This is a genomic window from Bradyrhizobium sp. AS23.2 (assembly GCF_001908185.1).
GTDB lineage: Bacteria > Pseudomonadota > Alphaproteobacteria > Rhizobiales > Xanthobacteraceae > Bradyrhizobium.
The window spans coordinates 1-54,989 of record NZ_LGHM01000026.1 but is presented as its reverse complement, the minus strand read 5'-3'; the positions used below and the strand labels follow the sequence as shown (position 1 = coordinate 54,989).

Here is a 54,989-nt window from a genome sequence, read left to right as displayed (position 1 = left end):
GTTCACGCTGAGAAATGACAATGACTATGCCGTAAAGGATGTCGAGATCGTCTGCGCGTTTGCGCGGCGCGACGGCAGTCATCTCACCGACCGCAGCCGCGTGCTGGCGGACCTGGTCAGCATGAAGAGCCGCAAGACCTTTGCGCGGATCCCTGTTGGTTTCGTCAACGTGAATGCCGATCAGGCGAAGTGTTCGCTGATCGCAGCACGGCGTGCGTAGAGGTCGAGGGCGCCACCCCCTGATAGCGGAAAAGTTACCCTCCCTGGCGCTTGGTCAAAAAACTTGGCGTCACCATTTGAACCGAAGGGCTGGGGTAGGAACCAATTAGAGGATCGCCGGTTAAGGCGAGGAACCCACGCGGGGATGCGGGGGGCGGAGCGCGGTCGATGCCCATCTTTCGGTATTTCATGTTCGTCGGTGGAGCCTTGCTCGCACTGTTGTTTGTGGTGGATTACGTTCTGCCGTCAGAGCCGGCCACACAGGCCATCGCCACTGCAAGCAACGACCAGCCGCCGATCCGCATCCGGTCTGATCGCCACTTGCCCGACCGCGTCGTGCTCGACACCAGCCAGCCGACGATTGCAACGCCGCTGGTAACCGCCGCAGTCGTTGCGCCGCAGCCGCCGGTGCAGGAAAGCATGTCTCCGGCCTTGGCTGACATGTCCGCCAAGGCGCGGGTGCGCGAGACGTTCGCCCAGTTCACGCCGGCGTCGCCGAAGCCCGAGGCGGCTGCAGCGAAGAAGACCCCGGTTCAGCCAAAGCGCAGGGTCGCCAGGGCGCATCCGACGCCGCAGTACGGGCCGCAGTTCGGCCGCCCCATGATGGTGGCACAGCAGCCCCATTTCGGCCTCTTCAACATGACCTGGTGACAGCGCCTTCGACCCGCCTCGAAACGAGGCGGGGAGGGCTTTTTATTGGCCAGCCTCTCTGCTAATTCGAGCATATCCGAACGACGCGCCCCGGCGATGGCTTGTCCAGCACCGTCAGGTGGCGTTCGGTGACGGCCCGGCATTCGGGTCAGGGCGCTCGTAGCTCAGCTGGATAGAGCATCGGATTTCGATTCCGAGGGCCGGAGGTTCGAATCCTTCCGAGCGCGCCAGTCTTTTCAAAAGGCTAAATGGCAGTTCTGGGAGTGGCTGTGGCCGCTCGCAGGATGCGCATGAACAGCCGCGTTCCATCCTCCAGCGCTGCACCGGCGCCTCGCATATGTTTCAGACCATCCATTGCGGCGACAATCATGTCAGCCAGATCCTTCGGCTGAGCGCCGACGCGCGACAGATCGATCTCTCCATTCTGCTCCGCTTTCGATAGGTGCGACGCCAACAGCTCCAACAACTGGGTGCGGGTGTCGAGGGTGATGTCTTGGGCCAACGCCATATTGGTGGTGAACAGCTCCTCAGCTTCGGCACTGCCACCAAACGGGGCAATCAGACTGCGCTGAAAGGTCGTCATCGCGGCTTCGATGCGAGCGACCACGTCACACTTTTCCGATAGCGCAAGACTGACCGCGTCCATGGCCCTGGCATGCGCGCGTGCGGAGCCTGCCCGAAACAATTCTTCCTTGTTGCTGAAGGCCAAATAGAGGGACGCCCGCGAGATGCCGGCAGCCTTGGCAATGTCCGCCATCGACGTTTTCCGAAAGCCGTAGCGGACGAAGACGGGCAAGGCCGCATCCAGAATTCCGGCAATTCTCTGATCGTTTTGGGTCATTTGGACACGTTGACACTATCGATCCAGCCTGTCAAAAGACGAATAGACAAAATATGTCATATTGTCCAAACGAAGCCGCGGGAGCGCGATGGTGATGACTGAGCGGAAGAGTACGACCGTCCTGGTGACGGGCATCGGCGGTTTTGTGGCGGGGCATATTGCGCAGCAGTTGCTTGACCAGGGCTATGCGATACGCGGGACGGTGCGGCGCATGGATTCCGCTTCGCGGATCGCGGCGAGGGTTTGCCGGCAGGCGCCCGCCGATGAAGCGCGGATTGAATTCGTAAAAGCCGATCTTTGCCAGGACGCGGGGTGGGCTCAGGCGGCTGCGGGATGCGACTACGTGATCCATACGGCATCGCCCTTTCCGGCCGGCTTGCCAGACCACGAGGATGATCTTGTCGTGCCTGCACGGGACGGCGCTTTGCGTGTGCTTCGTGCGGCGCGCGACGCACGGGTCAAGCGGGTCGTGATGACGTCCTCCATCGCCGCAACCAATCATGGCAGCGGAACGGCGCCTTTTACGGAAACGGATTGGACGGACCCGGATGGCCCGCGTGCGACGCCATACTACAAGGCAAAGACGCTGGCTGAACGAGCGGCGTGGGACTTCGCCAGCAGCTGTGCGCTCGACCTGGCGGTGATAAATCCCGGCATGATCTTCGGCCCGTTGTCGGGTGCGAATTTCGGCACATCGATCGGGCTCCTCCTGCAACTGATGAATGGAAAGTTCACGCGCCTGCCGCGCTTTGGCTTTCCTGTGGTCGATGTCCGGGATGTGGCGGACGCCCATATCAAGGCAATGACCCACCCGGCCGCGTCCGGTCAGCGATTTCTTGTGGCTGGCAAGTTTCTTTGGCTGAAGGACGTCAGCGATATCCTGGCCAGGGCTTTCCCTGACTATGCATCACGGCTGCCGACCGGGGAGATACCGGACTGGCTGGTTCGCGTCATGGCCCTCATCAGCCCGATGTCGCGCATGATCGTCCATGAACTCGGCCGTGATCTGAGCGTCGATTCTTCCAAGGCGCGCCGCCTGCTGGCGTGGCGATCGCGCGATGAGGCGGAATGCATCTGCGCCGGCGTCCAAAGCCTGATCAATCTGAAACTGATCGAACCAATGGGCAAAGGCTCGTAATGACGTCGGCTGTTATGGAGATCAAAAATGAGCATTGAAATTGCACGTGTGTCAAAGGAAGGAAGTGAAGCAGATCGCCTTCGGCAGATTGAACGAAGCAGGCTTCGTGCTTTGTTGGACGCCGATATCGAGACCGCGCGGCACCTGCACGCCTCTGACTTTCAGCTGATAACGCCAATAGGAATGCCGCTTTCAAAAGATGAGTATCTGGGCGCTATCGCGGCTGGACACATCAACTATCTGCAATGGGAGCCTGAGGAGATCGCCGTTCGGTTGCAAGGAGAATCCGCCGTCATCCGGTATCGCGCGCGACTCGAAGTGGTCTTCGGCGAACATAAAGTGCCGCTGACTACCTACTGGCACACAGATACATATGAATGCAGAGACAAACGCTGGATGGTTGTCTGGTCGCAGGCGACTGCCGTTCAATAGGGAGGGGCGATCCGTTCCCTACGTCACCGGACCAATGCAGCACCGGGCTCGCGGCCGACGCAATCCGCGAGCCCCGTCTATTTGCCTTGCTTACTCGCCCCGGATATTCAGCCCGTTGGGACCGACATTGATCTGGAGGCCGTCGGGCTGCTTTTTCGCCTGGTAGAGATTGTAGCCGAGCACGGTTTGCCGGGCCCGCGCCAGCGTGTCTGAGGGCGCCTCGTGGAACGTCGCGCGGTAGGCGGCGGCAAACTCGCCCAGGTGATGAAAGCCCTGGGCGCGTGCACACGTGGCGATCGTCGCGCCGCCCCCCCTTGAGCAGCCGCGCGCGGGTGGCCCAGAGCCGCTTCAGGCGGATGTATTGATGCAGGCTCATGCCGCGCACCTTGGTCACTGCGCCGCCGAGTGTCCGGATCGAGACGCCGAGTTCATCGGCGAGATTTGCCGTATAGATCGGAGCGGTTGGATAGGCGGCGATATAATCGTCGATCTGCTGTACGAGCCTGACGGATCGCGCGCTTGCACTCGGGGCGCTGTGATCCGACAGCGGGCTAATTCGAAACAGATCGTCGAACGCGAGCAGCAGGCCCTCCTGGAGATGCGCGGCGACCTCCGTGGTTTCGAACATATGCGGCTCGACCGACGCGATCCGCAGGATGTCAAGGAAAAGCTGTCGCGCGTAGAGATGAGTGGCGGGGTCCGCGATGCGTACCCATAACGTATCGGCGCGATCGAACCAGCCGCGATCCCTGATCGTGGGTGAGAACATGATCAGCGCGTGATGGTTGGTCTGGGGCTCGACGAAATGGCAATGATGATTGCCGCGCAAGGCTATGAAAAAGCGCGAGTCGAGATCCATCCCGCTCGAGCTGGCCCGCAGATCGTCGGTCATCGGCGGGATCACCATGCCGCCCGGCGCGCGATAGACGGTATCGAGGATGCGCGCAAATGACCTTGCGACGATGATTCGGCACGCCGGCAGGTTCACGACCGCGCGGGCCGCTGCGAAGTTGGCGACGTCGAGGGGGATGCTCCGCGCGTCTTCCATCGACTCGGCTGGCCGAAAAGCGTCGACATCGGCAAATCGGATCAGCTGGAGGGCGGAGGATGGGGCGAGCGCGTCGAAGAACATGCGTCTGGCCGGATTTTGCAATGTGATAATTATGATAATGAAATGAACGCCGGGACATCGCCATCAATGACGAAACATGACGCTTCAGTAAACTGGTTTGGCCGCAATATTGCGGACGTCATGCCATGACGCCGGATAGATCGGTGTCGCCGTTAACGGTCTCGGTTCATCGGTTGGCCGGTGGCGAGGTCGATAAAGTGGAGGCGCGTGCAGGCGGGGCAGGCGAAGGACTCGAAGCTCCGCCCCTCGAGCCTTGGCTGCTTCTCGAGGTGCGTCTGCACATTCATGCCCGTCTGAGGGCATCGGAAAACGATGAAATCCGCCATCAGCGTAGAATGACTACTCGGCGAATTTCATCCTTGATCTAGATCAGTTTTGGAATCGCTCCAGGCGAGCTGCTCGCGCGTGGGCAATCCATGATCTCGCAAAAGCGAAGGGGCCCGAAGGCCCCTTCAGAGATCACCAGCGGCGATAGCCGTAGTAGCGGGGCCCATAGTGGCGGGGGCCATAATAGCGCGGTCCATAGTACCTGGGGCCGTAATACGGCGCCGGCGCGTAATACCCATAATAGTTCGGACGCCGGAAACAGCGCCCCCAGGCATCGCAGACCATGTGGGCCTGCTCGACGTCGGAGACCTGCGGTGTCGCAGGAGCTGGCGCGATAGGCATGGCGGACGCCGCCGGCGATGCCGCGATGGCACCGAACAAGGATGCGGCGACGACGCCAATCTTAAGCTTCATGATGATGTCTTCCTCTTCTTACGCGATACAGGTTTATCGAAGATGTTCTGATCAAATTGTGGCGCAGCCGAAATGTAATGCTGATGAACAAACCTTCAGCCAGTCCGCCGCAGGCCCAACCTCAGCTGCGCTAGACTATCCTGGGTCGAACTCTTGACCGATGCAGTGCTTGCGTAGTTGCCTCGCAGGACATCGCCGCCATTCTTGATCCTGCGCAATTCGCCGGCACCGCTTCACCCGTAGTCTTGCCGTTGTGGGCAGTTCTTCGAGGAATTCGAAGAGCAGGCTCACAGGTGTTTGGAGCTGTGCAATGGACAAGATGAGAATCGACAAGGGTGACTGGCTGGTCGTGTGCGACGGTCGCAAGGCGCTCATTCTGGAGAACCTCGGCGACGAGATGTTTCCGAACCTTCACACTAGGGAGGTGCATGAGCAGCCCAATCCCTCGACCAGCGCGCAGGGGACCGATGCGCCGGGCCGGCTGCATGCCGCAGTCGGCGGCGCGCGTAGCTCGGTCGAGCAGACCGATTGGCACGATGAGGCCGAACGCGCCTTCCTGCGGAGCTTGGCCGGCCGGCTCGATGCCGCCGTCAGCTCGGGCGAGACCTCGGCCCTGACCATGGTGGCCTCGCCACGCGCGCTCGGCATGATCCGCGCCGACTATTCGGACGTCGTGCGCAAGGCACTTCAAGGCGAGGTCGGCAAGGACCTCGTCAAGCTGCCGGTCTACGAAATCGAGAAGCAGTTGCTGCTGTCGGGCGCCCCTAGGTAGGGACGCCCGCGGAGGACGCGCCAGCGCCCCTCAGAAGCAGGGGTGCCGGCGGCCGTCCTGCCCGATATAGGCGGCCGAGCCTCGGTAGCAGTGGTTGGTCGACGGGCCATCGTAATAGGCGAAGGTGCCGGGGGTGATGCCGGGGCCGTAATTGTGCAGATAGCTGATCGGGTAGGGCAGCGCGTCGGCGTAATGGCGGTGGTACCGGTGATGTCCCCGCGCCTCCGCAAGGCTGGGGGCTAGGATTGCGGCCGACAGGGCAGCAACCGCGGCTACAAGCTTCAACTTGCTCATCTCGATTCTCCGGAGCCCGCGCAAATAAGTCAGCCATTTATAGCATTTCGGCCGACCGGGGCACCCGTCCGGCGCCCGGAAATCGGGGCTGATCCCGCAGATTTCCGGGTGGGTGTGACAGAATTGCCGGAAGCGCCGTCCAGGCCTGCCCATTTTTGGCCTTTTCGGGATGCTTAACGAATTCCCCACACAAGTATGACCAAAGAGAGTTCGGTTAAGAATCCTGTCGCCGGCCCCTGCACGTTTCCTTTGGGGGTCCTTCGAGGCCGGTCCATCCTGAAGGCTTTTGCCGTCACGTCACCATGCGCATCACGCTCCTGAGCCTGCTGTTGCTCTTCGTCGCCGCCGCCACGCCGGCGCGGGCCCAATTGCACATCACCCGCGACCACGGCGGCTATGTCGAGGAGTACAAGGCCAAGTACAAGCGCGTCCGCGACAAGCGCGAGCGGGTCATCATCGACGGTATCTGCAACTCGGCCTGTACGCTCGTCCTCGGCATCGTGCCGATGAACAAGATCTGCGTGACGCCGCGCGCCAGCCTCGGATTCCACCAGGCCTATTACGACAAGGCCTTCACCTTCGGCATCAAAGTCACCAGCGCTGAGGGGACGTCCGACCTGATGTCCTACTACCCCGACACGGTGAAGGACTGGATCCGCCGCAATGGCGGGCTCACCACCGACATGAAGAAGATCAAGAACGGTGTCGAGCTCTGGAAGATCATCGACCCCTGTCCGGAAGAATGGTGAGCGGCTGAGCTGAGCCACCGCTTCCGCCATCTGTCGCGGCGCAACATCGCTCGGGTGGAGATTCGCATTGCCGCATGGGCCCCGGTGGGGCAAGGAAGGCGGCAATGAATCATAATCAAGAAGCTCTGACCGCCCGGGCGGCGCCGGTCCTGTTCGTGGTGCTCTGGAGCACCGGATTCATCGGCACCAAATACGTCATCAACAACGCCGATCCCTTGACCTATCTCGCCATCCGCATGGCGGTGGTGGTCGGCCTGATGGCGATCATCGCGGCGATTGCGCGGCCGAAATGGCCGGACCGTATCGGCATCGCGCATAGCGCGGTTGCCGGCATCCTCGTCCATGGCTTCTATCTCGGCGGCACCGCCATCGCGATCGCGCATTCGATCCCGGCCGGGCTCTCGGCGCTCATTCCTGGCCTGCAGCCGATCCTAACCTCGACCATCGCCAACCGCTGGCTCGGCGAGCGGGTGACGCCGGTGCAATGGGCTGGCCTCGTGCTCGGCCTCGGCGGCGTTGCGCTGATCCTGCACGACCGCCCTATGACCGGCGAGGCCGGGCTCGGCTGGCTTGCCTCGGTGGTCTCGCTGATCAGCATCACGCTCGGCACGCTCTATCAGCGCCGCTACTGCAATCACATCGACTGGCGCGCCGGCAATCTCGTGCAATACGTGTCCGTCACGATCTTCTTCACGGTCGGCGCCTTCCTTTTCGAGGACCGCGTGGTGCACTGGACGCGGGAGTTCGTGCTCGCGCTCGGCTGGCTTGCCGTGGCGCTCTCGATCGGATCGATCGGGCTGTTGTACTGGCTGATCCGCCACGCCGCGGCGACGTCGGTCGCGAGCCTGTTCTACCTGGTGCCTGCCGTCACGGCGCTGATGGCCTATTTGCTGTTTGGGGAAAAACTCGACGCGCTCGCGATCGCCGGCATGGCGATGTGCGCGGCGGCGGTGTTCGTGGTCAATCGCCGCTTCTAGGCAAACAGGGCGCGGCGCCGGAATACATCCCTGACGTGTGGGGGCGCGTCGTGCTAGGCTTGCCGCATTTCAGTCTCCCTTTCACACGGTGATTTCCATGAAGAAGGCGCGGCGTGCACTGCTCGGCAGGTCCATGAATCCAGTCCGGATTGCCTGCATCAACTACGCCGAGGAGACGATCAGCGGCCACACCATGAGCAAGCTCACCGCGGCACTCCAGAAATGCTACGATCAACATTTCCTGCCGGTATGGGGCTATCCGGTCGACCTCTATGTCACACGGAAGGCAAAGCCGACCGACTGGCAACTGGTCTATTTCGACGATGCCTCGCACAAGAACATGCTCGGGCGCCACGAGCTGACGCATCGCGGTCAGCCGATCTCGAAGATCTTCGTCAAGGCGCTGGGCGACGAGCCGGTCAGCGTGGCGGCTTCGCACGAGCTGTTCGAGATGGTGCTCGACCCCATGGCCAATCTCTGGGCCGACAAGAACCGGAACACCCAATATGCCTACGAGGTCTGCGACGCCGTGGAGGAGGACTCCTTCGTCGTCAGCGGCTTTCCGATGTCGAATTTCGTCTATCCGTCCTGGTTCGAGCCGTTCAATCATCCCCGCGGCACCAAATTCGACCACAAGGGAACGCTGAGGGAGCCGTTCTCCATGACCGAGGGCGGCTACGTCATCAAGAAGGTCAACGGCAGGAGAGTGATCAAGCAGTTCGGCTCAGCCGAAAAGCGGCGGCGCTTCGCGAAGGAGGACCGGCGCGGCCATCGCAGCGAATTTCGCGATCCGCAAGGCGAGCATCACCCTGGCCGGCGCGCAGCCAAACGGCGAGGGTAGGGCATCGCGAGGGCCGTCTCCGGGCCGCCGTACCCGGAGACCTGCTCTGGTGCTGCGATCAGCGCTTGGCCTTCTTTTTAGTCTTGGCGGCTTTCTTTGCGGATTTCTTGGCCGCTTTCTTCGACGACTTCTTTGCAGCCTTCTTCGAAGCTTTCTTTGAGGCCTTCTTGGCCTTCTTCCTGGAAGCCTTCTTCGGCGCTACTTTCTTGGCGACCTTCTTGGCGGCTTTCCTGACCTTCTTGACGGCGGTGACTGCCGCCTCCTTGGTCGCTTCCACGGCGGTGGTGGCCGTCTCCATCGCCTGTTCAATGATCGGCTTTTCGTCGTCCATATCGTCCCCCACGGTTAGTATGGAGCGATGACGATAGCGAGTTTCAAAGTTGTGTCAAAGCAACGCTCAACCTTTGCGGATCTTTGCGTGGGCGGCCAATGCGCGCTCGCGTCCCTTGGCGTGATCGACGATCGGCTGGAATGGGCTTGGCATGACCGGAGATGTGTCTCGTCGAGCGGGTTCTCAATATGCGGGACACACAAGCAGAGCTTCATCCGCCGCGATCATGGCGGTCGGCTCGACCGAATCCCAATGCGCAATCGCGCATTGGGCAATTTCGCGATTCCGGGTTCGCTCGCCCCGGGATGAATTTTGCGGTTGCTATCCGCAACCGCAAAAAGTCACTTCGGCTGCGGGACGATGCGGATGTAGGGCTTCGGTTCCTTCCAGCCCTGCGGATAGATCGTCTTGGCCTCGTCATTGGAGACCGAGCCGGCGATGATGACGTCGTCGCCCTGCTTCCAGTCGGAAGGCGTCGCGACGCGATGCTTGGCGGTGAGCTGGAGCGAGTCGATGACGCGCAGGATCTCCTGGAAGTTCCGGCCGGTGGTCATCGGATAGACCAGCACCAGCTTGATCTTCTTGTCCGGTCCGATGATGAAGACGTTGCGGACGGTCTGGTTGTCGGCCGGCGTGCGGGTGAGGGGATCGCCCGAGGTCGAGGCTGGCAGCATCTCGTAAAGCTTCGAGACGTTGAAGTCGGTGTCGCCGATCATCGGGTAGTTCGGAGCGGCGCCCTGCGTCTCCTTGATGTCCTCCGACCATTTGGCATGGCGGTCGACCGGGTCGACCGAGAGGCCCATCAGCTTGACGCCGCGCTGGTCGAATTCCGGCTTCAGCTTGGCGAGCGCGCCGAGCTCGGTCGTACAAACCGGCGTGAAGTCCTTCGGGTGCGAGAACAGGAGCGCCCAGCTATTGCCGATCCAGTCGTGGAACTTGATCTTTCCTTCGGTGGTCTCGGCTTCGAAGTCAGGGGCGGTGGCGCCGATCGGGAGTGTCATGATACTACCTCATCTCGTTGAATTTACTTGAGAATCCATCTCTGGCCGTCACCGCTATTATAGGGTCTCGGCGACGCCAAGGGAACCAGTTCAAGTAAAATGTGAATTCCATCTCTGAAGGGCCGATCTCCTAGCACCTTTCTGTTACAGCGGCGCCTGCGGCGAAACATCTCCACCGGAGCTTCACGATCTCGATTGCCCCGATAAAGCCTTTTATGATCCGCATCACGCTCGCCCGACATTTCTCCGGAACCAAAATGGTCCTCGTAGCGACTAACCGGCAACCATCGAGAAAAGTCGCGATCCCCGTATCGAATCATTAACCACCCGTTTACGTCCGCATGAAAATGCTGGCCGATCAGAAGAAATCTGGAAGTGAACTATGTCTGCCGCTGCGCCTAAGTCTGCTGAGTCGCCGTCCCTCGAACCGTCCTGCCGCGATACCGCGGCCCATGCACTGACCATCGTGCGCGACGGCGTGATCACGGGCGAAGGTCCGACCACAAAGGGCCGGGTGCATTTCTCCCGCTCGCTCGATGCCGATGACGCCGCCTGGTGCGCGCGCATCCTGACGGCCACAGCCGTTAACGACCAGCCGGTCAGCCGCGCCGAAGCCGAAGCGCTGTTCGAAATCAACGAGGCCGCGACCGAGCGTACCGACGGCGGCCGGTTCGACGACCTGCTCGTCAAGGCGGTTGCCCACTATGCCGCGAGCGCCTCGGGCCTGAAGGTGCCGCCGCGCAGCGTCGCGCTGTCGGCCGAGTCCGACGTCGAGAGCTGGGCGCCGTCCTACGCCTCCAAGGTCAACACTGAGATGCTGGAGTGGATCGCCGGCCAGATGCGCGGCAAGCGCCAGAACAACCGTCGCCTCATGGCGATGGTGGCGACCTTTCTGGGCGCCACCGCGCTGCCTCTGGCAGGCCAACTGCCGAACGTGTTCGACATCGGCATGTAAGATTTTTGGTACTTGAGATTTTCGCGCCCCTTGCGGGGCGCGAGAGAAAGCGGCGGGGCTATTTCCCCGCCGTTTTTTGTTTGCCGGTCTCGAGCCCGAGCGTGCGGCCGGGGAAACCGGCAGCGTCGAAATAGCGCTGGGTGCCGACGCGCTGGACGTTGAGCACAGTCTGCAAGCCGTTCTCGGACATCTTCGACTTCTCGACAGTCCTGAACGCCTTCGGCACGATGCCGTTGGGCAGGGCCTCCGACATCACCCGGCCGACCAGGCCGCCGTTCTGTGCGCCGCGCAGGCCCATGAGCTGGGCAGCCGTCATGCCGACGTCGGCATTGCTGACCGGCAGCTCGTCGACGAAGCCGGCTTTGAAGTCCGGTCCGATCGCGGCCATGAAGTTGAACGTGTCGCCTCGGCTGAAGCTGCCATGCATGCCCTGGCCCTGGCGCAGCACCGTGTCCGCCACCTGCACCGAGCAATTGGTCGGCGCCTCGCCGCACTCGCTGGCATAGGAGCGGAAGTTGACGACGATCGCCGGCGTCGGCGTCGCCGACTTGCCGCGCAGGTTGATGCTCGACAGCGGCAGGGTGCCGGGGAAGCGGCCGAGCGAGTCGTCGACGAACAGGCCGGAGATGTAATCCTGCTCGAGCAGCGCCTTGACGGTCTTGGCCGCCAGCTTCTTGTCCCTGTTCGGCAGATAGATCAGGTCCGAGCCGCCGTTGGTGGCGATGACGAGGTCAGGCTTGGCCGGATCCTTGCCGAGCACGCCGTTGCCGGCCTTCGGGTGGGCATTGCCGATGACGGCGGCGTTCTTGTCGTTCGGGTCGAACAGCGGCAGGTCGAGCGCTTTCGCAAGGTCGAGTGCCAGGAAGCCCATCGGCAGGAAGTCCTTCGGCGTGTCGTCATAGCTGACCTTGGCCGAGGGGCTGGTCTTGCTTTCCTTGGAGATGGTCGAGAAGCCGTGGTCGGCCTGGATCATGATGTTGGTGTTGGCGGCGAGCCCGAGTTCGTCCAGGGCCTTGCGGATCTGCGCGAGGTTGTTGTCGGCGTTCTTGATGCTCGCCATCGTGCTCGGGCCGTTGATGCCCGGCATGATCTGGTTGAGGCTGTCGCCCTGGTTGTGCTGGGTGCCATCGGGATCGCGCGACCAGAACACCAGCACGAACGGCTTGTTGCGTGCCTTGAACATCGGCAGCACGACCTTGGTGGCGACGTCGGCGAGATAGGCCTGCTGGGCGACGTTGGCGACCGTGGTGCCCGGCGTCTTGGCATCGCCCGCCTTGCCATTGTCGCCGCGGCCGGGGGTGGCGAGGGCGAGACCCGCCTTGGTCAGGGCCTCCTTCATCTCGTCCGACAGCGCCACGCCGTTCTTGCCGCCGGTGGAATCGTCGATCACGATCGAATGCTTGCCCGGCTTCTCGGGATGATCGGTGTGGTCGAACTGATAGGTCGGGCCGACCTTGCCGATCGCCGCGGTGCTGAGGCCCTTGTCACGAGCCATCTTCAGGATGGTCTCTTCGTTCAGATAGTCGCCCTTGAAATGCTCGTCGATGTCGCCGAGCACGGCGTCGTTCTCGATGAAGGGGACCACGGTGTCGCCGGCCGGGACGGAGGTGTAGTTGGTCCAGATCGTGTTGGAGAACACGCCGGTGTCGCCGAGATAATGGCCCGTCGAGATCGCCGAGCCGTTGGCCATGGTGAAGGTCGGAAACAGCGAGTGCGAGTTCTTGAAGTTGACGCCCTTGTCGCGGACTTCGGCCATCGCCGGCGCCGTTTCGGGAGTGACCTTCAGCGCGCGCAGTCCGTCCGGAATGAACAGGATCAGGTTACGGGGCGTGTTGTTCTGGGCGAAGGCAAGTCCGGTGGACAGCACTGTCAGTCCGGCGGACAGCAACACCAGTGAACGGCGCATCAAATCTCTCCTGCGGTGAGGCGGCATGGCCGCGACCGCGGCCCCGGCAATCGTTTAGTTTTGCAATATGACAGTTTTGTTACAAGGGCTGTCGGCTATGCAAGAGAGATGGGAGAAGGTGGGGACGATACGGTCACAGACTCCTTCTCAAGCACCAACGAGGCGCAAACTCGATGGCGCACGATGACCGGCGGAGCCGCCCGAGTCCGATCTCGCGTCGGACGCGGCAATGCCTGCCACAACGAACAATCTATGACAAAATTCCGAATTCAAATAGAATAACGCCACGGTAGCCGGCAAGCTCATTTCGGCGCGATCTCTACCTGCGGATTCTGCGCCAGCGCCTGCGCTGGTTTCACCGCGACGGGATAGCCTCCGCCGTTGGCGAGATCGCGCCGCAGCGATGGCGTTGCCGCATGCAGCGCGAAGATAATCGCGATCTGAGTCCGGTTCTGGAGTCGGTATTTGCGCATGATATTGCCGATATGCGCCCGCACCGTGTTCTCCGAGATCTTGAGCTCGAAGGCGATGTTCTTGTTCTGCATTCCGCGCGCGATCAGCATCATCAGCTGACGTTCACGAGGCGTTGGTGTAATCGAATATTCCGGACTCATGACTAGTTCCTCCCTGGCCGTTGAGCTGATGTGGCCATCCCAGCATGTCGTCATTCCGTCTTGAGCGCCTCTATTGGACTGAGCTTGGACGCCTTGTGTGCAGGATAGAAACCGAAGATGAGGCCGGTCACGATCGAGAAGACCAGGGCCAGGGCAATCGCTTCGCTGTCGATTGACGTGATCCAGCCGGCCATGCGGGCGACTGTCATCGACAGCGTGACCCCACCGACAACGCCGATAGCGCCGCCGAGGAGGCAGAGTACAAGCGCTTCGCAGAGAAACTGGAGACGGATGTCCCGCATCCGCCCACCGAGCGCCCGGCGAATTCCAATTTCCCGCGTTCGCTCCGTGACCGACACGATCATGACGTTCATGATGCTGATGCCGCCGACGAGCAGCGAGACCGACGCGATGGCGACGAGCAGGAGCGCCACGGTGCGGATTGCTCCCTGCTGCGCTTCCATGGCGGCGGCCGGATCCTGGACCTTGAAATCGTCTTCCTGGCCCGCGAGGACCCGGTGACGCTGCCGCAGCAGGCTTTCGATCTCCGTTCGCGCGCCCGCCATCTGGCCGTCGGCGGCCACCTTCGCGATGATGTAGGCGACCGAATCCCGGTTGATGTTGCTGGCGCTGCCGAGGAAGCGCAGCTTGGCCGTGGTGAGGGGGACGAAGGCGACGTCGTCCTGCGAGGGGCCCTTGTGGTCGAGCACGCCGACCACTTCAAGCGGCACCTTCATGATCCTGATCTGCGCGCCGATCGGATCGTCGCCTGGCGCGAACAGTTCGCGCGCGACCGTGCTTCCTAGGATCACGACCTTGCCGGCGCCAGCTTCCTCAGCGCCGGAGAAGTAGCGGCCGGAGGAGAGTTGCCAGTCGCGCACCATGAAGTGTCCGGTCGTGGTGCCATTGATCGTCGTGTTCCAGTTCTTGCTCTCGTGGATCACCTGCGCCGTTCCGGCGATTGAGCCGGCCGCGGCCTGGATCTCCGGAATCTGCTCGAGGATGGCCTGTACATCGCTTTCGGTCATCGTCAGCTTCGTGCCCTCCTTGAGACGCACGCCGCCCTGAACGACCGCGCCGGGCGTGATCATCAGCACGTTGGTGCCGATCGAGCGGATCTGCTCCTGGAGGCGAACCTGGGCGCCGGCCCCGATCGCGAAGACCGTCACAATCGATGCGACGCCGATGACGATGCCGAGCATCGTGAGGATGCTGCGCAGCGGGTTGAGGCGCAAGGCGTGCAGAGCGATCTGGAAGCCCTGGAGCATTGTCATGACGCAACGCTCCGTTTCGGCAGCAGCGGAGCCAGCGCCTCGTCGCTGACGATCTCTCCGTCATGCAGGCGGATCGTGCGACGGCACAGGATCGCGATGCCGGGATCATGGGTGATCATCACCACGGTCTGGCCGCGCTGGTTGAGCGCGGCGAACAGCGCCAGGATCTCGGCGCCGGTGCGACTGTCGAGCGCGCCCGTCGGCTCGTCGGCAAGCACGATCAACGGGGAGGCGATCAGAGCACGTGCGATCGCGATGCGCTGCTGCTCGCCACCGGAGAGCTGCCGCGGAAAGTGATGCGCCCGGTGCAGCATGCCGACGTCCGCGAGGCTGTGCTCGGCCCGTTCCAGCCGCTCCTTGCGGCCGACACCACAATAGACCAGCGGCAGGGCGACATTCTCGATCGCGTTGTGGCGGGCGAGCAAATTGTAGGATTGAAACACGAAGCCGATGCTACGGGCGCGCAAGGTCGACCTGCGGTCCTCGGAGAGATGGGCGACATTGGCGCCCTCGAGATAGATCGCGCCTTCGCTCGGCAGATCCAGCAGCCCGATCATGTTCATCAGCGTGGACTTGCCGGAGCCGGACGGTCCCATCACCGCGAGGATTTCGCCATGCTCAATGTCGAAGCTGACATTGCGCACCGCCGTCACTGCGACCCCGTCCGCGCGATACGTCCTGCAGACGGAGCGGAGGCTGATAAGGGGCAGGCGGGCGGTCATGATCCAAACCTGATTCCAAGAAATTCCATACCGGAGGGCCGGATTGCCTGACCGATGGCGACCTGGCTGCCTTCGACGAGATCTCCGCTCTTGAGCGCCACCTGTTCGGTGCCGGCCGCGCCGACGGTCACCGGAACCCGCTGGATGGAGCCGGTCGGGGTGCGTACCCAGACGCCGCTGCGGTTCGAAGTTGCGTCGGTCCGCGTGCCCGAAGGCTGGAAGCGCAACGCGGCGAGCGGCACTTTGAGCACATCGTCCTGGCGCTCGATCACGATCTTGACCAACGCGGTCATACCGGGCAGCAGCGCGCCATCGAGGTTGGAGGTCGCAAGCACGACGGTATAGGTAACCACGTGCTGCTGGTTCTGCGGCGCCTTGCGTACCTGTCGCACCATCGCTTCGAAGCGGCGGTCGGGGTAGGCATCTACCGTAAAGTAGGCGCGCTGGCCGGGGGCGATGCGTCCGATATCCGCTTCGTCCACCTGCGCGTGGATTTCCATGTCTTCGAGGCGATGGGCGACCACGAAGGTGGTGCGCGACTCCAGCCCGACGGCGAGCGTCTGGCCCTCGTTGACGAACCTGCCGACGACCACGCCGTCGATGGGCGAGCGGATCACGGTGCGGTCGAGGTCCGCTTGCGCCGCGGCAAGTACGGCCGCCTTCTCCGGCACCGCCATCCTCGCCTGGTTCAGCTCAGCCTCGATCCTGCGGACGTCGGCCTGCGCGCCGTCCACGGAGTAGGAATTGAGGGACACCATCACCTCGGCCTCGCGCTCCTGGGCGAGCCGAGCGGTAAACTCTGTCTGGGCGTCGTCGACCGTCGACGTCGCAACGACGTTTTGCGACTGCAGCGCCAGTTTTCGCTGCAGGGTCTTCTGCGCCGATGATTTGACCGCCTGGGCGCTCTCGAGCTTGGCGGCAAGCACGGCGCGGCTGCCCTTGGCGTTCTGCAGATCGATCCTGGCGCGATCGAGCTTGGCCCGCTCGATATCCACGAGGGAGTTGGCGACTTCGAGCGCCGCCTTGGCCTCGTCGACCTTGGCCGCGAAGCTGCGGGGATCGATCAGCGCGAGCGGCTGGTCCTTGCTGACGGTGTCGTTGAAATCGACATAGACCCGCGCAAGCTGTCCGGACAATTGGGAACCCACCTCGATCGTCTTGACCGGTTGCAGGGCACCGGTGACGGTCACGGTCTGCTCGATGCTGCCGCGCTGTATCGAGGCGTAGCGGAACACAGGCGTGTCCGACCCGAAGGTTGAGGCTTCGCGATCACCGGGTGCGAGGAGCTGTTTTGTCGACTCGTAGGCTTGCGTCGCTCCGGCCGCCGCACTCCCGGCCGCGCCGGTGATTGTTGCCGATCCCGCGGCGTAGACCGCGGCGAGACCACATGCAGTTCCAAAAAAGGCAATAACTGGCACAAATCGCATATCAAGAACCCCCGCCCTTGAAATGACCTTGTTGGCGGAAAGACCGGAATCGAGAGATGGCTGCAATTCGCCCGAGGCGATCCCGGTGTCTCGGCAGTATGTCGTCGTTCTTAAGGCGACGGACGGGCGCGCTCTATGATTCAGAAGTAAAGCCCGCGACTGCGCCTTTTCGTGATTTGCGCAGAACCCATACCGGGCGTATTCAAATCGATGCGCGCGGTATCGAACTCGATAGCTGACTAAACGTCTCGTCCGATCTGGCCGAAGTAGTGGCCGGTCGGTGTTCAGTTTGGCGTAAGGGTGGCAACACCGTGACACAGTTGGCCATACCAGGGGCTCGACGCCGGATTGGCGCATCCTCGACATTGCGGCGCCGAAGGTGGCCTCGAGCCCCCTTCGATCACGAACTCCGAAATGTTAACTGCTTCACTCGTATCCACCGGGCGTTTTGCCCTAGAACGTGGAACTGACGAGCCTTTGCGGCTCGTTCGCACTCGCCAATTCATTCAGCACCTTGTTTATCGCTTGCAATCATGATGGAGAGCTCGTTGCCGGATCATCGAGCCCCAATTCGGGGAGTTAGCTGCGATGAATTCAAATCAAGCCACAGTTTCAAACCAAGCCACAGTTTATGTCGTTGATGACGAAATTCAGATTCGAAATGCGATTGGCAGCCTTTGCGAGGAGACCGGACATCACGTCAGGTTGTTTGCCTCAACGGACGAGTTTATTGCCGAAAGTCTAGCTAACGGACCATCCTGCCTGGTGCTCGACGTCCGCTTTCCCGGCACGTCGCCGACCGGCCTCGAGCTTCAGCGCAAGCTGGCGGAGTCGGGCGTGCAGATACCGATCGTCTTCATCAGCGGCCACGTGGACGTGCGCGTCTCGGTCGAGGCCATGAAGCGCGGGGCGGTCGAGTTTCTGCCAAAACCCTTCCGCGAGCAGGAGATCCTCGATGCGATCAGGCACGGCATCGAGCGCGATCGCCGGCGTCTGGAGCGTGAGAGTGCGGAGCGCGAGGCGCGCCAGCGCGTCCAGACGCTGACGGCACGGGAGCGCGAGATCATGCTGCTGATGGCGCAGGGGCTCGTCGCCAAGCAGATCGCGGCCAAGCTCGGCGTCAGCGAGGTGACGGTGAAGGTGCACCGCGCCAGAATGATGCGGAAGCTCGAGTTGCGTTCGCCGATTGAGGTTGTGCGATTGATCGACAGTATGGGACTCGAGGCGGAGCGCTTCGGTGCTGGACATACGCAGATCTAGATTTGCGGACGGCAAGTGATCGCGCGTCGTCTAGTCCGTATCGACTAGCATGAACTGCAGTCTGTCGCATCGAGCGAGATCGGTTCAGAGTCATCCCTACGATGTCGGCCTGCTCCAAGACGGCATCCGAACCCAGTTAGACAACTCGGCTAGAAAGGGATTTCCCATGCGCAAATTGTTTCTTGCATCCGTTGCCGTGTTCGCTCTGTCCTCAGCGGCTCAGGCTGCCAACACGGCGAGCACCTTTCAGATCGGCGCAGTAAACGCCTCCGCCGTGAACCAGCAGGGCCACGTGAATGACTCCTCGACCACCTTCCAGCTTGGCCTCGTGAACAGCGCGAGCACCATGCAGGGCACGACCTCTCCGTCGCTCAACAATGCGAGCTCGGTGACCCAGATTGGCGTCTTCGGCAACGCGGCCACCACTGGGCAGGTTGCCACCGGCAACAACGCCAGCTCGATCAGCCAGACCACGCTCTTCGGCCTCCCGCCGAACAACGCCGCCGCCGTTGGGCAGATTGGCGGCGGAATCAACCTCAGCACCATTACGCAGCACTAAGCCAGCCCCGTATCGGCCCGGGCGCGTCCACTGAGCGGCGCGTCCGGGCAATACTCGACAAGCCATACTCGAAATGACCGCGATGAGCTTGCCCAACGAGGCGGCGGATCGACGGCTGACGTTTCGCGGAGGAATTGACATGCGCATGAAACATCTCTTCACGACGGTCGTCATGCTGAGCGCACTGACCGCTGTCGAGGCCCAAGCTGCCAACTCGGTTAGCGTGTTGCAGTTCGGTGCGACAAATCTCTCGTCCACAGTGCAGACCGGCCCGGTGAACAACACCGCGACGACGCTGCAATTCGGCGCGACCAACATCGCATCGAGCTTGCAGTTGGGATCGCTGGCCTCGGTCAATTCGGCGACGATAGGACAGGGCGGCACGACCCCCCACCGCGACCAATAACGCCGCGGTCGGTCAGGTCGGCGGCGCCAACACGAGCTTGATCGGCCAGATTGGTTTGAACAATGCTGCCGGGGTGTCCCAGCTTGGCATTCTGAACGGCTCCACGATTTTGCAGCAGGCTCCCTGACCTGAGATCGTGTTTTGGCTCGGCAGATAGTGTGGAGGCATATGATGAACAAGCATCTTCTGGTCGTTGCGACGGCGGTCCTCGTCTCCTGTTTCGCCGCGAACGGCCCTGCGCGGGCGCAAGGCGCTGACATAAAGACGATCGTCTCGGTCAACGGGCCGCCGGTCGTCTTGAACCAGAGCAGTTCGACCAACATGGCCGGCGTGTTCATGATCGGCGGTAACACCAGCGCGACTGTCACCCAGAACGGCTCGAATAACGCGGTCGGCATCCTGCAATTCGGCGGGACGACATCGGCTTCGGTCGGGCAGACCGGCATGAATAATTTCGCGTTCGTCGGCCAGACCGGCCAGTCGGCGACGAGCGTCCTGTCGCAGCTCGGCACGATGAATGCGGGAGCGATCGCGCAGTTCGGCAAGGTCAACTCGTCGACAGTGGTCCAAACTAGCCCGTAAGGTGAACGCGGGCTCGCCTTGGTCAGGAACCGGCAGGGGGAAAGGTGATGGGGTTGAGGTACGGTAGGAAGTTATTGGCGCTGTTGGCGCTGCTCGCCGCCATCAGCGTTGCGTCCGAGGCATCGGCCGGATCCAGGCCATCGCCATTCGCCGGACTTCAAGGCGGCGGAGGACTCCAAGGCGGCGGACTCATGCAAGGCGGTGTCACGAACCCGAGCGTGAGCATCCAGACGGTCGTGGAGTACGGCAACAATCCGCAGCCGATCACGATCGTGGAGAACAGCAGCATCAATATCGCGCGGGTGATTCAGTTCGGCGGCACGGGAACTGTCGATGCGACCATTGTCCAGAACGGCACAAGGAACTATGTCGATTTAATCCAGATCGGTGGCACTACCAACGCGGCGATCGGTCAGTCCGGCGTGAACAACATCGCCGACATCACCCAGGTCGGCAATTCCACGAACGCTCTTCTGCTCCAGATCGGCGACATGAACACGGGGGCGGTGCAGCAGTTCGGGCGGTTCAACTGGCTGTCGATTTTCCAGTTCGGGCGGTAGTCGAGAAGGTGAGGTGTGACATGAGGTTCACCATACTCGCAGCAGGAATGGGCATCATGGCAGCAATATCAGCCGGACCGGCCGGCGCCGGTGAGACCGGCGACGGCCACACCACCGTAGTCCAGGACGAGAACGGCACGGCCGTCATCACGCAAAGTGGTGATCCGGCACAGGCCGAGGTCAGGGTCGACAAGGAGCCCGGACGCACGACGGTCTACCGTCGTAGCGGTGGAAACACCGCGATCGTATCGCAGGGCACGGGAAACGCGCAGGACTTGCTCGATTGGCTGCGCAAGCAGCAGCCCCACTGACGTACCGAGGCCCATCGTCGGTGAGAGAACGACCGGGCCTGGTTGCAAGCGGGCGCTACGGGAGCGTTCCGGACGTATCCGGCTGGCGCGATCAACTCCGGTCAACTGGTTATGAAACAGCGTTCCATGGAACGAAGTCCTTGAAACCAGCCGGGAATTCCAGACGTCATGCTGCACCCTGTTCCCCGTCAATCCCGCGCCTTAACCAACAATTAATTATACGTTTGCGGGCGGGTTACGGCCCGGCTTAGCGTGCAATGGGGAGCCGCTATCGCGAAGCCAAACGAGTTGGTGCGTATCATGATGTCCAGATCACATGGGGCGTTGCTCGCCTCACTTAGCGCAGCCGCGCTGCTCCTTGCTGCCAGTGACAGTTTTGCCAGGCCCGGCGGCGCAGCCGCGCATGGGCTGACCGCCACGCCTTCCCGCGCGGTGGCGCGTCCGCCGATCGCGCCGGGTGCTCGGTTCCGCGGCCGTAACAATCCCTGGGTCTATTGGCCGGGCGGAGGCGCGTTCTTCTACGATGGCGCGACCTACAGCCAGCCTTTCGTCGATGCAGGGCAGCAGCCGCTCTCTAACGACGTGAGCTACACCAACACTTATAACGTTCCCTGGGATTGGACGCATCGCTTCCCGCCGAACGTCGTGCCGTCCGACCGGCCCTATGTGCCGAGCTGCCCGACCGAGCAGGTGACGGTGCCGGGCCGCGGCGGCGGCGACCACACCGTGAACATCATGCGCTGCTACTGAGCGGCTAGCCGAGCTCAAAGCTCGTCACGCCGAAGACGCGGTGGATCCGTGGCGGCTTGATCGGCCCTGTGTACATCCGCGCCGTCTCGAACACCGGCTTGAGGCCGAGCGATTCTGCGACCGCAATCGCCTCGCGATTGACTGCGGGGACGTCGAGAAAGACTTCGCTGCCACCTGCACTTTCCAGCAGGGCCTGCACAACGGCGTCCGCCGCCGCGCGATCGTCGGCGACGAGCGGGCCGATCTTGTGGCCGGTCCGGCAAGGCCGGATGACGCCCCATGCGGCGAGCTCGCCATCGCGCAGCAGCGCGCGGCCGACATGGCCGGCCGTATTGAACCAGGCGCGCAGGAAGGGGCTACGCGCTGCAGGGAAGACCGTGGCGTCGTCGGCTTCAACAAGCGCGAATGGAATGTCGTTGATTGCTAGGACATCAGCGGGTGGCTTCGGCGGCGCCGCGACGATGCCGCCATAGCGGATATTCGCGTATGCAAGCTGGAAGCCAGATTTCCTGTAATTGTCCTGCTGTGCCACGACGCCGTCGAGCCCGATTACGCGAGCGCCCGCATGCGCGATCGCCGCGTTCCAGATGCGCAGGCCGTAGCCCGAGCCGCGAAGATCCGCACGCACGATGTAGAAGCCAAGGAAGGCGAAGCGATCATCGTAATTGACGCAGGAGACGGTCGCGACCGGCTCGCCGTCGATCTCGCCAACGAAGAAGCCCTCCGCGTCGGGAAGCGCGAAGCAGGCGGCATCCGCAAGACCCGGATTCCAGCCCTCGGCCGCGGCCCAGTCGACGGCAATGGCGATCTCCTCGGGGCGCATATTGCGGATTTGCAAATCGCTCATCTTACCAGTCACTCATGACGGATGCCTTCGACAGTGGACCTGCCGGCCGATCCGGCTGTAGAAGGCCTCATGATAGGCCGAGCCTGCGGCTCGCCTCAACACAGGGATGATCGGTCATGGCAGCAGAGAAGGTCGCACTCGTCACCGCGGGCGGCAGCGGCATGGGGGCAGAGGCTGCGCGGCGGCTCGCGGCCGACGGATTTCGCGTTGCGATCCTGTCGTCCTCCGGCAAGGGCGAGGCGCTGGCGGCCGAGCTCGGCGGGATCGGTGTCACCGGCTCCAACAAGTCGAACGACGATCTGAAGCGTCTCGTCGACGGCGCGCTTGCCAGGTGGGGCCGCATCGACGTGCTCGTCAACAGCGCTGGCCACGGCCCGCGCGCGCCGATCACGGAGATCACCGACGAGCAGTGGCACACCGGCCTCGATACCTATCTGCTCAACGTGATCCGTCCGACGCGGCTGGTGACACCGGTCATGCAGGCGCAGAAGGCTGGCGCCATCGTCAACATCTCGACCGCCTGGGCGTTCGAGCCGAGCGCAATGTTTCCGACCTCCGCGGTGTTCCGCGCTGGCCTTGCCGCTTTCACAAAGATATTCACCGACACCTATGCCACCGACAACATCCGGATGAACAATGTTCTGCCCGGCTGGATCGACAGCCTGCCGCAGACCGATGCGCGCCGCGACAGCGTGCCGATGAAGCGCTACGGCAAGGTCGAGGAGATCGCTGCGACGATCTCGTTCCTGGCCTCCGACGGCGCAGCCTACATCACCGGCCAGAATATCCGTGTCGACGGCGGACTGACGCGGTCGGTCTGAGCAGGCCGCTTCGAATCGGGGTCTCGCATGTGACGCGGGCTTGCGCGCGTCACTGCATGAAGGGCAACGCGCAGCCCCTGGGGCACAAGGTTCAGTGCGAAGCCACTAGCCGCGCCAGCGCCGGCAGGATACTGTAACGGACGATCTCGTGCGGATATTCGCTGCGATTGGCGAGCAGGACGATGCCGATCCGTCGCGCCGGGACAAGGCCGAGATAGCCGGAGGCGTTGTTGAGGCCGCCGGGCTTGTCGACGATGGTGACGCCGGGAAGGTGCACATTCTCCCAGGCCATGGCCTCGCCGAATCTATCGTCGATGCGGAAGGCCTCCCGCTGCGTCATCCGCAGTGCCTCGCGCAAATGCGGGTCGACCGATCGCCCGTCGGCGCAGGCCGACACGAAGGTCGCGAGGTCCCGCGCTGAGGAGAACATCTGGCCGGTGCCGGGGAAATCAAAGTAGCTCTGCTGGTTGCCGGGCGGTCCGATCGCCACGCCCTGATACGAATACCCTTGCACGACACGCTGCATCCACGCCGCATCCATGACAGCGCGGTTGTCTTCACCGCGCTCGGGGACGCAGGTCGCATTCATGCCGAGCGGCCCGAGGATGCGCTGCTCGAACAGCGTTGCGATCGGGGCGTCGTAACATCGCTCGAGCACGAGCTGAAGCAGCACGTAGCAGGCATGGCTGTAAACGCGCTGCTTGCCGGGAACTTCGCCGGCCTGCGGCTTCCAGGCGTTGAACATGTCAATGAACTGCGCCTGCGTTAATGAGTCGTTCGGCCAGGGTGGATGGTCGGTCGGGAGCAGCATGCCCGACGTGTGCGTGGCGAGCTGGCCGACGGTCACGCGGCGGACATAGTCGCCGGTGAGTTCGGGCAGATACTTTGGCAGGCGGTCGTCGAGCCGCAGCTCGTCGCGAAGCGTGCCGAGCGCGACCAGCGTCGCCTCGAAGGGCTTTCGCAGGGAGCCGAGGTTGAACAGCGTGTCCGATGTGACCGGCCTGCGTGTGGTGTCGTCGGCAAAGCCATAGTTGAAGAACTCGACAAGGCCGCCGGCACAAAGCGCGGCAGCAAGGCCGCCCGGCTGGTCCGGTGTCATCGTCGGCGCCAGCTCATTGGCAACGATCTCACGCATCTCCGCGAACATGTCAGAATCCGCGAATGCACGGCGCGATCCGCCAAGCGCGATTGCAAGGGGAACGAGCGCTGCCTGGGCGAGGGCCCGGCGGGTGAGATGCAATGAAGTGACAGCAGACGGCACGGCTCTGGCGAATGATGCGTTGCGCCCCCGAATCTCTTTTTAACGTGGAGGGGGACATACCCCAATTCACGATTGCGCGTTGCGGGTTCCGATTGCGAGGGGTTGGTAAAAATACTTAGCTGTTGAGCTAACAATTGTTGACACCGGACGATGGTGACTCTATAGTTAGCTTCATGGCTAACCAATTATCCCAGCTCGACCAGGTTTTCGCGGCCCTTGCCGATCCCACCCGGCGGGCGATCGTGATGCGGCTCTGCGCCGGCGAGGCCTCGGTCGGCGAGCTCGCAGACCCCTTCGACATGGCGCTGCCGAGCTTGATGAAACACATCCAGGTGCTGGAGACGAGCGGGCTCGTTCAGTCGGAAAAATCCGGCCGCGTGCGCACCTGCCGCCTCGGCCCGGACGCGCTTGTCGGCGCGGAGTACTGGTTCCAGCAGCAGCGCGCGATCTGGGAAGCGCGGCTCGACCGGTTCGAAGCCTACGTGATGAAGCTCAAGAGAGAGAAGGAGCGGGCGGCCGCCAAGCGGCCGTCCCGCACAACCAAACGGAAAGGTTCTGAGTGATGACGAATTCTGCCAATGCTGCCCTGTCGCAATGGTCGCTCGACCGCGAGATCGTGATGTCGCGCGTGATCGACGCGCCGCGCGATCTGGTGTTCGAGGCGTGGTCCGACCCAAAGCATCTGCCGCAATGGTTCGGGCCGAAGGGTTTCAAGATCGAGACCTTCGAGATCGACGTGCGCGTCGGCGGCGTCTGGCGCTTCAACATGATCAGCCCCGACGGCACGGTTTATCCAAACCGCATGCGCTTCCGCCGCATCGAGCGGCCGTCCCTGATGGAGATGGATCACGGGGTTGACCAGGACGAGGATCCCGGCCTGTTCCGCTTCACCCTTACATTTGCCGAGCAGAGCAACGGCAAGACGGTGCTGATGATGCGGCAACTGACCTCGAGCACCGAGCAGCGCGACGGCATGATCGGCTTCGGCGCCGTCGAATACGGCTATCAGACGCTGGACAAGCTCGCAGCGTATGTGGCGGGGATGAAGAGGTAAGAGGAGCGTCGTCGTTCCGGGTTCGATGCGTAGCATCGTCCCGGAATGACCGAGTGATCCTTGGCCGATATCAGACCACCGGAGCGCCAGAGCGCCCGGTGGTTTTTCGTGCTCTTAGCCTGGGAGGTCGCTCGCGAGAGTCCGCAGGACCATAGCGGCCGTCCGGCTTTGCCGTTGATGACGCACGGAGAGAGCCGATTCGGCGAGATACTTGCCCGCGACCCGCTGCAAACCCGGGCTCCGCGCGAATTATGACAGTGCCGTCACGCATATTTTTGTCGCGAGCGACTGTCTTATTGTGACAGAATTGCTACCGCTGGATGTCATATCGATTACAGTGGAGCAGCTCATGTTGCAGTGGCAGGCACGGTCAAATCCCCTCGCGTGGTGGTGGGGGTCCCTGACGCTGGTCAGCGCTGCCAACATCCTCGTCTGGTTCATGCTGTACCGCGAGTTTTATCCGACGGTTGCCGGCAGTGTCGGCGGCGGCTCGGATATCGGCCTGATGTTCCTGCTGTGCGCAGCCTATGTGTTCGGCTGTGCGTTCCGCTCGGTGCTGCCGCGGGCCGACGTGCAGCGCATCTGTCTTTTCGATACCTGGCTCTCCAGCGTCTTCGTCGGCCGTACGGTCGCGACCGTGGCCGAGGTGTGCTTCGCCGCGCAATGGGCGATCATCCTGCATCAGCTAGGCGGCATGGCCGGTGCGGAGACTGCCGTGAACATCGCGCTCGTGATCGTGCCCATCATCATCATCGCGGAATGCTTCTCCTGGTACGCGGTCGCAACCACCAACTTCCTCTACAACGCCATCGAGAACTCGCTTTGGGCGGTGACCTTTTTCCTCGCGGGAATCGCGCTGTGCCGCCTGATGCCGGAATTCCAAGGACCGGTGCGCTGGGCGCTGATTGCCGGCATCGTCGGCATTGCCTGCTTCCTCGCCTTCCTCGTCACGGTCGACGTGCCGATGTATCTCAGCCGCTGGCGGGCGGGTCACGCCGAGGGCAACAAATTCCTCGGCCTCCTCGAAGGGCTGCACGACGTCAGTACGCGATGGGTGGTGACCCACGACATCGCGCACTGGAAGGGCGAGCTGACCTGGATGTTCCTGTATTTCAGCGCCGCGGTGTGGTCGAGCCTCGCACTATGTGCGCTCTACGCGATGGAAGGCTATCTCACGCGCTATCTGGCCTGACGGTTAGAGCCCCGTTCCGATGGGATCGGAACGGGGCTCATATTGCTGTCTTGACGCGAACCGGTATCCACTTCGCTCGAAAACGCTCTATTTGCCGACCAGGCTGCACTTGCTGCGATCGAGCGGGCGGAAGGCCTGGTCGGGCTGGATCGTCGCGACCAGCTTGACGAAGTCCCATGGGCCTTTGGATTCCTCCGGCGTCTTGACCTGCACCAGATAAAGATCGTGCACCATGCGCTGGTCCTCGCGGATGCGGCCGTTGGTGGTGTACGCATCCGACACCGGCGTCGCCTTCATCTTGGCCATCACGGTCGCGCTGTCGTCGGAGCCGGTGTCTTTCACGGCTTGCAGATAGTGGCGCACTGCTGAATAGACTCCGGCCAGGATTTGCGACGGCATCGCCTTGCGGCGTGCATAGAACGCATCGGAGAATTTCCGGGCTGCCGGCGAGACATCCTCGAAGAACGAGGTGACGATGAGATCGCCGCGCGTGGCCTTCAATCCGACTGCCTCGATGTCGACGTTCTGGAACGACATCGGCACGATCTTCATGCCCTGGTCGGCAAGACCGAATTCTTCCGCCTGCTTGATCGCGGTGGCGTTGTCACCAGCGACGTTGATCGCCAGGATCTTGGCGCCCGACGCCTGGGCCTGGAGCAGGAACGAGCTGTAATCGGGCGTGCCGAGCTGCGCCTTGACGCCGCCGGCGACCTTGCCGCCGAGCTCGCTGATGCGGGCGCGCGCGGTCGCCTCGATCGAATGGCCGAAAGCATAGTCGCCGGTGATGAAGAACCACGGCTCCTGGCTGGTCTGCATGATGCCGGAGACCACGGCGGTCGCGGTAGAATAGGCGTCCTGGGTCCACTGCACGCTGGTCGGCGCGCAGGCGTCATCGGTGAGCTGGTTGGCGCCCGCACCGGAGACGAGGAAGATCTTTCCGTTGCCGCGGACCAGCTCCTGCACCGCGAGCGCGGCGCCGGAGCTGCCACCGTCGGCAATCGCCTGCACGCCATCGCTGAACCATTTGCGGGCGAGCGATGCAGCGAGGTCCGGCTTGTTCTGGTGATCGGCCTGCAGGATCTCGATCGGCTTGCCGTTGATCTTGCCGCCGAACTCCTCCGCCGCCATCCGCGCCGCCTCGACCGAGCCCGGGCCCATGGCGGTCGCGAACACGCCGTTCATGTCGGTGAGCACGCCGATGCGGATGGCATCGCCCTTGATCTCGGCGCGCGCAGTGGGAGCTGCGAGCGCCAGAGCGATCAGCAGGGCGGCGGTGGATGTCGTGCGGAGGTTGCCCATGGCGTTTCCTGACTATTTGTTGTCGTTTGATTGATCGAAGGCGGCGGTCAGGCCGGCTCGGCGATGACCGTGTTGCGCAGGGTCCCGATGCCGGAGATCTCGACCTCGACGGTGTCGCCGGGGCGCATCCACAGAGGCGGCGTGCGCTTCGCACCGACCCCGCCCGGCGTGCCCGTGACGATGACGTCGCCCGGGACGAGCGGGCAGATCGTCGAGATGTAGGCGATCAGCTCGGGTATCGCAGTGATCAGGAGGTCGGTGGTTGTGTCCTGCACCACGGTGCCGTTCAGGCGCGTCTGCAGAGTGAGCTTTGACGGATCAGGAATCTCGTCCGCCGTCACCAGCCACGGGCCGAAGCTGCCGCTTTCGGCAAAGGTCTTGCCGGACAGGAACTGGCTGGTGTGGCGCTGCCAGTCGCGGATGCTGCCTTCGTTGTAGCAGGAATAGCCGGCGATGTGGTCGAGCGCGCGGCTTGCGGGGATGTGGCGGCCTTCCTTGCCGATGACGAGCGCGAGCTCACCCTCATAGTCGAAATCGTCGCTCACTTTCGGCTTCACCACGGGCTGGAGATGCCCGACCTGGCTGCACGGGAATCGGACGAACAGCGCCGGCTTCTCGGTGACGGTGCGGCCGGTTTCGGCGACGTGGTCGCGGTAGTTGAGGCCGACGCAGATGATCTTGCCGGGATCGGGGATGACGGGTGCGAAGGTGATCTTGTCGAGCGGATGATCGGGCGCAGCGGAGGCGACCAGCTTTGCGGCCTCGGCAACGCGATTTGCTTCAAGCAACTGCCGCAGTGTGGTGCAGCCCGCCATGCGCGTGCCGAGATCGACGACACCATTGTCCTTGACGGCGCCGAAGGAGGCGCGTCCGTCGGCGATGAAAGAAAGAAGCTTCATGAGATATCCTGTGTGTTCGGTCAGGCCGCGGACGGCACATGGGTTGGAGGAGTGATGGCGGCAATGAGCCGGTCGAGCTCGGAATCGTTGCAGGCGGTGCCGCGCACATAGCGGTCTGGGCGAATGAGCGCGGCGATGATTCCGTGCTCGCGGAGCCAGCGGCCGACACCCTCGGCATCGTCGCTGGACAGGATTTTGATCGCCGCCTGCGAAAGAGCGTCGCGAAAATGAGGAGAGAGCGCCGCGGATGTTTCGGTGAGCAGCACGTGACTGTAGCCGGTCAGATCGTCGCTGCGGCTGCCGTCGCTGAGCGCAAACTGCGGCGCCAGATGTCCGGCCAGCGGCAGCTCCCCGAACGCGAGCCCGGGGCCGAGCAGGGGCTTTTTCACCTCGAGCTTGACTGGCGCATTCTCCCGCGCTTCGCCGGCGGCAAGGCCCGCTTCGATTGCCTTGGTGTTGATAACGCCGCCGAGCCGAATGGCGAGCTCGACGAACTCGCGGACGTGCGGCATACGCTCGCTCTGATAGGTGTCGAGCAGGCTCGCGTCGGCGCCTGTGCGAATGACCGCGCCGAGTTTCCAGGCGAGATTCGCAGCATCACGGATGCCGGCGCACATGCCCTGGCCGAGGAACGGCGGGGTCTGGTGCGCGGAATCGCCCGCGAGCAGCAGCCGGTCGCTCCGCCATTGCTGCGCGATGACGGAGTGAAAAGTGTAGACCGCCGCGCGCTCGATGTCGGCATCGTCGGGTGTGATCCAGCGCGAAAGCAACTCCCAGACCTTCGCCGGCTGCGCGACCTCTTGGGAGTCCTCGTCGGGGAGCACCGTGATCTCCCAACGCCGCCGCATGCCGGTGCCGCGCACATACGTCGCCGGTCGCCGCGGATCGCAATGCTGGATGCTGTAGTCGCCGAGGTCATCGCGTTCGCGCTTGAGCAGCACGTCGATCACGAGCCAGCGCTCGTGGAAGCCAAGATCGTCCATGCCGGAACCGATGAAGCGGCGCACCAGCGAGCGGGCGCCGTCGCAGCCGATCACATAGCCGGCGCGGACTTCGGTGAGCTTCCCGTTGGAGAGGTCCTCGTAGCGGACGCGGACGCCGTGCTCGTCCTGGTCCAGCGCGAACACGTCGCAGCGGTTGCGCAAGGTGACCTGCGGCCAGCGGGCGAGACCTCCGATCAGCACATCCTCCAAATCCGGCTGATGGAATCGGTAGCTGAGATTCCAGCCCATCGGCGTGAGCGTCTGCGGCCGCGACCAGTCCAGCAGCATCCGGCCGTCAGCGTCGAGGAAGAGCATCCCCGGGCTGAGGGTGACATACGGCAGGATCGCATCCGCGAGGCCGAAGGCCTGGAACACCCGCATGCATTCGTCGTCGAAATGCACCGCGCGCGGCAGATGGTAGGTCCGCGCCTCGCGCTCCAGCACCAGCGTCCGCACGCCGCACAGGCCGAGCAGGTTGGCGAGGGTGGCACCGACCGGGCCGCGGCCGACGATCACGACATCGAAGTTTTCGGGGGCGGATTTATCTTGCATGGGGCTATCTCTTCCTCAAGCGAAGCCGCCGCATCAACGTCGCCGCGCCAAGTGTCCGCTCAGCGGACGAGGGGCGTCGTGCCCATTCCCAGCCAAATGGTCACCTGTCCGCCAGTCGGACACCTCGCGGATAGCGCTACGCGCCGACGCCGTGGTTTGGCAAAGGAAGAATCAAAGGCAATAAAATGCAGGCCGCCCGCAGCCTGCCGGATGGAGGAACGTCGATGCTGCGATCGGTGCTTGGCGCATGTCTTGCGGTACAACTGTTCGCAGCGCCGGTTTTTGCTGCCGATATCAATGTCGGCATCATCCTGTCGGCGACCGGGCCGGCGGCGGCTATCGGCAATGCCGAGCGCAACGGCACGGCCTTTGCCCCGGCCGAGATCGCCGGCAAGAAGGTCAACTATCTCTTCCTCGACGAGGCTTCCGACAGCACCGCGGCGGTGACCGCGCTGCGCAAGCTCTATCAGGCGAGCAAGATCGACATTCTGGTCGGGCCTACCACGACGCCCGGATCATTCGCCGCGATCGATCCGGCGGTCGAGTACGGATTGCCTGTCATCGCGCTTGCGCCGGTCAACGCACTGGTCGCACCGGTCGACGCACGGCGGCGATGGATATTCAAGACCACGACCAATGACGATCACGAGGCGACGCCGCTGTTCGCAAACATGAAGAAGACCGGCGTCAAGAAGCTGGCGCTGATCGGCTTTGGCGATTCCTATGGCGACGCCTGGAGCAAGGTCAGTGCCGATATGTGCAAGGAAGCGGGAATCGAACTCGTCGCCAACGAGAAATATGCCCGGACCGATACCACCGTCGTCGGGCAGATTCTGAAGATCATTGCGGCAAATCCCGACGCGGTGCTGATCGCGGCTTCCGGCGCACCCGCGGCCCTTCCGCTGCTGCAACTGCGCGAGAAGGGATATGCGGGCCAGATCTACGGCACGCTTGGCGCCACCTTCGGCGACTTCCGCAAGCTGACCGGTGCGCAAGGAGATGGCATCTTGGTGCCGCTGAGCCCGGCGGTCGCGGCAGCGTCGTTCCCCGATGATTATCCCGCCAAGAAGGCCGCGCTCGAATTCATTGAGCGCTACGAGGCCAAGTTTGGACCCGGCAGCCGCAACATCTTTGCCGGCTCGGCCTATGATGCGCTGATCCTGATCGAACGCGCGGTGCCTGCCGCCCTGAAGGCGGGTGAGCCGGGCACGGCCGAATTTCGCGAAGGCCTGCGCAGCGCGATCGAAGGGTTGAAGGGCGTCGCAGGCTCGCGCGGCGTCTACAATTACGGCCCCAACGACCACACCGGTCTGGACCAGAGCGCACTGGCGCTCGGCAAGCTCGAAAAAGGCGAGTGGGTCGCGGTGCGCTAAGCGGACGATGGCAGATGGAGCAGGGACGATGCCCGCTGTGATGGACCGCCCCGCCTATGACGTCGATCTCTACAGCGACGACGTACTGCGCGATCCCTATCCGCACTACCGCGCGCTCCGCGATCTGGGCGCGGCAGTGTGGCTGCCGCGCAACGGGCTCTATGCATTGGGACGCTTTGACGACGTCCGCGGCGCCTTGCGCAGTCCCGGTCTGTTCTCGTCGGCGCAAGGGGTTGCCGCCAACGATCACGTCAACGACATGTCGCGCGGCACGACGCTGGCGAGCGACGCGCCGCTGCATGACCGGTTGCGCGCGATCATCGCCGCGCCCCTGCTGCCGCGCGCGCTGGAGGAGATCGGTCCGCAGATCCGCGCCGAGGCGCGGCGGCTGGTCGACGACCTCGTGACGCGCGGACAATTCGATGCGGTGACGGATCTCGCCCAGCATCTGCCGCTCACCATCGTATCCAAGCTGGTGGGGTTGGAAGACTACGGGCGCGGCAGCATGCTGCGGTGGGCATCGGCCACGTTCAACGTGCTCGGCACGATGAACGCGCGGGGTTGCGCCGCCATGACCGATGTCCAGGAAATGCGCTCCTATCTCGGCGGCGCCGAGATCCGCGCGCACTTGCGGCCGGGCAGTTGGGGAGACCGCATTTTCCAAGCCGGAGAGCGCGGCGAGGTCGAGCCGGAGCGCTGTCCGGTTTTGATGCGCGATTATCTCGGGCCGAGCCTCGACACCACGATCTTTGCGACCGCGAACCTGATCATGCTGTTCGGCAAACACCCCGAGCAATGGAATCTGGTCCGCAACGACCCCGCGCTGATTCCCAACGCCATCAACGAGTCGCTGCGGCTGGAATCGCCCATTCGCGGCTTTACCCGACATCTCACCACCGACGCGGCGATCGGCGGCGTGAGCATTCCGGGCGGAAGCCGGGTGCTGCTGCTCTATGCCTCGGCCAATCGCGACGAGCGGAAATGGCAGGACGCCGAACGTTTCGACGTGCGCCGCCGCGCCAGCGATCATCTCGGCTTCGGCAACGGGACGCATATGTGCGCGGGTCTGCATCTGGCCCGGCTGGAGATGACTGCGCTGCTGGAAGTGTTGGCCGGGAAGGTGGGTCGCTTCGAGATCGGCGAGCCGGTGCTGGCGCGCAACAACGTGCTGCGCGGGCTTGCCTCGCTGCCGGTGCGGGTGAGGTAGAGTGTTTTCGAGCGAAGTGGATACCGGTTCGCGTAAAGAAAACGCGTCAAAACAAGAATCTAGAGCCCCGTTCCGATTCCATCGGAACGGAAATGGCTCTAGGGGCTGACCGGGATAGCTTCAGCGATATTGCGCATCGGTGCGACAAATTGCGCTACCGCTTCCTCGATTCCGAGCGCCGAGCGGATCCAGATGATGGAGATGCAGCCGAACACGGCGCCGTTCCGTACGATGGGGACGGCAATCGAGGCCGTCTTGGGATTGTATTCACCCTCGCTGCGGATCGCGTAGCCCCGCGCGGCAGTCTCGGCGATCATGCGGTCGAGGCGGCCTTCGTCGAGAAAGGGACGGTCGTCGGCTTCGTCGATGCGGCGGAGATGGTTGACGATCAGGTCGCGCTCGCGCGCAGGGCAGGCGGCGAGATAGGCGCGGCCCGCGGACGTCCGCAGCATCGGCAGGCGCTTGCCGATCATGCCGCGGTCGATCGAGAGCGGGCTGCGGGAATGGGTGGTTTCCTGCACCACCATCGCGGCGTTCTCGTAAGTGGAGAGATCGACCGGCCAGACCAGGGTCTTGCTGAGCTCAGCCAGATAAGGCGCAGCCGCCTGGCAGATCACCACGCCGGGGTCGTAGCCGTCGCCGAGGCTGAGCGCCCGCCGGGTCACGCGAAAACGGTCATCGCTGGCGCTGCGCGCGATATAGCCGAGCTCCTCCAGCGTTTCGAGCAGGCGGTAGACGGTGGGGCGGGGCAGGTCGAGCGCGCGGGCAACGTCGCCGGCGCGGATGCCGCCGGAGCGGTTGACCTCCTGCAGCACGTCCAGCCCGCGCTTGAAGGCGCGGACGCCCTCCGATTGCCGCGGCTGGCCGGTCCGCGTCCGCTCCTTGGACACTTCGAATTTCCTCCCTTGTGGCATATCGCGGCGCGACTATCGTCTTTGCGAACGCGAAGCGATTGCGGGACGCACCGTAGGATCGCGCGCGGCCGGTATCAAGTTCGCCGCACTGCGGCGAATGCGATACCCTCGGGAGGACGTCGATGGAAATCACCGCGCTCGGCTATATCGGGATCAATTCATCGCAGATCGACCAGTGGAGCCAGATGGCGACCGGACTGCTTGGCATGCAGCAGGTCGATCGCGGCGGCAAGATGCGCGCCTTTCGCATGGACGATCGCAAGCAGCGGCTCATCGTCGACGGCAGCAGCGATGCCGGCCTGGCCATGATGGGCTGGGAAGTTCCCTCGACCGCCGAGCTGGACCAGTTGGCCGGGCGGCTGGAAAGCCACGGCGTCCAGGTGGTCCGTGGATCGCGCGCTCTTGCCGATGAACGGCATGTCACCGAGCTGATCACCTTCGCCGATCCAACCGGCAACCGGTTGGAGGCTTTCTGCAAGCCTGAGCTCGCAGCCGAATCCTTCAAGCCGGGCCGGCCGATCTCGGGTTTTCGCACCGGCGCGCTCGGGATGGGGCATGTCGTGCTCAACGTCGAGGACGTCGAGCGATTGTTGCCGTTCTATCGCGACGTGCTCGGCTTCCACGTCTCCGATTTCGGCCTGAAGCCCTACGGACTTTATTTCTTTCACGTCAACGGCCGCCACCACAGCTTTGCGATGGTCGGCTCGGGGCGCAAGGCGCTGCATCATTTCATGGTCGAGCTCGGCAGCCTCGATGATGTCGGGCAGGGCTACGATCTCGCGCAGATGGACGAGGGCCGCGTTGCCTATACGCTGGGCCGGCACACCAACGATCACATGACCTCGTTCTATGTGAACACGCCCTCCGACTTCTTCATCGAATATGGCTGGGGCGGGCGCGTGATCGATCCCGAGACATGGAAGCCGCACGAGACCTTTGACGGGCCCTCGCTATGGGGCCATGAGCGGCTCTATATGCCGGAGGAGCAGCGCAAGCGCCTGCGCGACATGCGGCTCGATGCGGCGGCCCGCGGCGTGCGCGTCGCCGACCCACGCGTGCCGCCGCTGAACTGCGCGTGGCTGGACTCGGTGATCGCGCGCGAATGATCCGCTGCCGCGCGGCAACGATCTGACATCCAGGGCCCTCGCCCGAGGAGGCCGGCCACGTCTTTGGGGCCGCCAAGCCGAAGCTCGCGGTTTGCGCCGGATGGAGCGAAGCTCGAGCCGTAACGCGGGCGGCGATCAGGCCTCGTCGAGATCGACCTGCGTCAGGATTCCCTGACGCAGCGCCAGCCGGACCAGCTCGATGTCGGAGCCGACGCCGAGCTTGTCCTTGATGAGCGAGTGCAGGTTTGCCACCGTCTTCGGGCTGACGTGCAGCGTCTCGGCGATCTCCTCGGTCGTGTTCTCGGCGAGCAGCAGCCGCAGCACTTCGAATTCACGCGCGGTGAGGACGTCGGCGGCCGAGCTCTCGCCGGCGAGCCGGCTCAGTGCCAGCTCGTGGTCGATATCGGGGCTGATGGCGATCTTGCCGGCGAGCACGTCCATCACCGCGCGCACCAGCGTCTCGGGCGGGCTGGTCTTGGTGACGTAGCCTCTCGCGCCGGCGCGGATTGCCTGCACGGCGAAACCGGCATTCTCGTGCATGGTGAAGACGAGGATCCTTGCCGCCTTGTCCCATTGCCTGATCCGCCTGACAGCCTCGATGCCGCCGATGCCGGGCATGCTCAGATCCATGATGACGAGGTCGGGCGCCTCGGATTTGAAGAGACGGTAGGCTTCCGCGCCGTCGGCGGCTTCGGCGATGACGCGAAGTCCCGGCTGCTTCTGAAGTACGGAGCGATAACCTTCGCGGACGACCGAATGGTCGTCGACCAGCAGGATGGTCGAGTCAGCCGCACTCACGCCGCGTGCTCCAGCATCTGTCGATCGACGGTTGCGAGCGGGATGAACACGCGCAACGCGGAGCCGCCGTACGGTCCGGCCTCGAAGCTCAGCCGGCCGCGCAAGGCCGCAACGCGCTCGCGCATGCCGAGCAAGCCCATTCCGGATTTCGCGGCGGGCTCGGTCGACCGTCCGTCGTCGTCGATCGCAAGCGCGATCTCGTCGGCACGCATCGTCAATTCCAGGCTGACCTTCGTGGCCCCGGCATGCTTGGCGGCGTTGGTGAGCGCCTCCTGCACGATACGATAGAGATTGGCACTGATCGTGGCCGGCAAGGTTTCGAACGCGCCGTCGAAACGGATCGAGAAACGTGTCTCGCCGCGGCTACGCCCGTTCCAGCCCGCGACCAGGCCTTCGAGGCTGGCCACGAGTCCCAGCTCCTCGACGTCGGGCGGGCGCAGCCGGAACAGTGCGCCGCGCAGCGTCTCCATCATGCCGGTTGCGGTCCGCGCGATGCCGTCGCATTCGCTGAGCAGGGAAGGGCAGTCCTGCGCGGCGGTCTGGCGGGCGGAGGACGCGAGCGCGCGGATGGCCGCCAGCGACTGACCGAACTCGTCGTGCAGCTCGCGCGCGAGATGGCGGCGCTCCTCATCCTGGAGCGCGATCAGTTTCCGGGTCAGCTCGCTGCGCTCGGCAAGCGCGGTGTCGAGGCTCTCGGCGAGGTGATTGAAGACATCGCGAACCGCGGAGAGCTCGGCGAGATCGAACGGCGGCAGCCGCGCGGTGAGGTCGTTGGTCGCGATCCGCTCGAGGCCGGTGCGGATCATGCGGGTGGGGCGCAGCGCGCGCGCCAGCGCGGCATAGACCAGCGCGCATAGCAGCGGCAATGCGATCGCAAGGGCGATCATGAGGCGCCCGGCCTCGTGCCAGGCCTCGGCCGTTTGCACGGCCGGATCGACCGAGACCACGGCCTCGCCGAGCTTCACTCCACGCACGATCACTGGCCGTGCCGCCTCGCGGCCGGGGTCGAACAGACTGCGATAGAAGGCCGCGAAGGCCTGCGGCGGCGGACTCGCCGGAATAGGTGCGCCACTACAGAAGCGCTGGATCATCTCGCCATTCGTGCCACGGAATGCCAGACACAGGCCGGGCGTCATCACATAGGCTGAAACCGGGTCAAGGTTCGGAAAGTCCGAGCGCGGGCTGGCCACCCACTGGATTTTGCCCTGTTGCAGCTCCAGCGTCTTCGCCACGATGGCGGCGACACTGTCGATGCGCGCATGTGCCGCGCGGTCAGCCGTAACAAGGAAATAGGCGGAGATGGCGGCGAAGCAGGCGGCCGATACGGCGGCCACGCGCAACGTCAGACGGACCTTGAGATCGAACCTCGGGCGGTTCCACATCGGCGGGCACCTGGCGTGAACGGAATTGTCGCCTGCGCATTAAACGGCAGAACGCAAGCGGCGCAAAGCGCTACGCGTTGTTGCGGTGCAACTTCGTGAAATTTTCCCGGCGCTCGCCGGGACCGGCACTGCTGCATGGCCTGAGGCTGTCGCCCATATTGCGGCGCCGCTCCATCACACGAGGCCCGCATGCGCCGCACACGGTTGATCCTCTCTGCCTGTCTCCTCTTCGTCCTTCCGGCGGCCTATTCGCCAGCCCATGCCGAGGCCGCCATCGGCATTGCCATGGACGACTTCAGCTATACCGATACGTCGGCCGAGCCGGCGAACCAGACCGCCGCCCACGAGCGGCGGCTGTCGGCGTTCATGTCCGCGCTCAGACGGGACATCAGCGCTGACCAGCGCTACCGGCTCGTGCCTTCTGCTCAAGACGGCGCGGCGTTCAAGGTCATCGGCGGCATCCAGAAGACGAGCACGCTGGTGCAATGGGCCAAAGTCGCGGTGATCGACGTTGGCGCCAGGAAGATCGTGATGGACAAGCTCTACACCTTCCGCGGCGACAATGATGAATCATGGGAACGCGCCGAGATCTTCGTGTCCCGCGAGGTCATGGCCGCGCTCGGCACACCCGCGCCGATCGCGCTTGCAGTGTTCGATTTCGAGCTCGAGGACATGACCGCCGGTTCGGCGGCCGCCTCGGCCGCGTCCGATGTTTCGTACCTGGCCGAGGTCACCGGTAGCGTGCGCGATGCCCTCGGCCAATCCGGCCGTTACCGCATCGTCGATGTCGGCGGCGAGGAGGCGAAGGCGCACGCCTTGCGCGATTGCGACGGCTGCGAGGCGGCCATTGCGCAAAAGCTCGGCGCGGATCAATCGTTGATTGGCGTGGTGCGGCGGGTCAGCCGCACCGAGTACACGCTCGGCTTCCAGGTTCGCGATGCCAGGACCGGCGTGGTGCTGGCGCGCGGCGACAGCGGCCTGCGAATGGGCGCGGACTATTCGTGGAAGCGCGGGGCCGTGCGGCTGGTCAGCGACCGGCTCATCGAGGGGCAGGCGCAGCCCTAGAGAGCGTTTTTCGAGCGAAGTGGATACCGGTTCGCGTAAAGAAAACGCGTCAAAACAAGAATCTAGAGCCCCGTTCCGATTCCATCGGAACGGAATTGGCTCTAGAACGTCAGCTGCACCTTCATCGACTGGGAGCGGTCGCTGGCGAGCTCGAACGCCGCGACCGCGTTCTCGAATGGCATGGTGGCCGTGATCAGCGGCTTCACGTCGATCAGGCCTTCGCCCATCAGCCGCACCGCGAGCTCGAACTCGGGGTCGAAGCGGAAGGTACCGCGGAGCTGCAATTCCTTGGCCACGATGGAGTTGATAGGCAGCGTCATCTCGCCGCCGAGGCCGAGCTGCACCAGCGTGGCGCCGGGACGCAGCACGTCGAGCGCGGTGCGGAGCGCAGCCTGGTTGCCCGAAGCTTCGAACAGCGTGTCGAACACGCCCTTGCCGGCGCGCCAGGGATCGATCGCAGCGGTATTGGTCGCGACATTGATGGCGTGAGTAGCGCCGAGTTTTCTCGCGACCGCAAGCGGTGCATCGGCGACGTCGGTGACCACGATCTCGGATGCGCCGCCGAAGCGCGAGACCAGGATCATCAGCGCGCCGATCGGCCCGCAGCCGGTGATCAGCACGCGCTTGCCGAGCAGGGGGCCGGCCTGCTTGCCGGCATGCAGGCACACCGCGAGCGGCTCGGCCACCGCGGCTTCGGCCAATGACAGCTTGTCCGCGATGGGAACGGCTTGCGCGGCATCGACCGTGATGAACTCACGGAAGCCGCCTTGCACATGGGGAAAGCGCATCGCGCTGCCGAGGAAGCGCATGTCGAGGCACTGGTTGCGCATGCCTTCCTGGCAATGCAGGCACTGGCCGCACGGCTTGCTGGGATTGACCGCGACGCGCGTGCCTGGCTTGACGCCGGTGACGCCGTCACCGACGGCCGCGACCACGCCGGCGATCTCGTGCCCCAGCGCCATCGGCTGCTGGATGCGCACGACGCCGAAGCCGCCGTGGTGGTAATAGTGCAGGTCGGAGCCGCAGATGCCGCCATTGGCGATCTTGACGCGGACTTCGCCCGGACCGGGCGCCGCATCGGGAAAGCTGTCGATCCGCAGGTCCTTCGGCGCGTGGATGACGACGGCGCGCATGGCTTGCTCCCTCAACGTTTCGCTGGTCACATCGCGGCGATCATGCCGCCATCGACATAGATGATCTGTCCGTTGACGTAGGTCGAGGCATCGGACGCCAGGAAGATCGCCGCGCCCACCAGCTCGTCCGGCTTGCCCCAGCGCTTGGAGGGGATGCGGCCCATTAGCCAGTTGTTGAAATCGGTGTTGTTGACCAGCGCCTCGTTCATGTCGGTGAGCATATAACCGGGGCCGATTGCGTTGGCCTGGATGCCGTGCTGAGCCCATTCCACCGCCATCGAGCGGGTCAGGTTCTTGATGCCGCCCTTGGCGGCGGTGTAGGGCGCGATCGTGGGGCGCGCCAGCTCACTGCCGAGCGAGCCGATATTGATGATCTTGCCGCGCTTGCGCGGGATCATGCGCTTGGCCGCCTCGCGGCCGATGACGAAGGCGCTGGTGAGATTGGTCTCGATCACCTTGCGCCACTCGTCGGTGGTGAACTCCACCAGCGGCTTGCGGTGCTGGATGCCGGCGTTGTTGACGACGATGTCGACCGCGAGGCCTTGTCTGTCGAAATCGTTGAACGCCGCGATGATCGCAGGCTCATCCGTGACATTGAAGGCCGCCCCCTCAGCCTGGTAGCCGGCGGCGCGAAATTCAGCGACGGCCTGTTCTACGCGCTTGGGGTCGACGCCGTTGATGATCAGCTTGGCGCCGGCCTTGGCCATGCCTTCGGCAATGGCGCGGCCGAGGCCGCGGGAGGAGCCGGTCACGAGCGCGGTGCGGCCTGAAAGGTCGAAGAGGGCGATGCTCATCTCAGGAATTCCTCAGGCGTTGGAGCGGCGCACGGTGAGATCGCTGCGGTCGAGCACCGCGGGGAGGAGGTCGACGCCAAGGCCGGGGCCTTCCATCGGGAAGACGTACCCGTCCTTGATCACGGGCGTCGTGGTGACGAGCTCATTGTACCAGCCCTTGTAGAAGGCGCGCACCGATTCCTGGATCAGCGTGTTGGGCTGGCTGAACGACATGTGGATGGCGGCGATGAAGCCGATCGGGCCGATGCAGTCATGCGGCGCGAAGGGCCGGTGATAGGTCTCGGCCATAGCGGCGATCTTGCGGCCCTCGGTGAGGCCGCCGGTCCAGCACAGATCCGCCATCACGACATGCATGGCATCGCGGTCGAGCATGTCCTTGTAGGGGAAGCGCGAGCCCAGCGTCTCGCTGGCGCAGACCCAGACGTCGGTCGAGCGCGCATATTCGGCCAGCGCCTGCGGCGAGTTCATCCGGATCGGGTCCTCGTACCAGGTCGGCGTGTAGGGCTCGAGCGCGCGCGCGATCTGCTTTGCCGTCGGCAGGTTCCAGAGCGAATGGAGCTCGACCATGATCTCCATCTTGTCGCCGACTGCTTTGCGGATCTTCTCGAACGGCTCGATCGCCTGCTTCATTTGCGCGGCGGTGATGTAGAGACCCTTGTTCTCCTGTGCCGCCGGATCGAACGGCCAGATCTTCATCGCCGAGATGCCGCTCTCCAGGAGGCTTTCGGCGAGCGCATCGGCACGGTGCATGAAGCCGTCGAGATCCTCGTAGGGGCCTTTGGACGCGCCGAGATTCCAGTTCGCGACCGGGCTGATATTGGTCGAGCGGACATACTGGGTGCCGGCGCAGGTGTTGTAGATGCGCTGCTTGTCGCGGCAGAGGCCGCCGAGCATCTGGTGAACCGGCTGATTGCAGACCTTGCCGAACAGGTCCCACAACGCGATGTCGATCGCCGAGGCCGCGCGGTATTCGACGCCGGTCGAGGACTGCGCCATCGGCAGGTTCAGCATGTCGCGATGGATCGCCTCGATGTGCAGGGGATTGCGGCCGAGCAGGCGGCCGGCAAAGGTGTCGTGAATCTGCGCTTCGACCGCGCCTGCGCCGTAGAAGGTTTCGCCGAGACCGATCACGCCCGTGTCGGTGTGGATGCGCACCCAGATGACGTTGGAGAATTCCTCGGTGCGCAGTGTCTCGATCGACGTGATCTTCACGGCAAAAGTCCTCCCGTCGCAGGCGCGTAGCGCCTGCCTTGTTGTCATTGCACGCCGCTAAATGAAGCGGGCCGGCGGCCGTCTTACGCCTGCTTGTAATATATCACAACATGTTTTAAGGGTGCCGCAAATTAGGGCGCCCCCCTGCAACGAGAGCGCGGGCTGACGGGAGAGGACGACATGGCACGGCGCAAGCGCGCGCTCGAGGTGGTGAGAAACGACGATGACGGCGAGGGCAAGCCCAGCCGGCACAACCGTCTCAACTTTTTCGAGCTCGCCTATCAGAGGATCGAGGAATTGCTCGTCCACTGCGAGCTCAAGCCCGGACAATTCATGACGATGCTGGAACTACAGCATATTACCGGCTTCGGGCGCACACCGGTGCATCACGCCGTCAATCGTCTCTCTGCCGATACATTGATCATCATCCGTCCGCGTCACGGCCTTCACATCGCGCCGATCGATCTGGCGCGCGAGCGCATGCTGCTCGGCCTGCGTCGCGACATGGAGCGTTTCGTGATCCGGCTTGCGGCGGACCGCGCCAGCCTCTCGCACCGCAATCAGGCGCTGCACATCGAGCGCCTCCTGCGCGAGCGCCGCACCAGCCTGACCCTCGACGAGTTCAACAGCCTCGACCGCCGCATCGACGCGCTGGTGCTGGAAGCAGCCGGCGAGCCCTTCCTGGTGCACACGATGCGGCCGTTGCACACGTTGTACCGCCGCATCGGCTACATCCATCACCGCTTCATGCCGGGGCAGGCCGAGCTATCGGGCACGATCGACCACCATCTCGCCATTCTCAGTGCGGTCGGCGGCCGCCACGTCGAGGACGCCGTGAAGGCGAGCGATGCACTGATCGACTACATGGATTCGATGTTCATGGGCATGGAGGCGGGGATCGACCCGCGCCTGCTCGATTGCAGCATCGAGCCGCTACTCGACGCGTAGAGAGTTTTGAAGAGAGGACCAAGTATGTCAACGATGGCCATGCCACAACCGACCGCGAGCGAAGCCGCGGTTCGCTACCTCATTACGAACTACAGTCCCAAGGGCAACAAAGTCGGCTGGCTGATGATGGCCTCGATCCTGGTCGAGGCCTGGGATCTCTATTCGATCGCCTTCGTGCTGATCTTCATCCGTGAGCAGTACAATCCCGATCCGCTGATGCTGGGCCTTGCCGCGGCCGGTACCCAGGGCGGTGCTCTCATCGGCGCGCTGCTCGGCGGCTGGCTCTCCGACAAGATCGGCCGCCGCGTGATGTTCCTGGTGACGATGGTGATGTTCATCGTGCTCGCCCTGGCGCAGGCCTTCGTGCCGAGCGTCGGCTGGCTCGTGGTCATCCGCTTCCTGCTCGGCATTCCGCTCGGCTCGGACATCTCGACCGGCTACACCTACATCATGGAATCCATGGCCAAGGGCGAGCGCGAGGTCATGGGCAACCGCTGGCAGTTCATGTTCGCGGTCGGCGAGGTCCTCACTATCGGCGTCATCGTGATCTTCCTCCTGATCGACATGCAGCACGAGATGCTGTGGCGCGTGACGCTCGGCCTCGGCGCGGTGCCGGCGCTGATCATCCTGATCATGCGTCACGACGTGCCGGAGACGGCAGTGTGGCTGGTGCAAAAGGGACGCTACCGCGAGGCCAAACAAGTTGCGCGCGAGATGTTCAACGACAATCTCGACATGCTGCCCGACCACGACGTGCCGGTGCCGAAGGTCAGCACCCGTGCATTCCTCGCCGACCTCAAGAAGGACCCGATCCGCTGGCGCGCCACGGTCTACGGCTGGATCGCCTGCTTCGCGCAGGGCAGCGAGTTCTCGACGTTTGCGTTCTACCTGCCGGTGCTGTTCGTGATGGTCGGCGTGTCGAGCGTGCTCGGCATCAACCTGGTGACGATGGCGCTATTCTGCTTCGCCGCCTTGTCCGGCTGGGTCGGTCCGCTGCTTACGCCGAAGATCGGTCACCGCGGCATCGCGATCGCCGGTTTCGGCATCGTGCTGGCCTCGCTGCTGGTCGCGGCTTTCGCGCTCTACACCGACAACAAGATCCTGCTGCCGTTCGCGGCCGCCGCTATGTTGTGGGGTCACTATTGGGATGCGTCGAACTGCATGACGATCCCGACCATGGTCGCCAAGCCGAAATATCGCGGCACGGCGAGCGGCTTCGCCTACATGTTCGTGAAGCTGCCATCGTTCCTGGCGATCTTCCTGTTCCCGACGGTGTTCGCTGCGATCGGGCAGGCGAACGCCACGTTGTTGGTCGCGATCTTCCCGCTGATCGGATTGCTCGCCGCAATCTTCATCCTGCCGGAAGTCTACGGCTACGAGAACGACTGACGATGCGTCTTACCCGGTCGCGGCCGTGATGGCCGCGATCGGGTCCTGCGACTACCAGATTGCAGCCGCCAACGCCGCGATCAAAGCGGGCGGCGTCACCAGCATGCCCAGCTTGAGAAACCGCCAGGCGCCGACCTCGATCTTCTCGCGGCGAAGCGCCACCAGCCAGAGGATCGTGGCGAGCGAGCCAGTCACCGACAAATTGGGGCCGAGATCGACGCCGATCAGGATGGCGCTGACGACCGTCGCGGGCAAATGGTCGCTGGCTGCGACCGAGCCGGCGACGAGCCCAATCGGCAGATTGTTGGCGATGTTGGTGGCGATCCCCGTCGCGATGCCGACACTCCAGCCGGCTTTCGGGACCGATTGCGCGACAGCTTCGTGCAGGAGCGCGCTGAGCTGCCCGATCACGCCGGTCTTGATCAGCGCTTCCACCATCACGAAGAGCCCGCCGACGAGCGGCAGTACGCTCCAGGAGACGCCCTTGAGCACGGGCATGGGTGACTGGCGGCTGAGCAGCAGGACGATGGCGGCCGTTACCACACCGCAGATGAAGGTCGGCAAGCCCAGTTGCTTGTCCAGCGCGGACGCCGTGACCAGCACGACGCCGATCGCGATGATGCCAGCGGCCGTCAGCTTGCCGCCGCGGCCGAGCTTTGGATGCTGCACGCTGCGCGCAATCGGCTCTTCCTTCAGGGCGCGGTGCTGGGTCAGGCGCAGCACGACATAGGTGAGCACGATCGCAGCGGCCGAGGGCATTGCGAACAGACGCAGCCATTCGGTGAGCTCAGGCATGCGCGCGCCAAACACAACGAGATTGGCGGGGTTTGAGATCGGCAGCACGAAGCTCGCGGCATTGGCGATGAAGGCGCAGACGAACAGATAAGGCAGGGGCTTGGCGCCGGCTGCGCGCGTCGCTGCATAGACGGCCGGCGTCAGCACGATCGCGGTGGCGTCGTTCGAGAGCAGGACGGTCACGACAGTACCGACGAGGAAGATCAGCAGAAACAGCCGCTGCTGCGAACCACCCGCATATTCCACCGCGAGCGCTGCGAGATAGTCGAACAGGCCTTCGAGCCGCGCCAGCTCGGCGATCAGCATCATGCCGATCAGGAAGAGATAGACGTCGACGCCTTTTTCGATTCCGGTGAGTGCATCCTGCCATGGCAGGATGCCGAGAACCACAAGCGCGGCGGCACCGATGACGGCCCAGATCGCCTCGGGCAGGCGAAACGGACGAACGATGACGCCTGCGGTCGCGGCTGCGACCATGCTCCAGGCCCAGATGGGGTCATGCGACGCGGTCGGCACGTTCAGTCCCTGATGTGAAGTCGGTTCATTCGGCAGCGATAGCGGAAACCGACGCCGCTGTCTTCCCCTGTGGCCGCAGGGCGCCGTCGGCAAGGTTCCGTCTTAAAACTTCACGGCCAGCAACACCGCGCCGGCGCCGATCATGGCGATGCCCGTCCAGCCCTGGGCCGTTGGGCGCTCGCCGAGAAAGGCGAAGGCGAAGAGGGCCACCAGCACGACGCTGAGCTTGTCGATCGGCGCCACCAGCGTCGCGGGCCCGAGCTTCAGCGCGCGGAAGTAGCACAGCCACGACGCGCCGGTTGCGAGCCCCGAGAGTATCAGGAACAGCCAGGTCTTCGACGAGACCGCCGACGGCGCCGCGAACTGGCCGGTGAAGAACAGCAGCACCGAGAAGGCGAGCAGGACAACGATGGTGCGGATGAAGGTCGCGAGATCCGGATTGATGTTCTCGACGCCGACCTTGGCGAAGATTGCGGTCAGTGCCGCAAAGCAGGCGGAGAGAAGCGCCCAGGTCTGCCAGGCGGAGAGGAGGGCGGGTTTCATGGGGGTACCTGTTGACGCGTTTCATGTGTGAGAGGGGGTGAGCCAAGAACTCCGTTGTCGTCCCGGACCGGCGCTCCGCTTCGCTGCGCTTGTCCGGGACGACAGCGGAGGGACATTCACCGCGCCATCGACAACTTCTCCGTGATCGCCTTGCGCAGGATGCGCGACAGCGATTCCACCGAATACGGCTTCTGGATCAGCTCGAATCCGCGATGGGCGTTTTCGGCGAGGACGTTGCTGTAGCCGCTGGTGAGCACGATGGGCAGGCCCGGATAGCGCTCGCGGATGATGCCGGCGAGCTCGACACCGTTCATGCCGGGCATGATGACGTCGGAGAAGACGAGGTCGACGGCAAATTCGTTCTCGCCGAGGATTGCAAGCGCCGCATTCGCGTTGGCGACGCGGCGGACGACATAACCGAGGTCTTCCAGGAGCTCGGTCGAGAATTGGCCGACATCGTCATTGTCCTCGACCACGAGCACGCGGTAGCCGCGGCCGGTGGTCGCGGCCTCGCTGGTCAGCGCGGCGGCTTCCTTCTCGGCGGTGGGGCTCTTCGCCTGCGGCAGGTAGATGGTGAAGGTAGCGCCTTCGCCCTCGGTGCTCGTCACCGCGATGTCGCCCTCGGATTGCTTTGCGAAGCCAAACGCCTGGCTCAGGCCAAGCCCGGTGCCCTTGCCGACCTCTTTGGTGGTGAAGAACGGCTCGAAGATGGCATCGATGTTTTCCGGCGCGATGCCGCTGCCGGTATCCGTGACCGAGATCGCGACATAGTCTCCGCCGCGCGCCGACTGTGCGCGCAGGCTAGGGATGCCTGCGACCTTGCGCACTGCTATGGTGAGGCGACCTCCGCCGTCCATGGCATCGCGGGCGTTGATGGCGAGGTTGATCAGCGCGGTCTCAAACTGCGCGATGTCGGCCACCGTGAAGCAATCGGCATCGTGCATTTCCACTACGATCTCGATGCTGCTGCCAACCAGCGGCCGGACCAGCTGGGCCACACCCTCGACCTGAGTGCTGACATTGAACATCTGCGGCTTCAGCGGCTGTCGGCGCGCAAAGGCCAGCAGCTGCGCGGTCAGCTTGGAGGCGCGTTCGACGGTGTCGGAGATGGCGTCGACGTAGCGGCGCCGGCGCTCCTCCGGCAGCTCGCGCCGGCGCAGGAAGTCGGTGGCCGAGCGGATGATGGTGAGGAGGTTGTTGAAATCGTGCGCGACACCGCCGGTGAGCTGGCCGATCGCTTCCATCTTCTGTGACTGCCGCAGCGCTTCCTCGCCGAGGCGGCGTTCGGTGATATCGACGGCTTCGGGCACCGCGCCGGTGATGTTGCCGTGACGGTCGAGCACGGGCCGCATGCCGAACTCGAAATCGCGCTCCCCGATGGGCAGGCGCAGCCGCATCTCCATCCGCACTGCTTCGCCCCTCAGCACGGTGTCGAAGGCCTCGCGCACGGTTGCGCTCATGCCGTGCGTTCCGGTGAACCAGGGCGTGTCCCACAGCAGCTTGCCGATCACGTCCGCTGAGCTCGCCTTGATGCCGTCGAGCGCGGTGTTGTTGGCGTAAAGCAGTTCTCCCTCGAGATTGACGAGGCCCTGATACTGGTTGCTCGTCTCCAGCATCGCGCGCAGCCGCGCCTCGTTGGATTCGAGCTCGGCGGTGCGCTCGACGATGCGCTCTTCCAGCGTCTCGTTGAGCCGGCGGAGCTCGATCTCGGCCTGCTTGGCGGCGGTTATGTCGTGGGCGACGCCGATGAAGCCGATATGCTTGCCGGTCGGGTCCCAGCGCGGCTGCGACTCCGAGCGCAGCCAGCGCCACTCGCCCTTGGCGTCCTTGTAGCGCGCCTCCAGCACGAACGGCTTGAGCGAAGCCTCGCCCTGGACGGATTGTTGCAGCACATGCGGCAGGTCGTCCGGATGCAGCACTTTGCGCCAGTCGAAGGCGATGGCTTCATCGTAGGGCAGGCCGACGAAGTCGACATAGGCCTGGTTGGCGAAAGACCGGGTGCGGTCGAGTTTTGTCACCCAGATCGGCACCGGCGCGCTGTCGGCGATCAGCCGGAAGCGCTCCTCGCTTTCGCGCAAGGTCTCGCGGACCAGCATCTGGTCGGTGACGTCGATATGGGCGCCGACGAGGCGGATGGCGCGGCCGTCGCCGTCGCGCTCGAACTTGGCGACGACGCGGATCCAGCGGGTCTCGCCGTCGCTGGGGCGGATAATGCGGTATTCCGCTGTGTAGTCCTCGCTGGTCCCGGCCAGCGCATCGAAGAAGTGTTTCACCGCGGCGTCGCGGTCCTCGGGATGGATGCGGCTGACCCAGTCTTCGTGAGACTCGCCGGCGGCCTCGGGGGGCAGGCCGTGGATCATCAGATATTCCGGCGAACGGCGGTTCTTAAAGCCTTCCCGGAAGTCCACCTCGAGGCCGCCAACCTTGCCGATGCGCTGGATGCGTGCCAGCTCCGCCTCGCGCTCCTGGAGCGCGCGATAGGCGTCGTCGCGCTCGCGCGCGATTTCTTCGAGGTGCTGGCGAAGCCGTTCGGCGGCGCTGGTCTCGGGTAAAGGTTTGTTCAAGGCAATGGCCGTTGTGATGCGGAAGCGCACAAGCCGGACGCATATTCACACAGACGGAGCGTGCTGGCCATTGCTGAAAGAGATTAGGCGGTCGGGAAAGCGCCCGCGGCCTGCCTGACGCGGGAAAGTCCGGTCAGGCAACGACGGGTCCGGCTATTTGTTCCCGGAAGATTGGAACGATCAGCCCTGCGGACGCGTCTTTGCGGGGCACCACAACTCTGGTCGATAAAATTCCCTTGCCGAAGAGGCTAAATCTTGAAGCTCTTTGTCTGCCAGGACTGCGGCAACGTCCTCTATTTCGAGAACCGCGCCTGCGAACGCTGCGGCCACCGGCTCGCCTTCCTGCCGGAAAAGGAGGCGATGTCGGCGATCGAGCCTGACGGGGAGGCCTGGATGACGCTGGCCGACAAGGGCGGAAGTCGCATGCTGTGCCGCAATGCCGAGTACGACGCCTGCAACTGGCTGACGGGTGCGGGCGATACCACCGGTTATTGTCGAGCGTGCCGCCACAACGGGACAGTGCCGAACCTGTCCGATCCGGTTCAACTCGCTGGCTGGCGCGAGCTTGAGGTGGCGAAGCACCGGCTCTTCTATTCGCTGATCCGCTGGAAGCTGCCGCTCCAGATCCGGCATGAAAATCCCGAGCATGGGCTCATCTTCAATTTCCTCGCCGACGATCCGAACAACGGGCAGAAGGTCATGACCGGTCACGACAACGGCCTGATCACGATCGCGCTCACCGAGGCCGACGACATCGAGCGTGAGCGGCGCAGGCTGGAGATGGGCGAGCCTTACCGGACGCTGCTCGGGCATTTCCGCCACGAGGTCGGGCACTATTTCTGGGATGTGCTCGTGCGCGATGGCTGCAAGCTGGAGGAATGCCGCACGGTATTCGGCGACGATTCGACCGATTACGGTCAAGCTTTGCAGCGCTATTATGCCGGAGGCGCAGCGCGGGACTGGCAGCAGAACTACGTTTCCGCTTACGCCACGACACATCCCTGGGAGGACTTCGCCGAGACCTGGGCGCACTATCTCCACATTGTCGACACCCTGGAGATGGCGGCCGAGTTCGGCATGGAGGTGCGCCCCAAGGTCGATCGCGACGGGGAGTTGACGGCGCGTATCCCTTTCAACCCCTACGAGGCAAGGGATGTCGAGGGGCTCGTCAACGCATGGCTGCCCTTCACCTTCGCCATGAACAGCGTCAACCGCGCCATGGGCTGCGCGACCTCTATCCTTTCATCCTGTCGCCGGCGGTGGTCGCCAAACTCGGCTTTGTTCATAGCCTCGTGCGGGACGCGGCCATGGCCAGGAAACCGTAGGGCCGCCCCCGGGGGCTCGGCAGGCCCGTTTCGGTCTTGTGCTGGTACGCCAGAGGGCGCGGATTTAGACCGTTGCCTCCGGCCCATTTTGATGTACCACGGGAGCCACACGGCCCGTCCCCCATAGGCCCCAACGGCCAGGGAAGGGTCCCGCCCAAGGTCGAGACTCAAGAAAAGCATGTTCAAACGCATTCTGATCGCCAATCGCGGCGAAATCGCCTGCCGGGTCATCAAGACCGCTCGCCGCATGGGAGTTCAGACCGTTGCGGTCTATTCCGAGGCCGACCGCGATGCCCTTCATGTCGAGATGGCCGACGAGGCGGTGCTGATCGGCCCGCCGGCCGCGGCCGAGAGCTATCTGGTGATCGAGAAGATCGTGGAGGCCTGCCGCAAGACGGGCGCAGAAGCCGTGCATCCCGGCTACGGCTTCCTGTCCGAGCGTGAGGCGTTTCCACGCGCGCTGGAGGCGGCCGGCATCGTCTTCATCGGCCCGAACCCCGGCGCGATCGCCGCAATGGGCGACAAGATCGAGTCCAAGAAGGCCGCCGCAAAGGCCAAGGTCTCGACCGTGCCGGGCTATCTCGGCGTCATCGAGGACGACAAGCACGCGGTCAGGATCGCCGACGAGATCGGCTATCCCGTGATGATCAAGGCCTCCGCCGGCGGTGGCGGCAAGGGCATGCGCATCGCGCATTCGAAGGCCGAGGTCGCGGAAGGCTTCAACCTCGCCAAGGCCGAGGCCAAGGCCTCGTTCGGCGACGACCGCGTCTTTGTCGAGAAATTCATCGTCGATCCCCGCCACATCGAGATCCAGGTGCTGGGCGACAAGCACGGCAACGTTATCTATCTCGGTGAGCGCGAATGCTCGATCCAGCGCCGCAACCAGAAGGTCATCGAGGAGGCGCCGTCGCCGCTGCTCGATGAAGCCACCCGCCGCAAGATGGGCGAGCAGGCTGTCGCGCTGGCCAAGGCCGTGAACTACGATTCTGCCGGCACCGTCGAGTTCGTCGCCGGGCAGGATAAGAGCTTCTACTTCCTGGAGATGAACACGCGCCTCCAGGTCGAGCATCCCGTCACCGAGCTCGTCACCGGCATCGACCTCGTCGAGCAGATGATCCGCGTCGCCGCCGGTGAGAAGCTCGCCATCGCGCAGAAGGACGTCACGCTGACCGGCTGGGCGGTGGAGTCGCGCCTCTACGCCGAAGACCCGTTCCGCAACTTCCTGCCTTCGATCGGGCGCTTGGTGAAGTACCGCCCGCCGGCGGAAGCCAGCCAGGACGGCATCACCGTGCGCAACGATACCGGCGTGCAGGAAGGTGGCGAGATCTCGATCCATTACGATCCGATGATCGCCAAGCTGGTCACGCATGCGCCATCGCGCGCCGCCGCGATCGAAGCGCAGGCGACTGCGCTGGACTCGTTCTATGTCGACGGCATCCGTCACAACATCCCGTTCCTGTCGGCGCTGATGCATCATCCGCGCTGGCGCGAGGGCCGGCTGTCGACCGGCTTCATTGCCGAGGAATTCCCCAAGGGCTTTGCGGTGCGCGTGCCCGAGGGCGAGGTCGCGCGGCGGATCGCCGCGGTGGGCGCTGCCATCGATCACGTGCTCGGCGAGCGCAAGCGGCAGATCTCGGGCCAGATGGGCGGCCGCATCGTGCAGCGCGAGCGGCGCCGCGCGGTCTGGCTCGACCATCAGGAGATATTGCTCGAGATCGCGCGCGAGGGCGACGCCATCGCGGTGCGGTTCCTCGATCCCGAGGGCAAGGCCGGCAATGCGCATCTGTTGCAATCGCCGTGGAAGCCGGGCGATCCGGTCTGGCAGGGCACCATCGACGGCCAGTCCGTAGCGGTGCAGGCGCGCCCGATCGCCAACGGCACCCGCCTCGCGCATCAGGGCGTCGAGGTGCTGGTCTATGTCTGGACCGAAGCGGAAGCAGCCTCGGCCCGGTTGATGCCAGTCACCACGGCCTCCGACACCGGCAAGAAGCTGCTCTGCCCGATGCCGGGCCTCGTGGTCTCGATCGCAGTGACCGAGGGGCAGGAGGTCAAGGCCGGCGAGACGCTCGCGGTCGTCGAAGCCATGAAGATGCAGAACGTGCTGCGTGCCGAGCGCGACGGTACGGTGAAGAAGATCCACGCCAGCGCCGGCGCAACGCTCGCGGTGGACGCGCTGATTTTGGAGTTTGCGTAAGGGCTCCAGCGTACAACAGTCGACCCTCACCCTGAGGAGCCGCGCGTGCGCGGCGTCTCGAAGGGCGAGGCCACCAGCCGGGCCTTCATCCTTCGAGACGCGCGCAAGAGCGCGCTCCTCAGGATGAGGATTCAGAGTGAGGCAACCATGGCCTTTCGTTCCCGTCGCGAGAAACTGCGATCGATCCTGTCGGGGTCGGCCTGCGTCCATCCGGGCTCGGTCTACGACGCCATCTCGATCCGCATTGCCGAGGATCTCGGCTTTCCGCTCGGCATGTTCGGTGGCTCGGTCGCCTCGCTTGCGGTGCTCGGCGACCCTGATATCACGTTGATCACGCTCACCGAGCTCGCCGAACAGATGCGGCGGATGTCGCGCGCGGCGGCGCTTCCTGTGCTGGTCGATGCCGATCACGGGTATGGCAATGCGCTCAACGTCCGCCGCACGGTGCAGGAGCTGGAAACGGCGGGCGCCGCCGGTCTCACCATCGAGGACACGCTGCTGCCGGCCGCCTTCGGCGAAGCAAAGGCGCAACTGATTTCGCTGGAGGAGGGCGTCGGCAAGATGAAGGCGGCGCTCGACGGCCGCGGCGATCCTTCGCTCGTCATCATGGGCCGCACCGGCGCGGCCTCCATTACCTCCATCGAGGATGCAATTCGTCGCGCGAAGGCCTATGAGGCGGCCGGCGTCGATGCGCTGTTCTTCACCGGCATCAAGTCGCGCGCCGAGCTCGAGGCAATCGCGGCCGCCACGCATCTGCCGATCGTGCTCGGCGGCGCGCCAGATGAATTGAACGCGATCGACTATCTCGCGAGCCAGCGCGTGCGCATCGCGCTCCAGGGCCATGCGCCGATCGCGGCTGCCACGCAGGCCGTCTACGAGACGCAGAAGGCGTTGCGCGAAGGTACGCCGCCCAAGAACCTCAAGGGTCTCGCATCGTTGGATTTGACCAACCGCGTCATGCGCGAAGCCGGGGTGAAAGCGCGCAGCGCCGATGTCCTGGGACTAAAGAAATGAACCGGGCGATCCTCCAGGTCATGATCCGCGGCCGCGTGCAGGGTGTCGGCTATCGGGCCTGGGTCGAATACCAGGCGACTACGAGCGGCCTTGAAGGCTGGGTCCGCAATCGGCGCGACGGCAGCGTCGAGGCGCTGTTTGCAGGCACACCGAAGCACGTCGCCGACATGGTCGCGCTGTGCCGACACGGTCCGCCGTCCTCGCGCGTGGACAGCGTGACCAGCGAGACCGCCAGCGCGGATGAGCTGAATTTGCGCAGGGCAGGGGAAGCGTTCTCGGTCTTGCCGACGGTCTGAGAGCCAGTCTCTTTCCGTATGGCCGGCGCGCTCCCTCGCCCCGTTCTTACGGGGAGAGGGTTGGGGTGAGGGGCCTCTCTCCGCGCATGAAATTGCCGCGTGACCTGTACCCCCTCACTCGGATCGCGCCGGACGATGCTTCGCATCGCCGGGGGCGATCCGACCTCTCCCCGCAAGCGGGGCGAGGTGAAGTGTCACCGCGCCAGCTTGGCAATTGCCTCGCTGAGCTCGTGGATTTCGTAGGGCTTGCGCAGGATCGCGAAATCGCCGCGCACGCCGGCGGCGACGTCGCTGTAGCCGGTGGCGAGCAGGATTGGCAGGCCGGGGCGGATCTGGCGCAGATGAAGGGCGAGGCTGAGCCCGTCCATCTTTCCGGGCATGACGATGTCCGAGAACACGAAGTCGACGCCGTTCTTCTCGATTTCGCGCAATGCCGCCTCGGCATCGGCGACCCGGCGCACGTCGTAGCCGAGCTGCTCCAGAAGACCGATACTGACGAGGGCAACGTCGGGATTGTCCTCGACCAGCAGCACTGTGCCGCTGCCGCGGAACAGCACTTCTCCCGCCGTCTCGCGCGATAGCGCGCCGTCTCCGCGCGGCAGGAGGATGGTGAAGGTCGTGCCCTTGCCGAGTTCGCTTGCGACCTTCACCGTGCCGCCGGCCTGGTGGGCGAAGCCATGCACCTGTGAGAGGCCGAGGCCGGTGCCTTTGCCGATCGGCTTGGTCGTGAAGAACGGCTCGAAGATCTTGTCGAGGACGTCGCCGGGAATGCCAAGCCCGGTATCGGCGATGCTGATCGCGAGGAAGTCGCCGGCGAGAGGCGGCTCGTCGAGCACCGTGTTGCGCGCCCCGATCGTCACCGTGCCGCCGTCCGGCATCGCATCGCGGGCGTTGATGACGAGGTTGAGCAGCGCGGTCTCGAGCTCGGAGACGTCGGCCGTGATCGGCCAGGCGTCGGGCTCGATGTCGAGGGCGAGACGCACGGCACTGCCGACGCCGGCGTCGAGCACCTCGCGGATCGAAGCGATGCGTTCGGCAAAGTCGATCGCCTGCGGGTTGACGCTCTGTCGCCGCGCGAAGGTGAGGAGCTGGTTGGTCAGCGCGGCGCCGCGCTTGGTCGCAGTCTCGATCGCCGATATGGCGCGCTCGAGCTTGGCGTCGTTGGTGGCGCTCCTCTTCAGGACATGCAGGCTGCCGCTGATGATCATCAACAGATTGTTGAAGTCGTGGGCGATGCCGCCTGTGAGCTGGCCGAGTGCATCGAACTTCTGCGACTCGGCGAGCTGCTTCTGCATCGCTTCGAGCTTGAGCTCGGAATTGCGCCGTTCGGTGATGTCGCGGGTGATCTTGGCGAAACCAACCAGCGCGCCGTCCTCGTAGATCGGATCGATCACCACGCTGGCCCAGAAGAATGTGCCGTCCTTGCGGACGCGCCAGCCTTCCTCCTCGTAGCGGCCCGTTTCGCGGGCGATGCAGAGCGCCCGGGCGGGCTTGCCGTTGGCGCGGTCGGTCTCGGTGTAGAAGCAGGAAAAGTGCTGGCCGAGGATCTCCGCGGGCGAATAGCCCTTGATGCGTTCGCCGCCGATGTTCCAGCTGGTGATGATCCCGCTGGGATCGAGCATGTAGAGGGCGTAGTCGGCAACCCCTTCAACCAGCAGCCGGAAACTGCGCTCGCTTTCGAACAAGTCTCTCTGCTGACTGAACTTTTTCGCCATTCCAGGATCCCGCCTCGACGGTGGCAAACGTCCATGGGATGGTTTGGTTCCCGTACGTGGGACGTTTTTAGGCAAATTCCGGGGACAAGTATGCAAGCCCCGAACGTTCAAAGCGTTTTTGCGAAGGTGGGCGCCCGGTCAAGCCGTCGCCGCGCTCCGGAACGTCGCCGCCACCGCGCGCAGCGCCGCCAGTTTTGCGGGATCGCTGACCTTCGAATGCAGCATTACCTTCGAGCTGCCGAGTTTTGGCAGCTTGTGGGCAGGTCCGATGTCGACCAGTCCGGGCGGCGCGATCCGCCGCGCCAGCGGTGCCATCGCGAGCCCGGCAAGCGCAGCGGCGACCACCGCCGTGA

55 protein-coding genes, 1 tRNA gene and 3 pseudogenes (1 of these 59 running past the window's edge) are annotated in these 54,989 nt (G+C 64.0%); 32 read left to right on the top strand and 27 right to left on the bottom strand.

Going from position 1 to position 54,989, the window contains the following annotated elements; translation table 11 throughout:
• The 3 genes from AC630_RS05540 to AC630_RS05530 form a co-directional block, all read left to right on the top strand.
• Nucleotides 1–220 carry the 3' end of a hypothetical protein gene (locus tag AC630_RS05540; protein ID WP_074117550.1) on the top strand. The gene continues 353 nt to the left of window position 1, outside the view, so only the last 220 of its 573 coding nucleotides appear in the window; its start codon lies off the left edge, out of view; it ends in the stop codon at nt 218–220.
• A 167-nt stretch (nt 221–387) separates the two neighbouring features.
• Nucleotides 388–870 (top strand): hypothetical protein, encoded by a 483-nt coding sequence (locus tag AC630_RS05535; RefSeq protein WP_074117515.1) that lies wholly within the window; start codon nt 388–390, stop codon nt 868–870.
• Nucleotides 871–1,023: 153 nt separating this feature from the next.
• Nucleotides 1,024–1,100: transfer RNA gene (locus tag AC630_RS05530), tRNA-Arg, on the top strand.
• Nucleotides 1,101–1,114: 14 nt separating this feature from the next.
• Here the strand turns inward: AC630_RS05530 and AC630_RS05525 are convergent.
• Nucleotides 1,115–1,711 (bottom strand): TetR/AcrR family transcriptional regulator, encoded by a 597-nt coding sequence (locus AC630_RS05525; RefSeq protein ID WP_074117514.1) that lies wholly within the window; start codon nt 1,709–1,711, stop codon nt 1,115–1,117.
• A 94-nt stretch (nt 1,712–1,805) separates the two neighbouring features.
• Between AC630_RS05525 and AC630_RS05520 the strand changes: the two genes are divergently transcribed.
• Both AC630_RS05520 and AC630_RS05515 read left to right on the top strand, forming a co-directional pair.
• Complete coding sequence (locus tag AC630_RS05520) at nt 1,806–2,849, top strand: SDR family oxidoreductase (RefSeq protein WP_167561135.1); 1,044 nt, start codon at nt 1,806–1,808, stop codon at nt 2,847–2,849.
• A gap of 27 nt (nt 2,850–2,876) precedes the next feature.
• Nucleotides 2,877–3,281, top strand: coding sequence for a nuclear transport factor 2 family protein (locus AC630_RS05515; protein ID WP_074117512.1), 405 nt, complete (start codon nt 2,877–2,879; stop codon nt 3,279–3,281).
• Between the two features lie 186 nt (nt 3,282–3,467).
• On the opposite strand, the pseudogene AC630_RS46160 reads toward AC630_RS05515, so the two are convergent.
• Nucleotides 3,468–4,413 (bottom strand): annotated as a pseudogene (locus AC630_RS46160) (AraC family transcriptional regulator); the annotation flags it as partial.
• Between the two features lie 459 nt (nt 4,414–4,872).
• Nucleotides 4,873–5,154 carry a hypothetical protein gene (locus AC630_RS05505; protein WP_074117511.1) on the bottom strand — a complete coding sequence of 94 codons (282 nt, stop codon included), beginning with the start codon at nt 5,152–5,154 and terminating at the stop codon, nt 4,873–4,875.
• A 310-nt stretch (nt 5,155–5,464) separates the two neighbouring features.
• On the opposite strand from AC630_RS05505, the gene AC630_RS05500 reads away from it, so the two are divergent.
• Nucleotides 5,465–5,926, top strand: a complete 462-nt coding sequence (locus AC630_RS05500; protein WP_074117510.1) for a host attachment protein — start codon at nt 5,465–5,467, stop codon at nt 5,924–5,926.
• A 30-nt stretch (nt 5,927–5,956) separates the two neighbouring features.
• On the opposite strand, the gene AC630_RS05495 is transcribed toward AC630_RS05500, so the two are convergent.
• Nucleotides 5,957–6,220 carry a hypothetical protein gene (locus tag AC630_RS05495; protein WP_074117509.1) on the bottom strand — a complete coding sequence of 88 codons (264 nt, stop codon included), beginning with the start codon at nt 6,218–6,220 and terminating at the stop codon, nt 5,957–5,959.
• A 302-nt stretch (nt 6,221–6,522) separates the two neighbouring features.
• Here AC630_RS05495 and AC630_RS05490 point away from each other — a divergent pair, with 302 nt between their 5' ends.
• The 3 genes from AC630_RS05490 to AC630_RS05480 all read left to right on the top strand — a co-directional run bounded on the left by AC630_RS05490 (nt 6,523) and on the right by AC630_RS05480 (nt 8,787).
• Entirely contained in the window at nt 6,523–6,969 is a 447-nt protein-coding gene (locus tag AC630_RS05490) for a hypothetical protein (RefSeq protein WP_074117508.1), read from the top strand.
• Between the two features lie 104 nt (nt 6,970–7,073).
• Nucleotides 7,074–7,946, top strand: coding sequence for a DMT family transporter (locus AC630_RS05485; RefSeq protein WP_074117507.1), 873 nt, complete (start codon nt 7,074–7,076; stop codon nt 7,944–7,946).
• 97 nt (nt 7,947–8,043) lie between these two features.
• Nucleotides 8,044–8,787, top strand: a complete 744-nt coding sequence (locus tag AC630_RS05480) for a hypothetical protein (RefSeq protein ID WP_074117506.1) — start codon at nt 8,044–8,046, stop codon at nt 8,785–8,787.
• A gap of 58 nt (nt 8,788–8,845) precedes the next feature.
• Here AC630_RS05480 and AC630_RS05475 read toward each other — a convergent pair whose 3' ends face one another.
• On the bottom strand, nt 8,846–9,118 hold the full coding sequence (locus AC630_RS05475) for a histone (protein WP_074117505.1): 273 nt from the start codon (nt 9,116–9,118) through the stop codon (nt 8,846–8,848).
• Between the two features lie 341 nt (nt 9,119–9,459).
• Nucleotides 9,460–10,119 carry a peroxiredoxin gene (locus AC630_RS05470; RefSeq protein ID WP_074117504.1) on the bottom strand — a complete coding sequence of 220 codons (660 nt, stop codon included), beginning with the start codon at nt 10,117–10,119 and terminating at the stop codon, nt 9,460–9,462.
• Nucleotides 10,120–10,501: 382 nt separating this feature from the next.
• On the opposite strand from AC630_RS05470, the gene AC630_RS05465 reads away from it, so the two are divergent.
• Entirely contained in the window at nt 10,502–11,074 is a 573-nt protein-coding gene (locus tag AC630_RS05465; protein WP_074117502.1) for a hypothetical protein, read from the top strand.
• Nucleotides 11,075–11,132: 58 nt separating this feature from the next.
• Here AC630_RS05465 and AC630_RS05460 read toward each other — a convergent pair whose 3' ends face one another.
• The 5 genes from AC630_RS05460 to AC630_RS05440 all read right to left on the bottom strand — a co-directional run bounded on the left by AC630_RS05460 (nt 11,133) and on the right by AC630_RS05440 (nt 17,374).
• Nucleotides 11,133–12,980, bottom strand: a complete 1,848-nt coding sequence (locus AC630_RS05460) for an alkaline phosphatase family protein (RefSeq protein WP_074117500.1) — start codon at nt 12,978–12,980, stop codon at nt 11,133–11,135.
• A gap of 302 nt (nt 12,981–13,282) precedes the next feature.
• Nucleotides 13,283–13,594: a response regulator transcription factor gene (locus AC630_RS05455; RefSeq protein WP_245330268.1), complete on the bottom strand. Its 312-nt coding sequence runs from the start codon at nt 13,592–13,594 to the stop codon at nt 13,283–13,285.
• Between the two features lie 50 nt (nt 13,595–13,644).
• On the bottom strand, nt 13,645–14,868 hold the full coding sequence (locus tag AC630_RS05450) for an ABC transporter permease (RefSeq protein WP_074117496.1): 1,224 nt from the start codon (nt 14,866–14,868) through the stop codon (nt 13,645–13,647).
• On the bottom strand, nt 14,865–15,590 hold the full coding sequence (locus tag AC630_RS05445; RefSeq protein ID WP_074117494.1) for an ABC transporter ATP-binding protein: 726 nt from the start codon (nt 15,588–15,590) through the stop codon (nt 14,865–14,867). Before AC630_RS05445 ends, AC630_RS05450 begins: the two co-directional genes overlap by 4 nt.
• The gene (locus tag AC630_RS05440) at nt 15,587–17,374 is read right to left on the bottom strand and encodes an efflux RND transporter periplasmic adaptor subunit (protein ID WP_245330267.1); all 1,788 of its coding nucleotides are present in this window, start codon (nt 17,372–17,374) and stop codon (nt 15,587–15,589) included. Before AC630_RS05440 ends, AC630_RS05445 begins: the two co-directional genes overlap by 4 nt.
• Before the next feature lie 231 nt (nt 17,375–17,605).
• On the opposite strand from AC630_RS05440, the gene AC630_RS05435 reads away from it, so the two are divergent.
• The 8 genes from AC630_RS05435 to AC630_RS05405 all read left to right on the top strand — a co-directional run bounded on the left by AC630_RS05435 (nt 17,606) and on the right by AC630_RS05405 (nt 21,445).
• A complete protein-coding gene (locus AC630_RS05435; protein WP_074117490.1) occupies nt 17,606–18,277 on the top strand; it encodes a response regulator transcription factor in 672 nt (223 codons plus the stop codon).
• Between the two features lie 166 nt (nt 18,278–18,443).
• The gene (locus AC630_RS05430; RefSeq protein ID WP_074117488.1) at nt 18,444–18,836 is read left to right on the top strand and encodes a curlin subunit CsgB; all 393 of its coding nucleotides are present in this window, start codon (nt 18,444–18,446) and stop codon (nt 18,834–18,836) included.
• 73 nt (nt 18,837–18,909) lie between these two features.
• Nucleotides 18,910–19,242: a hypothetical protein gene (locus tag AC630_RS05425; protein ID WP_245330266.1), complete on the top strand. Its 333-nt coding sequence runs from the start codon at nt 18,910–18,912 to the stop codon at nt 19,240–19,242.
• A 37-nt stretch (nt 19,243–19,279) separates the two neighbouring features.
• Nucleotides 19,280–19,369, top strand: coding sequence for a hypothetical protein (locus tag AC630_RS47995; RefSeq protein ID WP_349538017.1), 90 nt, complete (start codon nt 19,280–19,282; stop codon nt 19,367–19,369).
• 44 nt (nt 19,370–19,413) lie between these two features.
• A complete protein-coding gene (locus AC630_RS05420) occupies nt 19,414–19,824 on the top strand; it encodes a curlin (RefSeq protein ID WP_074117549.1) in 411 nt (136 codons plus the stop codon).
• An 83-nt stretch (nt 19,825–19,907) separates the two neighbouring features.
• Nucleotides 19,908–20,384, top strand: a complete 477-nt coding sequence (locus AC630_RS05415) for a curlin (RefSeq protein ID WP_245330265.1) — start codon at nt 19,908–19,910, stop codon at nt 20,382–20,384.
• Between the two features lie 20 nt (nt 20,385–20,404).
• Nucleotides 20,405–20,695 carry a hypothetical protein gene (locus AC630_RS05410; RefSeq protein ID WP_074117547.1) on the top strand — a complete coding sequence of 97 codons (291 nt, stop codon included), beginning with the start codon at nt 20,405–20,407 and terminating at the stop codon, nt 20,693–20,695.
• 300 nt (nt 20,696–20,995) lie between these two features.
• Complete coding sequence (locus tag AC630_RS05405; protein WP_074117486.1) at nt 20,996–21,445, top strand: hypothetical protein; 450 nt, start codon at nt 20,996–20,998, stop codon at nt 21,443–21,445.
• A 4-nt stretch (nt 21,446–21,449) separates the two neighbouring features.
• Here AC630_RS05405 and AC630_RS05400 read toward each other — a convergent pair whose 3' ends face one another.
• On the bottom strand, nt 21,450–22,292 hold the full coding sequence (locus AC630_RS05400) for a GNAT family N-acetyltransferase (protein ID WP_074117484.1): 843 nt from the start codon (nt 22,290–22,292) through the stop codon (nt 21,450–21,452).
• A 116-nt stretch (nt 22,293–22,408) separates the two neighbouring features.
• Between AC630_RS05400 and AC630_RS05395 the strand changes: the two genes are divergently transcribed.
• The gene (locus tag AC630_RS05395) at nt 22,409–23,113 is read left to right on the top strand and encodes an SDR family oxidoreductase (RefSeq protein WP_074117482.1); all 705 of its coding nucleotides are present in this window, start codon (nt 22,409–22,411) and stop codon (nt 23,111–23,113) included.
• 91 nt (nt 23,114–23,204) lie between these two features.
• Here the strand turns inward: AC630_RS05395 and AC630_RS05390 are convergent, their stop codons facing one another.
• Entirely contained in the window at nt 23,205–24,260 is a 1,056-nt protein-coding gene (locus tag AC630_RS05390) for a serine hydrolase (protein WP_074117480.1), read from the bottom strand.
• 287 nt (nt 24,261–24,547) lie between these two features.
• Here AC630_RS05390 and AC630_RS05385 point away from each other — a divergent pair, with 287 nt between their 5' ends.
• From AC630_RS05385 to AC630_RS05375, 3 genes are all read left to right on the top strand, one after another.
• Entirely contained in the window at nt 24,548–24,937 is a 390-nt protein-coding gene (locus AC630_RS05385) for an ArsR/SmtB family transcription factor (RefSeq protein ID WP_074117476.1), read from the top strand.
• A complete protein-coding gene (locus AC630_RS05380) occupies nt 24,937–25,428 on the top strand; it encodes an SRPBCC family protein (protein ID WP_074117474.1) in 492 nt (163 codons plus the stop codon). The genes AC630_RS05385 and AC630_RS05380 overlap by 1 nt, the downstream gene beginning before the upstream one ends.
• 349 nt (nt 25,429–25,777) lie before the next feature.
• Nucleotides 25,778–26,620 (top strand): hypothetical protein, encoded by an 843-nt coding sequence (locus AC630_RS05375; RefSeq protein WP_074117546.1) that lies wholly within the window; start codon nt 25,778–25,780, stop codon nt 26,618–26,620.
• Nucleotides 26,621–26,707: 87 nt separating this feature from the next.
• Here AC630_RS05375 and AC630_RS05370 read toward each other — a convergent pair whose 3' ends face one another.
• The 3 genes from AC630_RS05370 to mhpA are packed head-to-tail and all read right to left on the bottom strand — an operon-like array spanning nt 26,708 to nt 30,353.
• Nucleotides 26,708–27,919: an ABC transporter substrate-binding protein gene (locus AC630_RS05370; protein WP_074117472.1), complete on the bottom strand. Its 1,212-nt coding sequence runs from the start codon at nt 27,917–27,919 to the stop codon at nt 26,708–26,710.
• A gap of 47 nt (nt 27,920–27,966) precedes the next feature.
• The gene (locus tag AC630_RS05365) at nt 27,967–28,818 is read right to left on the bottom strand and encodes a fumarylacetoacetate hydrolase family protein (RefSeq protein WP_074117470.1); all 852 of its coding nucleotides are present in this window, start codon (nt 28,816–28,818) and stop codon (nt 27,967–27,969) included.
• Nucleotides 28,819–28,838: 20 nt separating this feature from the next.
• Nucleotides 28,839–30,353: a bifunctional 3-(3-hydroxy-phenyl)propionate/3-hydroxycinnamic acid hydroxylase MhpA gene (mhpA, locus tag AC630_RS05360; RefSeq protein ID WP_074117468.1), complete on the bottom strand. Its 1,515-nt coding sequence runs from the start codon at nt 30,351–30,353 to the stop codon at nt 28,839–28,841.
• A gap of 224 nt (nt 30,354–30,577) precedes the next feature.
• Between mhpA and AC630_RS05355 the strand changes: the two genes are divergently transcribed.
• Nucleotides 30,578–31,726 (top strand): ABC transporter substrate-binding protein, encoded by a 1,149-nt coding sequence (locus AC630_RS05355; protein ID WP_074117545.1) that lies wholly within the window; start codon nt 30,578–30,580, stop codon nt 31,724–31,726.
• Nucleotides 31,727–31,862: 136 nt separating this feature from the next.
• On the top strand, nt 31,863–32,933 hold the full coding sequence (locus AC630_RS05350; protein ID WP_245330264.1) for a cytochrome P450: 1,071 nt from the start codon (nt 31,863–31,865) through the stop codon (nt 32,931–32,933).
• 98 nt (nt 32,934–33,031) lie between these two features.
• On the opposite strand, the gene AC630_RS05345 is transcribed toward AC630_RS05350, so the two are convergent.
• The gene (locus AC630_RS05345; RefSeq protein WP_074117464.1) at nt 33,032–33,823 is read right to left on the bottom strand and encodes a DNA-binding transcriptional regulator; all 792 of its coding nucleotides are present in this window, start codon (nt 33,821–33,823) and stop codon (nt 33,032–33,034) included.
• Nucleotides 33,824–33,969: 146 nt separating this feature from the next.
• Here AC630_RS05345 and AC630_RS05340 point away from each other — a divergent pair, with 146 nt between their 5' ends.
• Complete coding sequence (locus tag AC630_RS05340) at nt 33,970–34,953, top strand: VOC family protein (RefSeq protein WP_074117462.1); 984 nt, start codon at nt 33,970–33,972, stop codon at nt 34,951–34,953.
• Between the two features lie 135 nt (nt 34,954–35,088).
• On the opposite strand, the gene AC630_RS05335 is transcribed toward AC630_RS05340, so the two are convergent.
• Nucleotides 35,089–35,751, bottom strand: coding sequence for a response regulator (locus AC630_RS05335; protein ID WP_074117460.1), 663 nt, complete (start codon nt 35,749–35,751; stop codon nt 35,089–35,091).
• Nucleotides 35,748–37,133 (bottom strand): sensor histidine kinase, encoded by a 1,386-nt coding sequence (locus AC630_RS05330; protein WP_074117458.1) that lies wholly within the window; start codon nt 37,131–37,133, stop codon nt 35,748–35,750. The genes AC630_RS05335 and AC630_RS05330 overlap by 4 nt, the downstream gene beginning before the upstream one ends.
• 189 nt (nt 37,134–37,322) lie before the next feature.
• Here AC630_RS05330 and AC630_RS05325 point away from each other — a divergent pair, with 189 nt between their 5' ends.
• Nucleotides 37,323–38,198, top strand: coding sequence for a DUF3280 domain-containing protein (locus AC630_RS05325; protein WP_074117456.1), 876 nt, complete (start codon nt 37,323–37,325; stop codon nt 38,196–38,198).
• A 101-nt stretch (nt 38,199–38,299) separates the two neighbouring features.
• On the opposite strand, the gene AC630_RS05320 is transcribed toward AC630_RS05325, so the two are convergent.
• The 3 genes from AC630_RS05320 to AC630_RS05310 are packed head-to-tail and all read right to left on the bottom strand — an operon-like array spanning nt 38,300 to nt 41,337.
• Nucleotides 38,300–39,331: an L-idonate 5-dehydrogenase gene (locus tag AC630_RS05320; RefSeq protein WP_074117454.1), complete on the bottom strand. Its 1,032-nt coding sequence runs from the start codon at nt 39,329–39,331 to the stop codon at nt 38,300–38,302.
• Between the two features lie 26 nt (nt 39,332–39,357).
• Nucleotides 39,358–40,125 (bottom strand): SDR family oxidoreductase, encoded by a 768-nt coding sequence (locus tag AC630_RS05315; RefSeq protein ID WP_074117452.1) that lies wholly within the window; start codon nt 40,123–40,125, stop codon nt 39,358–39,360.
• A gap of 12 nt (nt 40,126–40,137) precedes the next feature.
• Nucleotides 40,138–41,337, bottom strand: a complete 1,200-nt coding sequence (locus AC630_RS05310; protein WP_074117450.1) for a mandelate racemase/muconate lactonizing enzyme family protein — start codon at nt 41,335–41,337, stop codon at nt 40,138–40,140.
• 180 nt (nt 41,338–41,517) lie between these two features.
• Here AC630_RS05310 and AC630_RS05305 point away from each other — a divergent pair, with 180 nt between their 5' ends.
• Both AC630_RS05305 and AC630_RS05300 read left to right on the top strand, forming a co-directional pair.
• Nucleotides 41,518–42,285 (top strand): GntR family transcriptional regulator, encoded by a 768-nt coding sequence (locus tag AC630_RS05305; RefSeq protein ID WP_074117448.1) that lies wholly within the window; start codon nt 41,518–41,520, stop codon nt 42,283–42,285.
• A 24-nt stretch (nt 42,286–42,309) separates the two neighbouring features.
• The gene (locus tag AC630_RS05300) at nt 42,310–43,674 is read left to right on the top strand and encodes an MFS transporter (RefSeq protein ID WP_074117447.1); all 1,365 of its coding nucleotides are present in this window, start codon (nt 42,310–42,312) and stop codon (nt 43,672–43,674) included.
• Nucleotides 43,675–43,725: 51 nt separating this feature from the next.
• On the opposite strand, the gene AC630_RS05295 is transcribed toward AC630_RS05300, so the two are convergent.
• From AC630_RS05295 to AC630_RS05285, 3 genes are all read right to left on the bottom strand, one after another.
• Nucleotides 43,726–44,946, bottom strand: coding sequence for an arsenic transporter (locus tag AC630_RS05295; protein WP_074117544.1), 1,221 nt, complete (start codon nt 44,944–44,946; stop codon nt 43,726–43,728).
• A 141-nt stretch (nt 44,947–45,087) separates the two neighbouring features.
• Nucleotides 45,088–45,528 (bottom strand): EamA family transporter, encoded by a 441-nt coding sequence (locus AC630_RS05290; RefSeq protein ID WP_074117445.1) that lies wholly within the window; start codon nt 45,526–45,528, stop codon nt 45,088–45,090.
• A gap of 116 nt (nt 45,529–45,644) precedes the next feature.
• On the bottom strand, nt 45,645–48,122 hold the full coding sequence (locus AC630_RS05285; RefSeq protein ID WP_074117443.1) for a PAS domain-containing hybrid sensor histidine kinase/response regulator: 2,478 nt from the start codon (nt 48,120–48,122) through the stop codon (nt 45,645–45,647).
• A gap of 225 nt (nt 48,123–48,347) precedes the next feature.
• Here AC630_RS05285 and AC630_RS05280 point away from each other — a divergent pair.
• The 4 genes and pseudogenes from AC630_RS05280 (at nt 48,348) to AC630_RS05265 (ending at nt 52,921) form a co-directional block, all read left to right on the top strand.
• A pseudogene (locus AC630_RS05280) lies at nt 48,348–49,417 on the top strand (zinc-binding metallopeptidase family protein).
• A 178-nt stretch (nt 49,418–49,595) separates the two neighbouring features.
• Nucleotides 49,596–51,611 carry an acetyl-CoA carboxylase biotin carboxylase subunit gene (locus tag AC630_RS05275; RefSeq protein WP_074117441.1) on the top strand — a complete coding sequence of 672 codons (2,016 nt, stop codon included), beginning with the start codon at nt 49,596–49,598 and terminating at the stop codon, nt 51,609–51,611.
• Nucleotides 51,612–51,758: 147 nt separating this feature from the next.
• Nucleotides 51,759–52,625, top strand: a complete 867-nt coding sequence (locus AC630_RS05270; RefSeq protein WP_074117439.1) for an isocitrate lyase/PEP mutase family protein — start codon at nt 51,759–51,761, stop codon at nt 52,623–52,625.
• Nucleotides 52,622–52,921: an acylphosphatase gene (locus AC630_RS05265; protein ID WP_074117437.1), complete on the top strand. Its 300-nt coding sequence runs from the start codon at nt 52,622–52,624 to the stop codon at nt 52,919–52,921. The genes AC630_RS05270 and AC630_RS05265 overlap by 4 nt, the downstream gene beginning before the upstream one ends.
• 194 nt (nt 52,922–53,115) lie before the next feature.
• Here the strand turns inward: AC630_RS05265 and AC630_RS05260 are convergent, their stop codons facing one another.
• Both AC630_RS05260 and AC630_RS05255 read right to left on the bottom strand, forming a co-directional pair.
• Nucleotides 53,116–54,636 carry a PAS domain-containing hybrid sensor histidine kinase/response regulator family protein gene (locus tag AC630_RS05260; protein ID WP_074117435.1) on the bottom strand — a complete coding sequence of 507 codons (1,521 nt, stop codon included), beginning with the start codon at nt 54,634–54,636 and terminating at the stop codon, nt 53,116–53,118.
• 138 nt (nt 54,637–54,774) lie between these two features.
• A pseudogene (locus tag AC630_RS05255) lies at nt 54,775–54,989 on the bottom strand (LysR family transcriptional regulator); the annotation flags it as partial.

Bases quoted from the DNA above. Each gene is read 5' to 3' on its own strand.
- AC630_RS05455 (WP_245330268.1), bottom strand. From the start codon at position 13,594: ATGAGTCCGGAATATTCGATTACACCAACGCCTCGTGAACGTCAGCTG.
- AC630_RS05450 (WP_074117496.1), bottom strand. From the start codon at position 14,868: ATGACAATGCTCCAGGGCTTCCAGATCGCTCTGCACGCCTTGCGCCTC.
- AC630_RS05440 (WP_245330267.1), bottom strand. From the start codon at position 17,374: ATGCGCCAATCCGGCGTCGAGCCCCTGGTATGGCCAACTGTGTCACGG.
- AC630_RS05520 (WP_167561135.1), top strand. From the start codon at position 1,806: ATGACTGAGCGGAAGAGTACGACCGTCCTGGTGACGGGCATCGGCGGT.
- AC630_RS05445 (WP_074117494.1), bottom strand. From the start codon at position 15,590: ATGACCGCCCGCCTGCCCCTTATCAGCCTCCGCTCCGTCTGCAGGACG.
- AC630_RS05400 (WP_074117484.1), bottom strand. From the start codon at position 22,292: ATGAGCGATTTGCAAATCCGCAATATGCGCCCCGAGGAGATCGCCATT.
- AC630_RS05460 (WP_074117500.1), bottom strand. From the start codon at position 12,980: ATGCGCCGTTCACTGGTGTTGCTGTCCGCCGGACTGACAGTGCTGTCC.
- AC630_RS05295 (WP_074117544.1), bottom strand. From the start codon at position 44,946: ATGGTCGCAGCCGCGACCGCAGGCGTCATCGTTCGTCCGTTTCGCCTG.
- mhpA (WP_074117468.1), bottom strand. From the start codon at position 30,353: ATGCAAGATAAATCCGCCCCCGAAAACTTCGATGTCGTGATCGTCGGC.
- AC630_RS05500 (WP_074117510.1), top strand. From the start codon at position 5,465: ATGGACAAGATGAGAATCGACAAGGGTGACTGGCTGGTCGTGTGCGAC.
- AC630_RS05355 (WP_074117545.1), top strand. From the start codon at position 30,578: ATGCTGCGATCGGTGCTTGGCGCATGTCTTGCGGTACAACTGTTCGCA.
- AC630_RS05380 (WP_074117474.1), top strand. From the start codon at position 24,937: ATGACGAATTCTGCCAATGCTGCCCTGTCGCAATGGTCGCTCGACCGC.
- AC630_RS05465 (WP_074117502.1), top strand. From the start codon at position 10,502: ATGTCTGCCGCTGCGCCTAAGTCTGCTGAGTCGCCGTCCCTCGAACCG.
- AC630_RS05430 (WP_074117488.1), top strand. From the start codon at position 18,444: ATGCGCAAATTGTTTCTTGCATCCGTTGCCGTGTTCGCTCTGTCCTCA.
- AC630_RS05320 (WP_074117454.1), bottom strand. From the start codon at position 39,331: ATGCGCGCCGTCGTCATCCACGCGCCGAAGGACCTGCGGATCGACAGC.
- AC630_RS05385 (WP_074117476.1), top strand. From the start codon at position 24,548: ATGGCTAACCAATTATCCCAGCTCGACCAGGTTTTCGCGGCCCTTGCC.
- AC630_RS05340 (WP_074117462.1), top strand. From the start codon at position 33,970: ATGGAAATCACCGCGCTCGGCTATATCGGGATCAATTCATCGCAGATC.
- AC630_RS05325 (WP_074117456.1), top strand. From the start codon at position 37,323: ATGCGCCGCACACGGTTGATCCTCTCTGCCTGTCTCCTCTTCGTCCTT.
- AC630_RS05330 (WP_074117458.1), bottom strand. From the start codon at position 37,133: ATGTGGAACCGCCCGAGGTTCGATCTCAAGGTCCGTCTGACGTTGCGC.
- AC630_RS05480 (WP_074117506.1), top strand. From the start codon at position 8,044: ATGAAGAAGGCGCGGCGTGCACTGCTCGGCAGGTCCATGAATCCAGTC.
- AC630_RS05365 (WP_074117470.1), bottom strand. From the start codon at position 28,818: ATGAAGCTTCTTTCTTTCATCGCCGACGGACGCGCCTCCTTCGGCGCC.
- AC630_RS05525 (WP_074117514.1), bottom strand. From the start codon at position 1,711: ATGACCCAAAACGATCAGAGAATTGCCGGAATTCTGGATGCGGCCTTG.
- AC630_RS05470 (WP_074117504.1), bottom strand. From the start codon at position 10,119: ATGACACTCCCGATCGGCGCCACCGCCCCTGACTTCGAAGCCGAGACC.
- AC630_RS05420 (WP_074117549.1), top strand. From the start codon at position 19,414: ATGAACAAGCATCTTCTGGTCGTTGCGACGGCGGTCCTCGTCTCCTGT.
- AC630_RS05275 (WP_074117441.1), top strand. From the start codon at position 49,596: ATGTTCAAACGCATTCTGATCGCCAATCGCGGCGAAATCGCCTGCCGG.
- AC630_RS05260 (WP_074117435.1), bottom strand. From the start codon at position 54,636: ATGGCGAAAAAGTTCAGTCAGCAGAGAGACTTGTTCGAAAGCGAGCGC.
- AC630_RS05425 (WP_245330266.1), top strand. From the start codon at position 18,910: ATGACCGCGATGAGCTTGCCCAACGAGGCGGCGGATCGACGGCTGACG.
- AC630_RS05315 (WP_074117452.1), bottom strand. From the start codon at position 40,125: ATGAGCATCGCCCTCTTCGACCTTTCAGGCCGCACCGCGCTCGTGACC.
- AC630_RS05475 (WP_074117505.1), bottom strand. From the start codon at position 9,118: ATGGACGACGAAAAGCCGATCATTGAACAGGCGATGGAGACGGCCACC.
- AC630_RS05305 (WP_074117448.1), top strand. From the start codon at position 41,518: ATGGCACGGCGCAAGCGCGCGCTCGAGGTGGTGAGAAACGACGATGAC.
- AC630_RS05395 (WP_074117482.1), top strand. From the start codon at position 22,409: ATGGCAGCAGAGAAGGTCGCACTCGTCACCGCGGGCGGCAGCGGCATG.
- AC630_RS05390 (WP_074117480.1), bottom strand. From the start codon at position 24,260: ATGTTCGCGGAGATGCGTGAGATCGTTGCCAATGAGCTGGCGCCGACG.
- AC630_RS05300 (WP_074117447.1), top strand. From the start codon at position 42,310: ATGTCAACGATGGCCATGCCACAACCGACCGCGAGCGAAGCCGCGGTT.
- AC630_RS05490 (WP_074117508.1), top strand. From the start codon at position 6,523: ATGCGCATCACGCTCCTGAGCCTGCTGTTGCTCTTCGTCGCCGCCGCC.
- AC630_RS05375 (WP_074117546.1), top strand. From the start codon at position 25,778: ATGTTGCAGTGGCAGGCACGGTCAAATCCCCTCGCGTGGTGGTGGGGG.
- AC630_RS05485 (WP_074117507.1), top strand. From the start codon at position 7,074: ATGAATCATAATCAAGAAGCTCTGACCGCCCGGGCGGCGCCGGTCCTG.
- AC630_RS05535 (WP_074117515.1), top strand. From the start codon at position 388: ATGCCCATCTTTCGGTATTTCATGTTCGTCGGTGGAGCCTTGCTCGCA.
- AC630_RS05270 (WP_074117439.1), top strand. From the start codon at position 51,759: ATGGCCTTTCGTTCCCGTCGCGAGAAACTGCGATCGATCCTGTCGGGG.
- AC630_RS05505 (WP_074117511.1), bottom strand. From the start codon at position 5,154: ATGAAGCTTAAGATTGGCGTCGTCGCCGCATCCTTGTTCGGTGCCATC.
- AC630_RS05435 (WP_074117490.1), top strand. From the start codon at position 17,606: ATGAATTCAAATCAAGCCACAGTTTCAAACCAAGCCACAGTTTATGTC.
- AC630_RS05495 (WP_074117509.1), bottom strand. From the start codon at position 6,220: ATGAGCAAGTTGAAGCTTGTAGCCGCGGTTGCTGCCCTGTCGGCCGCA.
- AC630_RS05265 (WP_074117437.1), top strand. From the start codon at position 52,622: ATGAACCGGGCGATCCTCCAGGTCATGATCCGCGGCCGCGTGCAGGGT.
- AC630_RS05410 (WP_074117547.1), top strand. From the start codon at position 20,405: ATGAGGTTCACCATACTCGCAGCAGGAATGGGCATCATGGCAGCAATA.
- AC630_RS05370 (WP_074117472.1), bottom strand. From the start codon at position 27,919: ATGGGCAACCTCCGCACGACATCCACCGCCGCCCTGCTGATCGCTCTG.
- AC630_RS05405 (WP_074117486.1), top strand. From the start codon at position 20,996: ATGATGTCCAGATCACATGGGGCGTTGCTCGCCTCACTTAGCGCAGCC.
- AC630_RS05290 (WP_074117445.1), bottom strand. From the start codon at position 45,528: ATGAAACCCGCCCTCCTCTCCGCCTGGCAGACCTGGGCGCTTCTCTCC.
- AC630_RS05515 (WP_074117512.1), top strand. From the start codon at position 2,877: ATGAGCATTGAAATTGCACGTGTGTCAAAGGAAGGAAGTGAAGCAGAT.